This is a genomic window from Klebsiella sp. 1SOBk10mer, from assembly GCF_046602535.1.
GTDB classification, from domain to species: domain Bacteria; phylum Pseudomonadota; class Gammaproteobacteria; order Enterobacterales; family Enterobacteriaceae; genus Klebsiella; species Klebsiella quasipneumoniae.
In genome coordinates this window covers 393,987-449,460 of record NZ_JBKIUP010000003.1, presented here as the reverse complement: position 1 = coordinate 449,460, position 55,474 = coordinate 393,987, and the positions used below count along the sequence as shown (strand labels likewise).

Annotated in this window: 56 protein-coding genes, 1 pseudogene and 1 other annotated feature (2 of these 58 only partly in view); of the genes and pseudogenes, 26 read left to right on the top strand and 31 right to left on the bottom strand. The window is 60.0% G+C overall.

Features of this window, described 5'->3' with window-relative positions:
- From ACLH1I_RS12105 to ACLH1I_RS12075, 7 genes are all read right to left on the bottom strand, one after another.
- On the bottom strand, window positions 1–1,171 hold the 5' portion of the coding sequence (locus tag ACLH1I_RS12105; RefSeq protein ID WP_069603647.1) for a sulfurtransferase. 137 nt of this gene lie to the left of the window's left edge; 1,171 of the gene's 1,308 nt are visible here — the first part of the coding sequence; the start codon lies at window positions 1,169–1,171; its stop codon lies beyond the left edge, outside the window.
- 93 nt (window positions 1,172–1,264) lie between these two features.
- Window positions 1,265–1,897 (bottom strand): ATP-binding cassette domain-containing protein, encoded by a 633-nt coding sequence (locus ACLH1I_RS12100; protein WP_004203804.1) that lies wholly within the window; start codon window positions 1,895–1,897, stop codon window positions 1,265–1,267.
- Window positions 1,897–3,432, bottom strand: a complete 1,536-nt coding sequence (locus tag ACLH1I_RS12095) for an ABC transporter permease subunit (RefSeq protein ID WP_151628543.1) — start codon at window positions 3,430–3,432, stop codon at window positions 1,897–1,899. The genes ACLH1I_RS12100 and ACLH1I_RS12095 overlap by 1 nt, the downstream gene beginning before the upstream one ends.
- Window positions 3,405–4,583: an ABC transporter substrate-binding protein gene (locus tag ACLH1I_RS12090; protein WP_004203807.1), complete on the bottom strand. Its 1,179-nt coding sequence runs from the start codon at window positions 4,581–4,583 to the stop codon at window positions 3,405–3,407. The genes ACLH1I_RS12095 and ACLH1I_RS12090 overlap by 28 nt, the downstream gene beginning before the upstream one ends.
- A 2-nt stretch (window positions 4,584–4,585) precedes the next feature.
- Window positions 4,586–5,146, bottom strand: coding sequence for a carboxymuconolactone decarboxylase family protein (locus ACLH1I_RS12085; protein ID WP_043521274.1), 561 nt, complete (start codon window positions 5,144–5,146; stop codon window positions 4,586–4,588).
- Complete coding sequence (locus ACLH1I_RS12080) at window positions 5,143–5,853, bottom strand: TVP38/TMEM64 family protein (protein ID WP_049002948.1); 711 nt, start codon at window positions 5,851–5,853, stop codon at window positions 5,143–5,145. Before ACLH1I_RS12080 ends, ACLH1I_RS12085 begins: the two co-directional genes overlap by 4 nt.
- The gene (locus ACLH1I_RS12075; RefSeq protein WP_225983758.1) at window positions 5,840–6,478 is read right to left on the bottom strand and encodes a TVP38/TMEM64 family protein; all 639 of its coding nucleotides are present in this window, start codon (window positions 6,476–6,478) and stop codon (window positions 5,840–5,842) included. The genes ACLH1I_RS12080 and ACLH1I_RS12075 overlap by 14 nt, the downstream gene beginning before the upstream one ends.
- On the opposite strand from ACLH1I_RS12075, the gene ACLH1I_RS12070 reads away from it, so the two are divergent.
- Window positions 6,410–6,553 (top strand): hypothetical protein, encoded by a 144-nt coding sequence (locus ACLH1I_RS12070; RefSeq protein ID WP_017898588.1) that lies wholly within the window; start codon window positions 6,410–6,412, stop codon window positions 6,551–6,553. The two genes, ACLH1I_RS12075 and ACLH1I_RS12070, sit on opposite strands and share 69 nt — an antisense overlap.
- A gap of 156 nt (window positions 6,554–6,709) precedes the next feature.
- Here ACLH1I_RS12070 and xthA read toward each other — a convergent pair whose 3' ends face one another.
- On the bottom strand, window positions 6,710–7,516 hold the full coding sequence (gene xthA / locus ACLH1I_RS12065; protein ID WP_004203811.1) for an exodeoxyribonuclease III: 807 nt from the start codon (window positions 7,514–7,516) through the stop codon (window positions 6,710–6,712).
- A 438-nt stretch (window positions 7,517–7,954) separates the two neighbouring features.
- Here xthA and ACLH1I_RS12060 point away from each other — a divergent pair, with 438 nt between their 5' ends.
- The 6 genes from ACLH1I_RS12060 to spy all read left to right on the top strand — a co-directional run bounded on the left by ACLH1I_RS12060 (window position 7,955) and on the right by spy (window position 14,807).
- Window positions 7,955–9,175, top strand: coding sequence for an aspartate aminotransferase family protein (locus ACLH1I_RS12060; protein ID WP_126494430.1), 1,221 nt, complete (start codon window positions 7,955–7,957; stop codon window positions 9,173–9,175).
- The gene (astA, locus tag ACLH1I_RS12055; RefSeq protein ID WP_004203813.1) at window positions 9,172–10,206 is read left to right on the top strand and encodes an arginine N-succinyltransferase; all 1,035 of its coding nucleotides are present in this window, start codon (window positions 9,172–9,174) and stop codon (window positions 10,204–10,206) included. The genes ACLH1I_RS12060 and astA overlap by 4 nt, the downstream gene beginning before the upstream one ends.
- Complete coding sequence (gene astD, locus ACLH1I_RS12050; protein WP_017898661.1) at window positions 10,203–11,681, top strand: succinylglutamate-semialdehyde dehydrogenase; 1,479 nt, start codon at window positions 10,203–10,205, stop codon at window positions 11,679–11,681. Before astA ends, astD begins: the two co-directional genes overlap by 4 nt.
- On the top strand, window positions 11,678–13,003 hold the full coding sequence (astB, locus tag ACLH1I_RS12045) for an N-succinylarginine dihydrolase (protein WP_049116283.1): 1,326 nt from the start codon (window positions 11,678–11,680) through the stop codon (window positions 13,001–13,003). Before astD ends, astB begins: the two co-directional genes overlap by 4 nt.
- Before the next feature lie 9 nt (window positions 13,004–13,012).
- On the top strand, window positions 13,013–13,978 hold the full coding sequence (astE, locus tag ACLH1I_RS12040; RefSeq protein WP_109882992.1) for a succinylglutamate desuccinylase: 966 nt from the start codon (window positions 13,013–13,015) through the stop codon (window positions 13,976–13,978).
- A gap of 343 nt (window positions 13,979–14,321) precedes the next feature.
- Entirely contained in the window at window positions 14,322–14,807 is a 486-nt protein-coding gene (spy, locus tag ACLH1I_RS12035; RefSeq protein WP_072500732.1) for an ATP-independent periplasmic protein-refolding chaperone Spy, read from the top strand.
- Between the two features lie 87 nt (window positions 14,808–14,894).
- On the opposite strand, the gene cho is transcribed toward spy, so the two are convergent.
- Both cho and nadE read right to left on the bottom strand, forming a co-directional pair.
- Window positions 14,895–15,758, bottom strand: coding sequence for an excinuclease Cho (gene cho, locus ACLH1I_RS12030; protein WP_043521266.1), 864 nt, complete (start codon window positions 15,756–15,758; stop codon window positions 14,895–14,897).
- 99 nt (window positions 15,759–15,857) lie between these two features.
- On the bottom strand, window positions 15,858–16,685 hold the full coding sequence (gene nadE, locus ACLH1I_RS12025; RefSeq protein WP_004203821.1) for an ammonia-dependent NAD(+) synthetase: 828 nt from the start codon (window positions 16,683–16,685) through the stop codon (window positions 15,858–15,860).
- A 282-nt stretch (window positions 16,686–16,967) separates the two neighbouring features.
- Here nadE and osmE point away from each other — a divergent pair, with 282 nt between their 5' ends.
- The 8 genes from osmE to chbG all read left to right on the top strand — a co-directional run bounded on the left by osmE (window position 16,968) and on the right by chbG (window position 22,892).
- Complete coding sequence (gene osmE, locus ACLH1I_RS12020; RefSeq protein WP_049116281.1) at window positions 16,968–17,306, top strand: osmotically-inducible lipoprotein OsmE; 339 nt, start codon at window positions 16,968–16,970, stop codon at window positions 17,304–17,306.
- Window positions 17,307–17,584: 278 nt separating this feature from the next.
- A complete protein-coding gene (gene chbB / locus ACLH1I_RS12015; RefSeq protein ID WP_002901547.1) occupies window positions 17,585–17,905 on the top strand; it encodes a PTS N,N'-diacetylchitobiose transporter subunit IIB in 321 nt (106 codons plus the stop codon).
- A gap of 19 nt (window positions 17,906–17,924) precedes the next feature.
- Window positions 17,925–18,041 (top strand): hypothetical protein, encoded by a 117-nt coding sequence (locus ACLH1I_RS12010; protein ID WP_032425961.1) that lies wholly within the window; start codon window positions 17,925–17,927, stop codon window positions 18,039–18,041.
- Between the two features lie 11 nt (window positions 18,042–18,052).
- A complete protein-coding gene (gene chbC, locus ACLH1I_RS12005) occupies window positions 18,053–19,411 on the top strand; it encodes a PTS N,N'-diacetylchitobiose transporter subunit IIC (protein WP_004203823.1) in 1,359 nt (452 codons plus the stop codon).
- Between the two features lie 53 nt (window positions 19,412–19,464).
- The gene (chbA, locus tag ACLH1I_RS12000) at window positions 19,465–19,812 is read left to right on the top strand and encodes a PTS N,N'-diacetylchitobiose transporter subunit IIA (protein WP_004203824.1); all 348 of its coding nucleotides are present in this window, start codon (window positions 19,465–19,467) and stop codon (window positions 19,810–19,812) included.
- A 27-nt stretch (window positions 19,813–19,839) separates the two neighbouring features.
- Window positions 19,840–20,664 carry a transcriptional regulator ChbR gene (gene chbR / locus ACLH1I_RS11995; protein ID WP_004203825.1) on the top strand — a complete coding sequence of 275 codons (825 nt, stop codon included), beginning with the start codon at window positions 19,840–19,842 and terminating at the stop codon, window positions 20,662–20,664.
- Window positions 20,665–20,774: 110 nt separating this feature from the next.
- On the top strand, window positions 20,775–22,121 hold the full coding sequence (locus tag ACLH1I_RS11990) for a 6-phospho-beta-glucosidase (RefSeq protein WP_043521257.1): 1,347 nt from the start codon (window positions 20,775–20,777) through the stop codon (window positions 22,119–22,121).
- Window positions 22,122–22,133: 12 nt separating this feature from the next.
- Window positions 22,134–22,892: a chitin disaccharide deacetylase gene (gene chbG / locus ACLH1I_RS11985; protein WP_043521254.1), complete on the top strand. Its 759-nt coding sequence runs from the start codon at window positions 22,134–22,136 to the stop codon at window positions 22,890–22,892.
- 55 nt (window positions 22,893–22,947) lie between these two features.
- Here the strand turns inward: chbG and katE are convergent, their stop codons facing one another.
- Window positions 22,948–25,206, bottom strand: coding sequence for a catalase HPII (gene katE / locus ACLH1I_RS11980; RefSeq protein WP_053810532.1), 2,259 nt, complete (start codon window positions 25,204–25,206; stop codon window positions 22,948–22,950).
- Window positions 25,207–25,396: 190 nt separating this feature from the next.
- On the opposite strand from katE, the gene cedA reads away from it, so the two are divergent.
- Window positions 25,397–25,651: a cell division activator CedA gene (gene cedA, locus ACLH1I_RS11975; RefSeq protein ID WP_008807754.1), complete on the top strand. Its 255-nt coding sequence runs from the start codon at window positions 25,397–25,399 to the stop codon at window positions 25,649–25,651.
- A gap of 57 nt (window positions 25,652–25,708) precedes the next feature.
- On the opposite strand, the gene ACLH1I_RS11970 is transcribed toward cedA, so the two are convergent.
- The 4 genes from ACLH1I_RS11970 to hxpB form a co-directional block, all read right to left on the bottom strand.
- Complete coding sequence (locus tag ACLH1I_RS11970; protein WP_198079777.1) at window positions 25,709–27,100, bottom strand: L-cystine transporter; 1,392 nt, start codon at window positions 27,098–27,100, stop codon at window positions 25,709–25,711.
- A gap of 135 nt (window positions 27,101–27,235) precedes the next feature.
- Entirely contained in the window at window positions 27,236–27,826 is a 591-nt protein-coding gene (locus tag ACLH1I_RS11965; protein ID WP_032455865.1) for a metal-dependent hydrolase, read from the bottom strand.
- A 91-nt stretch (window positions 27,827–27,917) separates the two neighbouring features.
- Window positions 27,918–28,679, bottom strand: a complete 762-nt coding sequence (gene kduD / locus ACLH1I_RS11960) for a 2-dehydro-3-deoxy-D-gluconate 5-dehydrogenase KduD (RefSeq protein WP_032455866.1) — start codon at window positions 28,677–28,679, stop codon at window positions 27,918–27,920.
- Window positions 28,680–28,828: 149 nt separating this feature from the next.
- Entirely contained in the window at window positions 28,829–29,497 is a 669-nt protein-coding gene (gene hxpB, locus ACLH1I_RS11955; RefSeq protein ID WP_004203838.1) for a hexitol phosphatase HxpB, read from the bottom strand.
- Between the two features lie 188 nt (window positions 29,498–29,685).
- Here hxpB and ACLH1I_RS11950 point away from each other — a divergent pair, with 188 nt between their 5' ends.
- The gene (locus tag ACLH1I_RS11950) at window positions 29,686–30,222 is read left to right on the top strand and encodes a YniB family protein (RefSeq protein ID WP_004203839.1); all 537 of its coding nucleotides are present in this window, start codon (window positions 29,686–29,688) and stop codon (window positions 30,220–30,222) included.
- Between the two features lie 29 nt (window positions 30,223–30,251).
- Here the strand turns inward: ACLH1I_RS11950 and yciA are convergent, their stop codons facing one another.
- The 4 genes from yciA to ACLH1I_RS11930 all read right to left on the bottom strand — a co-directional run bounded on the left by yciA (window position 30,252) and on the right by ACLH1I_RS11930 (window position 32,534).
- Complete coding sequence (gene yciA, locus ACLH1I_RS11945) at window positions 30,252–30,650, bottom strand: acyl-CoA thioester hydrolase YciA (protein ID WP_002901629.1); 399 nt, start codon at window positions 30,648–30,650, stop codon at window positions 30,252–30,254.
- Window positions 30,651–30,757: 107 nt separating this feature from the next.
- Window positions 30,758–31,297 (bottom strand): septation protein A, encoded by a 540-nt coding sequence (locus ACLH1I_RS11940; RefSeq protein ID WP_004203842.1) that lies wholly within the window; start codon window positions 31,295–31,297, stop codon window positions 30,758–30,760.
- Window positions 31,298–31,351: 54 nt separating this feature from the next.
- The gene (locus tag ACLH1I_RS11935; RefSeq protein WP_004203845.1) at window positions 31,352–32,095 is read right to left on the bottom strand and encodes a YciC family protein; all 744 of its coding nucleotides are present in this window, start codon (window positions 32,093–32,095) and stop codon (window positions 31,352–31,354) included.
- 25 nt (window positions 32,096–32,120) lie between these two features.
- The gene (locus ACLH1I_RS11930) at window positions 32,121–32,534 is read right to left on the bottom strand and encodes a YkgJ family cysteine cluster protein (RefSeq protein WP_004203847.1); all 414 of its coding nucleotides are present in this window, start codon (window positions 32,532–32,534) and stop codon (window positions 32,121–32,123) included.
- Window positions 32,535–32,803: 269 nt separating this feature from the next.
- Here ACLH1I_RS11930 and ompW point away from each other — a divergent pair, with 269 nt between their 5' ends.
- Entirely contained in the window at window positions 32,804–33,442 is a 639-nt protein-coding gene (ompW, locus tag ACLH1I_RS11925; RefSeq protein ID WP_004203849.1) for an outer membrane protein OmpW, read from the top strand.
- Window positions 33,443–33,520: 78 nt separating this feature from the next.
- Here the strand turns inward: ompW and ybiX are convergent, their stop codons facing one another.
- Both ybiX and ACLH1I_RS11915 read right to left on the bottom strand, forming a co-directional pair.
- Entirely contained in the window at window positions 33,521–34,198 is a 678-nt protein-coding gene (ybiX, locus tag ACLH1I_RS11920; protein WP_048294545.1) for a PKHD-type hydroxylase YbiX, read from the bottom strand.
- 48 nt (window positions 34,199–34,246) lie between these two features.
- On the bottom strand, window positions 34,247–36,532 hold the full coding sequence (locus ACLH1I_RS11915; RefSeq protein ID WP_151628546.1) for a catecholate siderophore receptor Fiu: 2,286 nt from the start codon (window positions 36,530–36,532) through the stop codon (window positions 34,247–34,249).
- Between the two features lie 364 nt (window positions 36,533–36,896).
- On the opposite strand from ACLH1I_RS11915, the pseudogene ACLH1I_RS11910 reads away from it, so the two are divergent.
- Window positions 36,897–37,429: pseudogene (locus ACLH1I_RS11910) on the top strand (LysR family transcriptional regulator); the annotation flags it as partial.
- A 154-nt stretch (window positions 37,430–37,583) separates the two neighbouring features.
- Here the strand turns inward: ACLH1I_RS11910 and ACLH1I_RS11905 are convergent.
- The gene (locus tag ACLH1I_RS11905; protein WP_017898671.1) at window positions 37,584–38,531 is read right to left on the bottom strand and encodes a zinc-binding alcohol dehydrogenase family protein; all 948 of its coding nucleotides are present in this window, start codon (window positions 38,529–38,531) and stop codon (window positions 37,584–37,586) included.
- 74 nt (window positions 38,532–38,605) lie between these two features.
- Between ACLH1I_RS11905 and ACLH1I_RS11900 the strand changes: the two genes are divergently transcribed.
- Window positions 38,606–39,088: a MarR family winged helix-turn-helix transcriptional regulator gene (locus ACLH1I_RS11900; RefSeq protein ID WP_048323898.1), complete on the top strand. Its 483-nt coding sequence runs from the start codon at window positions 38,606–38,608 to the stop codon at window positions 39,086–39,088.
- 3 nt (window positions 39,089–39,091) lie between these two features.
- Here the strand turns inward: ACLH1I_RS11900 and trpA are convergent, their stop codons facing one another.
- Genes trpA through ACLH1I_RS11875 form a run of 5 tightly spaced genes read right to left on the bottom strand, consistent with a single transcriptional unit; the run spans window position 39,092 to window position 45,623 of the window.
- Entirely contained in the window at window positions 39,092–39,901 is an 810-nt protein-coding gene (trpA, locus tag ACLH1I_RS11895; protein ID WP_004203859.1) for a tryptophan synthase subunit alpha, read from the bottom strand.
- Window positions 39,901–41,094, bottom strand: a complete 1,194-nt coding sequence (trpB, locus tag ACLH1I_RS11890; RefSeq protein WP_004203860.1) for a tryptophan synthase subunit beta — start codon at window positions 41,092–41,094, stop codon at window positions 39,901–39,903. The genes trpA and trpB overlap by 1 nt, the downstream gene beginning before the upstream one ends.
- A gap of 9 nt (window positions 41,095–41,103) precedes the next feature.
- Window positions 41,104–42,462, bottom strand: coding sequence for a bifunctional indole-3-glycerol-phosphate synthase TrpC/phosphoribosylanthranilate isomerase TrpF (gene trpCF, locus ACLH1I_RS11885; RefSeq protein WP_004203862.1), 1,359 nt, complete (start codon window positions 42,460–42,462; stop codon window positions 41,104–41,106).
- A 3-nt stretch (window positions 42,463–42,465) separates the two neighbouring features.
- A complete protein-coding gene (gene trpD / locus ACLH1I_RS11880) occupies window positions 42,466–44,061 on the bottom strand; it encodes a bifunctional anthranilate synthase glutamate amidotransferase component TrpG/anthranilate phosphoribosyltransferase TrpD (protein WP_004148109.1) in 1,596 nt (531 codons plus the stop codon).
- On the bottom strand, window positions 44,061–45,623 hold the full coding sequence (locus ACLH1I_RS11875) for an anthranilate synthase component 1 (RefSeq protein ID WP_004203864.1): 1,563 nt from the start codon (window positions 45,621–45,623) through the stop codon (window positions 44,061–44,063). The genes trpD and ACLH1I_RS11875 overlap by 1 nt, the downstream gene beginning before the upstream one ends.
- A 33-nt stretch (window positions 45,624–45,656) precedes the next feature.
- Window positions 45,657–45,752: a sequence feature (Trp leader region), on the bottom strand.
- Window positions 45,753–45,911: 159 nt separating this feature from the next.
- Between ACLH1I_RS11875 and rnm the strand changes: the two genes are divergently transcribed.
- Window positions 45,912–46,775, top strand: a complete 864-nt coding sequence (gene rnm / locus ACLH1I_RS11870; protein WP_004203866.1) for an RNase RNM — start codon at window positions 45,912–45,914, stop codon at window positions 46,773–46,775.
- A gap of 16 nt (window positions 46,776–46,791) precedes the next feature.
- On the top strand, window positions 46,792–47,412 hold the full coding sequence (locus tag ACLH1I_RS11865) for an L-threonylcarbamoyladenylate synthase (protein ID WP_002901738.1): 621 nt from the start codon (window positions 46,792–46,794) through the stop codon (window positions 47,410–47,412).
- 21 nt (window positions 47,413–47,433) lie between these two features.
- On the opposite strand, the gene ACLH1I_RS11860 is transcribed toward ACLH1I_RS11865, so the two are convergent.
- Complete coding sequence (locus tag ACLH1I_RS11860) at window positions 47,434–48,342, bottom strand: DMT family transporter (RefSeq protein ID WP_004203867.1); 909 nt, start codon at window positions 48,340–48,342, stop codon at window positions 47,434–47,436.
- Window positions 48,343–48,453: 111 nt separating this feature from the next.
- Between ACLH1I_RS11860 and gcvA the strand changes: the two genes are divergently transcribed.
- Together gcvA and rluB are read left to right on the top strand one after the other, a co-directional pair.
- Entirely contained in the window at window positions 48,454–49,350 is an 897-nt protein-coding gene (gene gcvA / locus ACLH1I_RS11855; RefSeq protein WP_062913812.1) for a transcriptional regulator GcvA, read from the top strand.
- A gap of 287 nt (window positions 49,351–49,637) precedes the next feature.
- Complete coding sequence (rluB, locus tag ACLH1I_RS11850; protein ID WP_004203870.1) at window positions 49,638–50,540, top strand: 23S rRNA pseudouridine(2605) synthase RluB; 903 nt, start codon at window positions 49,638–49,640, stop codon at window positions 50,538–50,540.
- Between the two features lie 60 nt (window positions 50,541–50,600).
- Here rluB and cobO read toward each other — a convergent pair whose 3' ends face one another.
- Both cobO and ACLH1I_RS11840 read right to left on the bottom strand, forming a co-directional pair.
- Entirely contained in the window at window positions 50,601–51,191 is a 591-nt protein-coding gene (cobO, locus tag ACLH1I_RS11845) for a cob(I)yrinic acid a,c-diamide adenosyltransferase (protein ID WP_004203871.1), read from the bottom strand.
- On the bottom strand, window positions 51,188–51,949 hold the full coding sequence (locus tag ACLH1I_RS11840) for a YciK family oxidoreductase (RefSeq protein WP_004203872.1): 762 nt from the start codon (window positions 51,947–51,949) through the stop codon (window positions 51,188–51,190). Before ACLH1I_RS11840 ends, cobO begins: the two co-directional genes overlap by 4 nt.
- 254 nt (window positions 51,950–52,203) lie before the next feature.
- On the opposite strand from ACLH1I_RS11840, the gene sohB reads away from it, so the two are divergent.
- Window positions 52,204–53,250, top strand: a complete 1,047-nt coding sequence (gene sohB / locus ACLH1I_RS11835) for a protease SohB (protein WP_004203873.1) — start codon at window positions 52,204–52,206, stop codon at window positions 53,248–53,250.
- 62 nt (window positions 53,251–53,312) lie between these two features.
- Here sohB and ACLH1I_RS11830 read toward each other — a convergent pair whose 3' ends face one another.
- Window positions 53,313–53,564 (bottom strand): YciN family protein, encoded by a 252-nt coding sequence (locus ACLH1I_RS11830; RefSeq protein WP_002901761.1) that lies wholly within the window; start codon window positions 53,562–53,564, stop codon window positions 53,313–53,315.
- Window positions 53,565–53,970: 406 nt separating this feature from the next.
- On the opposite strand from ACLH1I_RS11830, the gene topA reads away from it, so the two are divergent.
- Window positions 53,971–55,474: the 5' portion of a type I DNA topoisomerase gene (gene topA / locus ACLH1I_RS11825; protein ID WP_043521232.1), read on the top strand. 1,094 nt of this gene lie beyond the right edge of the window; 1,504 of the gene's 2,598 nt are visible here — the first part of the coding sequence; it begins with the start codon at window positions 53,971–53,973; its stop codon lies off the right edge, out of view.

Below are 55,474 nucleotides of genomic sequence, written 5' to 3'. Positions count from 1 at the left end.
CCCGCCAGCCGGTCCCGCAATAGAACGCCACCTGCTGGTTCGGCAGGATGTTCCACTGGCGCCACAGGGCAGCGATATCGTCGGCGCTGCGCATGGTGCCGTCCGGGTTATGGAAGTCTTCCATGTGCGTGGAGTCGCTTCCGGCATGGCCCCAGCGGGCGCCGGCGATGTCGCCCTTCGGTTTGATATAGCTGTAGCCGCTGGTGGTGCCGATAAACTCCGGCCACGAGCGGACGCTGACCAGCGAGGCGTCCTGACGGTGGAGCAGGCCGCGGGCCTGCTCGGTATCCAGCATCAGCTGCGGCTGGCCGGGGATCGGCGCGCCAAAATCTGGCGCCGGCTGCGGCGTCGGCGGCATGCCGCGCTCCACCGGCAGACCGGCGTCGGACCAGGTCTGCCAGCCGCCGTCCAGCAGGCGCACGTCTTTGACGCCGGCGTACAGCATGATCTGCGCCACACGCGCCGCGGCGTAAACGTCGCGACCGTAGAGGATCACCGTGGTGTCATGGCGGATGCCGTGCTTCGCCAGCATCGCCTTCAGCTGCGCATCGGACACTTTATTCCACAGCGGTTCGCTCTCCACCTCATTGGTATCGATATAGCCCGCGCCCGGGATATGGCTCAGCAGATAGAGCTTCGGCGCCCCCCAGGCGGCCTCAACTACTTTCCAGTCGCCGGCCGGGGCGGCGGCCACGCTTTTCCCTTGCTGCAGGTCGTGCAGCCATTGCGGATAAACCAGCTGTTCAAAGTGCGGCAGCTTTTGCAGACGGTCTCCCTGGCTCAGGGCGTCGCTCAGGGTGTTGAGCCGGGTGAAGCCCGCTTGTTTCAGTCGCGCCGCGACGCTGGCGTTATCCTCAGGACTGCCGTACAGCGCAAGGGGGGTATCGGCCTGGAGCTGGTGCTGCTTAGCCCAGCCGCGGAGCTGCTCGTCGCTCATGGCGCCGAGCCAGTGGGCGGAAAGATTCAGCGCCTGCGGCTCATGCCCTTCCGGGCCGTTGGCGCGCTGCGGCCAGCCGTTGTAATAAGCGCTCAGGCGGGTGTCGATGGCCACGCCGTGCTGCTGTTGCAGGTGGGAAAGAGTGAGCGCTGGCATGGTTTCAGCGGCGAAGGTGGTGGAAGCAGCAAGCCCCATGAACAGGGCGAGTGCGGTCAATTGAGAAACACGTTTCATCGAAATGCCCGACGGTAAAAAGTGGAGGGCGTATTCTCCGCTTGCCAGGCGTTGATTTCTTTGCGGTAACGCAGGTTTGCACGCTATTGCTCTTCATTGCCAGCGCTCCATCGTCAGGCAGCGCCCCGTCGGCGGACAGTCCTCGCGATCGTGGGTCACCAGGATCGCCGGAATGGCCTGGCGGGCCAGTTCCTCAAATACCCAGCGGCGGAACGCGGCGCGCAGGGCGGCATCCAGGCGGCTGAAGGGTTCATCCAGCAGCAGCGCTTCGGGGCGCGCCAGCAGGGCGCGCAGCAGACTCACCCGCGCCCGCTGTCCGCCGGAGAGCGTGGCCGGGTCGCGCGCGGCGAAGCCATGCAGCCCGGCGCGACTGAGCGCCTGCTCCACCGCGGCTTTTCGCGCCTCGCCGCGCACGCTTTCCGGTAGCGCCAGCTGTAAATTTTGCCCGACGCTGAAATGGTCGAACAGCAACGGGTCCTGAAACAGGATGCCGATGCGCCGGCGCTCCGTGGGCAGCGTATCGCACCGCCGCCCGTTGAGCCACAGCTCGCCCTCGGCGCGGAAGTCGCCGGCCAGGGCGCCAATCATCCACGCAAACAGCGTCGATTTTCCGCTGCCGGAAGGGCCCATCAGCGTCAGCACTTCACCCGGGGCCACCGAAAAGTCGACCTCCCGCAGCAGCGGCTGACGGTTCACGCTCAGGGTCAGATGGTTTACGGTTAGCACTAGCGAAGTCCTCGTCGATAGCGGCCTGCCAGCCAGGCCAGCAGGGCCGTCAGGATAAAGCATACCGCCGGCAGCAGTAATTGCCACAGCGCCTGGGCGGCAAGCGTCTGCGCCTCGCCGCCGCTGCTGAGCGCCACCGCCTGGCTGGTGAGCGTCGGGATACGGCCTGCCCCCAGCCATAGCGTTGGCAGATACTGCGCGATGCTCACCGAGAAGCCCACCGCCAGGGCGGTCAGCAGCGGGCGGGTCAGCGAGGGCAGAGTCAACAGCCAGAAAATACGCGTGGGTCCCCAGCCGAGCGTGCGGGCGATCACCGTCATCCGCGGATCGTGCTGGCGCCAGGCCGGGCGCAAAATAAATAGCATCCACGGCACCACCCACAGCAGATGGCCCCACAGGACGGTCCACCATTCGCCGTCTAGCCAGGCGTACAGCGCCAGCCGGTACTGGCCATCGGCCAGCGGCAGGGCCGGCAGCACCAGCGGCAGCCAGACCCAGCCATCTCCCCGCTTCGGGCCGCAGGCCAGCCACAGCAGGCAGACGGCCGCGCCGAGGGCGCAAGCCATCAGCGCGAGGCCAAGGCTGTTGCCCAGGGCATCCATCTGCGGCGGCGCCGAGCGCGCCAGCCCCGCCAGCAATAGCGCGCACAGCAGGCCGCTCAGCGGCAGGGCACTCGCCAGCAGGCGGCCGGGCAGGGCGTGGGGATGGGGATGCCGAATGCCGCGCAGATCGGGCAGACGCCGACGCTGTTGCCGCCATCCGCCCCAGGCGACCAGCGCCAGCCCGCCGAGGATCGCCAGCAGCAGCAGGTTGGCCAGCGCCCCTTTCGCCTGCTGCATGTCATCGCCCTGGCTTAACCACTGCCACGCCAGCACGGCAAGGGTGGGCGGATTGCCGGGCCCCAGCACCAGGGCGACGTCTACCGTCGACAGGCTCCAGGCCGCGGCGGCCAGCAGCACCATGCCGAGGGCAGGCAGCAGCGCAGGCAGCACCAGCCAGCGCAGGCACTGCCAGCGGCCGTAACCGAGGCTCTTTAGCGCTGTCGCCTGGTCGGCGAGGCGCGCCTCGCCCAGCAGGCCGTAGATCACCCATAGCACAAAGGCGCTCTCTTTAAGGGCCATCGTCAGGCCAAGCCCGATGCCGTACCGGTCGACCGGCGGCGTCAAAAACGGCAGTCGCTGCCAGATCCAGCCGCCTTCGGCGAACAGCAGCAGCGCCGCCGTCGCCAGGGCAAGATGGGGCACCGCCAGCAGCAAAGGCAGGCGGGAAGCCAGCCGCCGCCAGCGGGCCGAAGGCCAGAAAGCGGCGACGATGGTCAGGGCGATCAGTAGCGCACCGCCGACGGACAGCAGCGTGGAAACAAGGGTGGCGGCCAGCGCCTGGCCCAGCTGCGGGTCGGCGAACAGCGCCCGCCAGTGGACCGGGGAGAGCGCCGGCCACATCAGCCCTGCAGCGGCGGGGAATAAGGGCAGATAGATGGCCGCCATCGTCCCCCAGGCCAGCAGGATCAGTGGGTACCGTAGCGGCGCAGCCATTCCTGCTCCAGCGCGTCAACCCACGCCGCATGTGGCTCGGCAAGCACCGGCGGCAGATCCTGCGGCAGGGTGGCCGCCAGCGCCTGACGCTGTTTGTCAGGCAGACGCTGCGGGTCCAGTACGCTTGGATCGCCCCAGACGGCGGCATCCGCCTTGCGCAATTGCGCCTCTGGGGAAAGCAGGAAATTGGCGACCACTTTGGCCGCGGCGACGGCGCGTGCGTTGGCCGGGATGGTAACGAAATGGACGTTGCCGAGGGTCCCTCCGGTAAAGCCGAAGCTGTAGCTGTCCGCCGGTAACTCCCCGCTGACGGCCTTCTGGCGGGCATGGAGCGGGTTAAACGTCAGCGACAGGCGGAGGATGCCCTGGTTGAACATGGCGTCCATCCGCGCCGGCGACGCCGGGAAATCCTTACCCGCCCGCCACAGCGTCGGGTGCAGCGCATCGAGATAGCGCCACAGCGGGGCGGTTACCGCCGAGAAGGTCGCCGTCTCCGGCGGCTGGCGCAGGGCGGCAGGCTGGTCGGTGAGGGCGATCAGCAGCTGCTCCAGCAGGGCGGTACCCGTAAAGTCCGGCGGCCGCGGGTAGGTCACGCTGCCGGGATGGGCTCTGGCGAAGGCCAGCAGCGCCTGCGGGCTGGTGGGTGGCTGCGGCGTTTGCCCGCGGCGGGCGATAAACGTCAACTGGGCGCTGCCCCACGGCGACTCCGCGCCCTCGGTGGCGACAGAAAAATCTTCCTGAACCGGTTTTTGCAGATCGACATAGCGCCAGTTGGGCAGCGATTCTGCCCAGCCGGTGAGCAGCAGGTTGGCCTGTTTTAGGGTGTGAAAGTTCTCGCCGTTGATCCACAGGAGATCCACCGACCCGCCGCGGCGACGGCCGGCCTGCGCCTCAGTCTGGATGCGTTTCACCGCGTCGGCGGCATCGGCGATAGGGACAATACGCAGGTCGATCGCGTAGTGGCGTTTGACCTCCTCGCTGACCCACGCCAGATAGCGGTTGACGGCCGGGTCTCCACCCCAGGCGTTAAACCAGACGGTCTGGCCGCGGGCTTCCGTCTGGGTCTGCCGCCAGCTGTCGTCGGCTTGAACCACCAGCGGCCAGAGAAGCAGCAGGCACAGACAGAGGCTGAAATCACGCAAACGGCGCATCGTTACTCCTTATGGTGCGGGGAAGAACCAGGTATCTTGCACAGCCCCTGGGCAGGGATCGCCATCGCGGCATTGAACCGCGCCGATAAATTTTGCAGGCCAATCAGGGCGGTCAACTCGGTGAGCGCCCGGGCGTCAAAATGCGCGGCCATCGCGCTACGCAGGGCATCATCCACCTCCGGCGGCGTCTGGGTGGCGGCTTCGGCATAGGCCAGCGCCAGACGCTCTTTTTCGCTGAACAGCTTACTGCTGCGCCAGTCGGCGACCGCCAGCAGCTTGTCCTGGCTCCCGCTCCGCGCCGCGAGGGTCATGCTGGTGATATCGATGCAGAATTCGCAGTGGCACAGCTGGGCGATGCGGGCGCTGACCAGCGAGCGCAACACCGGATCCAACGGCGAGCGGCGGCGTTCAATATAGCCCACGAACAGCGAAACCAGGTAAAACAGCCACGGGATCCGTCCCCACCAGCGAATGGGGCTCAGCACCTGGCCGTAATGCCGGCGGTGCAGCCAGGCCTGCGGACGAAGGATCAGGGGGACAGTATCCAGCGGGGGTAAGCTCATGGCGACGATCTCTTATGACGTTCACGGTAAATATTTTTGGCGATGGAGATGACCACCGCCAGGGCCAAAAGCAGCGAAAGGCCGGTGGCCAGCCAGAAAGCGCCTCCGGTCAGCAGGCTCCCGGCCCAGGAATAGACGATGGTCGCCGGCAGCTGGCCCACGCCGGTGGCCAGCATAAAGGGCCAGAAGCGCAGCGAGGTCAGTCCGGCGGCATAGCTGACCGGATCAAAAGGGACAAACGGCAGCAGGCGGCAGACCAGGATCGTCTGCGCGCCATAGCGGGCGAAATAGCCGTCGACGCTGCGCAGCACCGTGCGGCCGGTGAGCTTCTCCACCATCTCGCGCCCCAGCGCTCTGGCGATGCAAAAGCAGAGCCCGGCCCCGACCATGGCGCTGAACCACGACAGCGTGCCTCCCCAGAAGGCGCCGAACAGCGCGGCGTTTGCCAGGGTGATCAGGAAGGCCGGCAGCGGGGCGACGATCGCCTGGAGGATCATTAGCGCAAAAGAGACCAGCGCCGCCTGCGTCCCCCAGGCGGCGATAAAGTCTTTGACATACTGGGGATCCAGCGACGCTAACGCCGTCAGGCTGTGTTGCAGAAAGGCTCGCCCGTCGGGGAACCACAGCCAGGCGGTCAGCCCGGCGACAGCCACCACGGCAAGGGCCAGCCTGGCGCGGCGCAGGTGACGGCGATCAGGTCGGGTCATGGCGCACCTCCTCGCCGGGCGTTGCCACACGGCGGGCGCGGGCAAACCGTTTGCCCATCTGCACCAGGGCAAACAGCAGCCCGCCGGCGAGGCTCAACTTGAGCGCGAAAGCGAGGGTCGCTCCTTCGCGGGCCAGTTCGCTGGCCATCACCGAATAGATGACCAGGCCCGGCAGGGTGGTCACGGAGGAGATCAGAGTAAAAGGCCAGAAGGGGATCGCCGTCAGGCCGTAGGCGTAATTCTGAATGTTGTAGGGAAAGAGTGGCACCAGGCGGGTGAGGATCAGGAAATCGCTACCGCTGCGGGCGATACCGCGCTCAATGGCCTGGAAGACGGCGGTATGGCCCACATAGCGCTGCAGCAGATCGCGCCCCAGCCAGCGGGCGATCAAAAACGACAACGAAGAGGCGACGGTGGCGGCGGCAAACGAGAGCAGAGAGCCGGTCAGCGGGCCGAAAAGCACCCCGCCGGCGATCACCAGCAGGCTGCCGGGGATCAGGCACAGGGTGGCAGTGATAAATAGCGCAACATAGACCAGATAGCTCCAGGCGCCATGATGGCGGAGGGTCTCCTGCAGCAGATGCAGGTGAGTCAGCAGATCGTGAAGACCAACGCGGTGGCTGATAACGGCCAGCGTGGCCGCCAGCGCGAGAAGTACCAGCCCTTTACCAATGGCCGGATGATGGCTTCTTTTTCATGAAGGGGTCTCCTGTACAGCCTGGACGCGGTGGACGTCAAAAAGTGCGCGCGACAGTATCCTGTTCCGACGACGGTCACAATGGTTTACCGTCGCTTTGTTGATTTTGCTCAGGAAATTCTGCCCCCCGCGCGGCGGGAGGCGAGAGAAGGACGTGACTTACGGCCGGAAGGTGGCCCACACCGGCGCGTGGTCGGATGGTTTTTCCATCCCGCGGATCTCATAATCGATCCCGGTCTCCACGCAGCGCTGGGCCAGAGGCTGACTGGCCAGCAGCAGGTCGATGCGCAGCCCACGGTTATCGTCAAAGCCTTTGGAGCGGTAATCAAACCACGAGAAGTGCTCATGATTGTCAGGGTTAGCCTGACGCCAGGTATCTACCAGGCCCCAGCCCAGCAGGCGATCCATCCATTCCCGTTCTTCCGGCAGGAAGGAACATTTGCCGGTGCGCAGCCAGCGTTTGCGGTTCTCTTCACCGATACCGATGTCGAGATCGGTAGGGCTGATGTTCATATCGCCCATGATCAGTACCGGATTCTCTTTGTTGAGCTCGCTCTCCAGGTAGTTCTGCAGATTCTGATAGAACGCCGCTTTGGCCGGGAATTTGGTCTCATGATCGCGGCTTTCACCCTGCGGGAAATAACCGTTAATCACCGTGACGTTACCGAAGGGCGACGGGATCTCCGCCATGATGATGCGGCGCTGAGCCTCTTCGCCATCGTTCGGGAAACCGCGGCGGACGGCAATCGGCGTCTCTTTGGTCAGCAGCGCGACGCCATAATGGCCTTTCTGGCCGTGATAAAAGACGTTATAGCCGAGTCTGGCGACCTCTTCGAGAGGGAACATGTCGTCGTGAACTTTGGTTTCCTGCAGGCCAATCACGTCCGGCTGGTGTTTTTCGACGATGGCGGCCAGTTGGTGTGGGCGGGCGCGCAGGCCGTTGATATTAAAAGAGACGAATTTCATAGTCGCTGCCACTGTGCAAGGTGAATAGTGCAGGGATGGTAGCAGAAATTCGCCAGGCTGGCTGCCATCCGATGCGTCATTCTGCCAATCGCTGCGCATGATCGTGCCGTGGGTGCCCCTTTTGCGGGCACGCCGCGCCAAAAAAGGGCAAATATCTACGATAAATTTCGCAGAAGATCACAATTACAGAATTATATCTTACCGTTGCATAACTTATCTTCTTTAATCACTGTTCATCCCCCTTTATCGGATAGTTATTCACTAAATATGCATTTTATATGAATAGCGTTAGGTTGTAACTCGTTGATATTGCGTTATCTCATCCGGTTTATGCATTTTTATCGCTGGCTGGCACGAACCGTGCAATCTACATTTACAGCGTAATAACTCATATTTATTAACATTATTGCTACTTTTAATTTACCGGAAGAGGTCGATATGTCTCAGTCAATTACGCGTAACCACTTTGATGAATGGATGATGCCGGTCTACGCGCCAGCGGCGTTTATTCCGGTGCGGGGCGCCGGGTCGCGGCTGTGGGATCAGCAGGGCAAAGAGTATATCGATTTTGCCGGCGGTATCGCCGTGAACGCGCTGGGGCATGCGCATCCGCGTCTGGTGCAGGCCCTCACCGAGCAGGCGGGCAAGTTCTGGCATACCGGCAACGGCTATACGAATGAGCCGATCCTGCGGCTGGCCAAAATGCTTATTGATGCCACTTTCGCCGATCGGGTCTTCTTCTGTAACTCCGGGGCCGAGGCTAATGAGGCGGCGCTCAAGCTGGCGCGTAAATATGCCCACGATCGCTTTGGCAGCGAGAAAAGCGGCATCGTCGCCTTCCAGAACGCTTTCCACGGGCGGACGCTGTTCACCGTTTCGGCGGGCGGTCAGCCGGCCTACTCCCGGGATTTTGCTCCGCTGCCGCCGCAGATCCAGCATGCGGTGTTTAACGATCTCGAGTCGGCAAAGGCCTTAATCAATGACCAAACCTGCGCGGTGATCGTCGAGCCGGTGCAGGGTGAAGGGGGCGTGGTGCCGGCCAGCGTCGAGTTTTTACGCGGCCTGCGTCAGCTTTGCGACCAGCACAACGCCCTGCTGATTTTCGATGAAGTGCAGACTGGGGTCGGACGCACCGGCGAGCTGTACGCCTATATGCACTACGGCGTGACGCCCGATGTGCTGACTACCGCCAAAGCGCTGGGCGGCGGCTTCCCCATCGGCGCGCTGCTGGCCACAGAGGCCTGCGCCAGCGTGATGACCGTCGGCACCCACGGCACCACCTACGGCGGCAACCCGCTGGCGGGGGCGGTGGCCGGCGAGCTGCTGTCGATCGTCAACACCCCGGAAGTGCTCTCCGGCGTCAGACAGCGCCATCAGTGGTTTTGCGAACGTCTGCTGGCGATCAACGCCCGCTATGGCCTGTTCAAGGAGATCCGCGGCCTGGGGCTGTTGCTCGGCTGCGTGCTGAACGACGCCTGGGCCGGGAAGGCGAAAGCCCTCAGCAACCTGGCGGCGGAAGAGGGGGTGATGATCTTGATCGCCGGCGCCAACGTGGTGCGTTTCGCTCCGGCGCTGAACGTCAGTGAAGAAGAGGTGAACAGCGGTCTGGATCGCGTCGAGCGGGCCTGCGCGCGTTTCCTGGCGGGAGTCTCATCATGATGGTTATTCGACCAGTGGAGTCGGGCGATCTGCCCGGGCTGCTGAAGCTGGCAGCGGAGACCGGCGGCGGGCTGACCTCGCTGCCGGTGGATGAAGCGACCCTCGCGGCGCGGATCGCCCGCTCGCAGCAAACCTGGCGCGGCGAGCTGCCGAAAAGCGAGCAAGGTTATGTCTTTGTGCTGGAGGAGAGCGAGAGCGGCACGGTGGTGGGCATCTGCGCGATAGAGGTGGCGGTGGGCCTCAACGATCCCTGGTACAACTACCGGGTCGGCACTCAGGTCCATGCCTCGAAGGAGCTTAACGTCTACCAGGCGCTGCCGACGCTGTTTCTCAGCAACGACCACACCGGCAGCAGTGAGCTGTGCACCCTGTTCCTCGACCCGCAGTGGCGCAAAGAGGGCAATGGCTATCTGCTGTCGAAATCGCGCTTCTTATTTATGGCCGCTTTTCGCGAGCGCTTCAATGAGAAGGTGGTCGCCGAGATGCGCGGGGTGATTGACGAGCACGGCTATTCCCCGTTCTGGGAGAGCCTGGGCAAACGCTTTTTCGCCATGGAGTTTTCCCGCGCCGACTACCTGTGCGGCACCGGACAAAAGGCTTTCATTGCCGCCCTGATGCCCAAGCATCCGCTGTATATCGATTTCCTCACCCCCGAGGCGCAGGCGGTGATCGGCAAGGTCCATCCGCAGACCGCCCCGGCCCGGACGGTGCTGGAGAAAGAGGGATTCCGCTACCTGAACTACATCGATATTTTCGACGGTGGCCCGACCCTGGAGTGCGATATCGACCGGGTGCGGGCGATCCGCAAAAGCCGTCTGGTGACCACCGAGGCCGGCGAAACGCCACCCGGCGACTGGCCGTTGTGCCTCGTGGCGAACGAACAGTATCACCAGTTCCGCGCCCTGCTGGTGCGTGCCGACCCGGATGGCGACACCCTGACCCTCAGCGCCCGCGAGCTGGATATGCTGAAGTGTCATGCTGGCGACCAGGTGCGCATGGTGCGCTTGATCCCTGAGGAGAAAACCGCATGAGTCTGTGGATTAACGGCGAATGGCGGCCCGGCGATGGGCCGCGCTTCAGCAAACAGGATCCGGTCAACCTGAAGATTGTCTGGCAGGGCGAGGCGGCGGATGCCGGGCAGGTTGCCGAGGCGGTCGCGGCTGCCCGCCAGGCGTTCCCGGCCTGGGCGCGGCTGCCGTTTGCCGACCGCCAGGCCATCGTCGAAAAGTTTGCCAGCCTGCTGGAGGCCAGCAAGGCGGAGCTGACGGCGATTATCGGCGCCGAGACCGGAAAGCCGCGCTGGGAGGCGGCCGGGGAAGTGACGGCGATGATCAACAAGGTGGCGATCTCGGTGAAGGCGTATCACACCCGCACTGGTGAACAGCACAGCGATCTGCCCGATGGCGCCGCGACGCTGCGTCACCGGCCGCATGGCGTGCTGGCGGTCTTTGGTCCCTATAACTTTCCCGGCCATCTGCCGAACGGGCATATCGTGCCGGCGTTGCTGGCGGGCAATACTGTGGTATTTAAACCCAGCGAATTAACCCCGCACAGCGGCGAAGCGGTGGTGAAGCTGTGGGAGCAAGCTGGCCTGCCCGCCGGCGTGCTCAACCTGCTGCAGGGCGGTCGGGAAACCGGCGAGGCGCTCAGCGGCCAGGCGGACATCGATGGGCTGCTGTTTACCGGCAGCTCGACCACCGGTTTTCATCTGCATCGCCAGCTGGCCGGGCAGCCGCAAAAGATCCTCGCGCTGGAGATGGGCGGCAATAATCCGCTGATCGTTGACGACCCACGGGACGTCGATGCCGCGGTGCATCTGACCATCCAGTCCGCCTTTATTACCGCCGGCCAGCGCTGCACCTGCGCCCGACGTCTGCTGGTCCGGCGCGGAGAGGCGGGGGATGCCTTCCTCTCCAGGCTGGTGACGGTCAGCCAACGGCTGATCCCCGCGGCGTGGGACGCTGAGCCGCAGCCGTTTCTCGGCGGGCTTATCTCTGAACAGGCCGCGCAGAAAGTGCATCAGGCCTGGCTGCAGCGGGTCGCTGCTGGCGCGGTCACCCTGCTGGAGCCGCGGTTATTGCAGGCCGGGACGTCGCTGCTGACGCCGGGGATTGTCAACATGAGCGACATGGCCCAGGTCGAGGATGAAGAGGTGTTCGGCCCGCTGCTTGGGGTCTGGCGCTACGATACTTTCGAAGAGGCGATTGCCCTGGCCAACGCCACCCGCTTCGGCCTCTCCTGCGGGTTAATCTCCCCGGAACGAGAGAAGTTCGATCGGCTGCTGCTTGAGGCACGGGCCGGGATAGTCAACTGGAACAAACCCCTGACCGGGGCGGCGAGTACCGCGCCGTTCGGCGGCACCGGAGCCTCAGGCAATCATCGCCCCGGGGCCTGGTATGCCGCAGATTATTGCGCCTGGCCGATGGCCAGTCTCGAATCGCCGACCCTGACGCTGCCCGCCAGTCTCAATCCGGGGCTCGACTTCCGGGCCGGGGAGGCGTTATGACCGCCCGCGAAGTCAACTTTGATGGTCTGCCCGGACTGACCCATCACTACGCAGGGCTCTCCTTTGGCAATGAGGCCTCCACCCGGCACCGCTATCGGGTGTCGAACCCGCAGCTGGCGGCGAAGCAGGGGCTGAAAAAAATGAAAGCCCTTGCCGACGCCGGCTATCCGCAGGCGGTGATCCCCCCTCAGGAACGACCCAACGTGTCGCTCCTGCGTCAGCTGGGCTTTAGCGGCAGCGATGAGCAGGTGGTGGCCCGTGCGGCCCAGCAGGATCCGGATCTGTTGTCGGCGGTGAGTTCGGCCTCGGCGATGTGGGTGGCGAACGCCGCGACGGTTTGTCCCTCAGCCGATTCGCTGGATGGCCTGGTGCACCTGACGGTGGCGAATCTGCAGGATAAATTCCACCGCGCCAGTGAAGCCCCCACCACCGGGGCGCTGCTGCAGGCGATATTCCCGGACCGCACGCGATTTGCCATCCACCCGGCGCTGCCTGCCTCTGCCTGGTTTGGCGACGAAGGGGCGGCGAACCATAACCGTCTCGGCGGCGAATATGGCGCCCCCGGCGTCCAGCTATTTGTCTATGGCCGCCGTCGGGGAAGCGAGGAGGCGCCACGTCGCTATCCGGCGCGGCAAACCCTTGAGGCAAGCCAGGCGGTGGCGCGCCTCAATCAGGTCAATCCCCGCCAGCTGATCTTCGCCCGCCAGCATCCGGAGGCGATCGACAAGGGGGTTTTTCATAACGACGTCATCGCGGTGAGCAACCGTCAGGTCCTGTTCTGCCATGAGCAGGCCTTTGCCGACCAGGACGCGGTTTTGCAGCAGCTTGCGCAGCAGGTGCCGGGCTTTACCCCGTTGGTGGTTCCCGCCAGCCGGGTCACGGTGGAAGAGGCGGTTGCTACCTATCTGTTCAACAGTCAGCTGTTGAGCCGGGCGGACGGCAGCATGGCGCTGATCCTGCCCCAGGAAGCCCAGGCGCATCCGGGCGTGTGGAACTATCTTAATGAGCTGCTGGCCGCAGATAACCCCATCGCCGCGCTGCAGGTGTTTGATCTGCGCGAGAGTATGGCCAACGGCGGCGGTCCGGCGTGCCTGCGCCTGCGGGTGGTGTTGACGTCCGAGGAGTATCAGGCGGTCAATCCGCACGTCCTGATGAACGATACGCTGTTTGCCACCCTCAATGACTGGGTGGATCGCTACTATCGCGACCGCCTCACCCAGGCCGACCTCGCCGACCCACAGCTGCTGCGGGAAGGGCGCGATGCGCTGGATCGGTTGACCCAGATCCTGCAGCTCGGTTCGGTTTATCCATTTCAGCAATAAGGGGGCGCGGTGGAACACTTTCTGGCATTAACCCTGGCGGGGCGATTGCCCCATCACTTTCACGGCGAGACGGCCCATTTCCGCTGGCACTGGCTCGGCGAGGGGATCCTCGAGCTGACGCCGCATGCGCGCTGCGAGCGCGGGCTGGTGCTTTCCTGCGCCATCCATGGCAACGAAACGGCGCCGGTGGAGATTGTCGACCGGCTGGTGCAGCGGCTGGTCCGGGAGGCTCTCCCCCTGCGCTGGCGGCTGCTGGTGATCGTCGGTAACCCGCCGGCGCTGCGGGCGAATAAACGCTATCTGCACAGCGATATGAACCGGATGTTTGGCGAGCGCTGGCGGCAGTTCCCGGCCAGCGAGGAGACGCAGCGGGCGCAGCGGCTGGAGCAGGCGGTGGCCCGCTTCTATCGCGACCATGATGGTCCGCGCTGGCACCTCGATCTGCATACCGCGATCCGCGGGTCGCTGCATCCGCGCTTCGGCGTGCTCCCGGCCCGCGATACGCCCTGGGGGGAGGATTTTCTTCACTGGTTGGGCGGCGCCGGGCTGGAGGCGCTGGTGTTTCATCGCCAGCCGGGCGGGACCTTCACCCATTTCAGCTGCGAACGGTTCGCGGCGCTGGCCTGCACTCTTGAGCTGGGCAAAGCGCTGCCGTTGGGGGAAAACGATCTAACGCAGTTTGCCGCCGCCGAGGGGGCGATCTCCCGGTTGCTGGTGGGGGATCTGGCCATTGCCGACGCCCCGACGCCGCTGCGCTACCGGGTGGTGCAGCAGATCACCCGCCATAGCGACGATTTCCGCTTGCATATGGCGGAACAGACGCTGAACTTCACCCCCTTCGCCCCAGGCACGCTGCTGGCGGAGGAGGGGGAGACGCGGTATGTGGTGGGGGCAGAGCCGGAGTATGTTCTGTTTCCCAATCCGGCGGTGGCCAGGGGGCTGCGCGCTGGCCTGATGCTGGAAAAATTATCCTGAGGGCAAGCCGTCCGCCGGGCGGCCTGCTTTATTTCGCGCGTCGTTATTCATCTTCTTATTTTTTCGTGCGCCAGTGTAAATTTGCAGATTATTCCTGGTAAAATGCTTTGTTTTTAATCTCCTCTTCTTTATACTCTCCATAATTGCTCTGCAAAACAGTAAGTTATTTATTTTTTATTGCAATTCTTCCGTCAAATTCCTTATTTTCTCCATAATTGGTGAGAAACTGTTTTTTACACTTTCATTGTTTTACTCTTGCTCTGACTAATTGACGATTAACGTCGTAAAGTTAATCTCGTCAACACGGCAACGCGCCGTAAGAATAACGTAAAGTAAGGATTGAATGATGAAGAAACTCACTGCACTGTTTGTTGCCTCTACTCTGGCTCTGGGCGCGGCTAACCTGGCACACGCCGCCGATTCCACCACCGCGCCGAGCGACAGCAAGCCGATGATGATGCATCATAAAGGCGGCCCGGGTCAGCATGACATGATGTTTAAAGGCCTGAACCTGACCGATGCGCAGAAGCAGCAGATCCGCGAGATCATGAAGAGCCAGCGCGAAAACATGAAGCGTCCGTCCCTTGACGAACGCCGCGCGATGCACGAGCTGATCGCCAGCGATACCTTTGATAAGGCGAAAGCGGAAGCGCAGATCGATAAGATGGAAGCGCAGCATAAAGCGATGGCGCTGTCCCGCCTGGAAACGCAGAACAAGATCTACAACATTCTGACCCCGGAGCAGAAAAAACAGTTCAATGCCAATTTTGAGAAGCATCTGACAGAACGCAACGCGCCGGCAGGTAAAATGCCTGCACCCGCTGAATAATGTAGCGCACTGAATCAAGACCGCCGGTCTTGCCCAATAATGCCATCAGGCGTTGGGCAGGGCCGGCGGTTTTTTCTTTCTGGTCTTTCAGCCAAGCGGATGCAACGGGTAGTTGCCGCTGAGCAGAGGCTTACAGAGGATTTTGTAACCATCCTGGTCGAATCCGGCGGGCAGGCGGGTCAGCGCAGCGGCCTCATTGAGCGAGTCGACGGCTCCCAGCCACAGCCAGTTATGAATGACATGATACTGCGTCATATCCGGGCCGCGCTCCTCCAGCGCCACCGGTCCTGCCCACGGCCAGCACACCAGCTGCAGCTTGCTCATCTGCGCCAGCAGACGCTGACGGTGCGCCTCCACGCTCTCCTTTCCACAGCAGGCGCCGGCGCAGCGGCCCAGTGCGGATCGAAAGCAGGCGCGGCCGCGGCTGAGCGGCTCCAGACCGAGCAGGCCGTAACAGAGGCGCTGTTCGTCAGCAAGGCTCTGCAGCATCTGCAGCGCCGCCCGCCGGTTGGCGAACAGACCATAGAGATGCTGCTGGTGCGAGAAATCAACCTCGCGGGCATAGACAATCTGCGGCCGGTCGTCCGCAAGCAGCCAGGCGCAGAGTTGCTTGTTACGCCGTAGCCGCTTGTTAAACAGCGGCTGCTGCTCTTTAATCAACCGCGCCTCCAGCAGCAGCGCTCCCAGCTCGCCAGCGGTGCGCTGCCAGGTGATACGCCGGGACTGACGCAGCATCGCCGCCTCTTCAGGGGTGCGCAGGTGGGAGAGCACCCGGCTGCGGAGGTTGACGCTCTTGCCGATATAGAGCGGCATCGTGTCGCTATCGCCGTGAAACTGATAGACGCCCGGCAGCTTCGGCAGCGCCTCCAGCCACGGGCGAAGGTGTTCGGGATATTCATAGATCGCCGCCGCCTCAAACTCCAGACGCGGGGCAGATTGCTTTCTGGCCACAATAACTCCTGATACTGTCTATCTATCCAGTATAGCAGGCGGTTTTTGCGGCGAAAAGCGCAAAAAACAACCCCGGCGCGGGCCGGGGCGGGGGAGGGACTATTTTTTCCAGAAATCGTCAAAGACGGTGATCGGTGGCCGACGCTTGTGTTCGGTTTTCAGATACCAGCCTTCGATCGTTTTGGCGATGCTGGGGTCCAGCGTTTTGCCTTCCAGATAATCGTCGATATTCTCATAGGTCACCCCCAGCGCCACTTCATCCGGCAGGGAGGGGCGATCGTCTTCCAGATCGGCGGTCGGTAACTTCTTATACAGATGTTCCGGGCAGCCGAGATGGGCCAGCAGCTGTTTGCCCTGACGTTTGTTCAGGCGGAAGATCGGGTTGATGTCGGTGCCGCCGTCGCCATATTTGGTGAAGAAGCCGGTAATCGCCTCCGCTGCATGGTCGGTGCCGACTACCACCCCTTGGGTCATCCCGGCGATGCTGTACTGGGCTTTCATGCGCTCACGGGCTTTTTCGTTGCCGCGAACGAAGTCGCTCAGTTCGATCCCCGCTTCGCGCAGTGCCTGTTCGCTTGCCAGTACCGAGGCTTTGATATTCACCGTCAACACCCGGTCAGGCTGAATAAAGGCGATGGCATCCTGGCAGTCCTGCTCATCCGCCTGCACGCCGTAGGGTAAACGGACGGCGATAAACTGCAGGCTGCTGTCGCCCGTTTCGGCGCGCAGTTCATTGATCGCCATCTGGCACAGTTTCCCCGTCAGGGTCGAGTCCTGGCCGCCGCTGATACCCAGCACCAGCGATTTAATAAAAGGGTAAGTCTGCAGATAGGATTTCAGGAAATCGACGCTGCGACGGATCTCGTCTGCGGCATCAATCTGCGGCTTCGCGCCCAGCGCCTGAATAATCTCTTGTTGTAGCGTCATCGCGCCCTCCGAAAGTGAATCTGTTTGGCAACCTGTTGGCTTAAAGCTACCTCTTTGCCGCTGAAACGACAAGGACCGGGGTTTTGACTGCCGGAAAAGAAGGCAATCAATGACATAGGATTTCATTATAGATGCCACCGCGCAGGAGAAAGCGCCGGTCGGCGGCGGAGCGTCAATCCTGTTTACGTAATAACACACTCAGACATGATTTCGCTGTTCGGCTTGAAAAATAACACTATTTATTCCAGGCTTATCGTTACACAGTGGAAGAGAGGAACCAAAATGAAGAAAAGCTTAGCAGGAATACTGGGCGTCACCGTCGCGTTAACCTTACTCGCGGGCTGTACCGCTTACGATCGTACCAAAGACCAGTTTACCCAGCCGGTGGTGAAAGATGTGAAGAAAGGGATGTCGCGTCAGCAGGTGATGCAGATCGCTGGCAAACCTTCAACGGAAGTGACGATGGTCCATGCCCGCGGCACCTGCCAGACCTATATCCTCGGTCAACGAGATGGTAAAGTGGAGACCTACTTTGTGGCCCTCGACGAAACGGGGCACGTGATGAACTCCGGCTACCAGACCTGCGCCGAGTATGATACGGATCCGCGCAACGCTAAGTAAGCGCCTTACTGTTGACTGAGTTGTACGTAAGCCCGACCACTGGTCGGGCTTTTTTGTGAGTCCTGATGCTTATTTAATTGCGCGAATTATTTGGGTGAAAATGTGAGGGTAGTCAAAACCGGAGGTCAATGAGAGACAATTCTGTTCAACAGGGAATTATCACGACGGCTCAGCTTGCCGTATACTCAACCCATAAACAGAATTAACCGGATGTTACCAGTCTTACCGGCTCTCAGCGGTTACTGAAGGCCCTGGTCTCACACATTGAGGAAGCGTTCATGGAAAAGAAACACATTTATCTGTTCTGCTCGGCAGGCATGTCCACGTCACTGCTGGTCTCCAAAATGCGGGCGCAGGCGGAAAAATACGAAGTCCCGGTCATTATTGAAGCCTATCCTGAAACTCTCGCGGGTGAAAAGGGACCGGAAGCCGACGTTGTATTATTAGGGCCACAAATTGCGTATATGTTACCGGAAATTCAGCGCCTGCTGCCAAATAAACCGGTAGAAGTCATCGATTCTCTTCTGTATGGCAAGGTGGATGGTTTAGGGGTATTGAAAGCCGCCGTCGCGGCCATTAAGAAAGCTGCAGCACAATAATTTTAAATTTTAAAACTCGATGTATTTTGACGCCTGGCGGCATTCTGTTGCCGGCCGTCAAAAAATAAAGAGTTTATTTTCCCGTCAAAGAGTAATTTCATACATCATCGCCGTAATAGTTTATTGCGGCTTTTAAGGGTATTGACTATGAGTAAAGTGATCGACTCGCTTGAAAAGGTACTCCTTCCTTTTGCAGTGAAAATAGGAAAGCAGCCGCATATTAATGCGATTAAAAATGGATTTATTAAACTCATGCCGTTGACCCTCGCCGGGGCCATGTTTGTATTAATTAACAACGTTTTTCTGAGCTTCGGCGAAGGCTCTTTCTTTTACTCCATGGGCATTCGCCTGGATGCCTCTACCATTGAAACCTTAAACGGTTTTAAGGCTATCGGCGGCAACGTCTATAACGGCACCCTCGGCATTATGTCGTTGATGGCGCCATTCTTTATCGGCTCCGCGCTGGCGGAAGAGCGCAAAGTCGACCCGATGGCCGCTGGCCTGCTGGCGGTAGCGGCCTTCATGACCGTGACCCCGTACAGCGTGGGCGAAGCCTATGCCGTCGGCGCCAACTGGCTGGGCGGGCAGAACATCATCTCCGGTATGATTATCGGTCTGGTCGTCGCGGAACTGTTCACCTTCGTGATCCGTCGCAACTGGGTGATCAGACTGCCGGACAGCGTGCCGGGATCGGTATCGCGCTCTTTCTCTGCGCTGATCCCTGGCTTCTTGATCCTCTCCATCTTCGGCATTATCTCGTGGGCCCTGTCGAGCTACGGCAGCAACTTCCACCAGATCATCATGGACTCCATCTCCACGCCGCTGGCGGCGATGGGCAGCGTGGTCGGCTGGGCATACGTCATCTTTAACTCCCTGCTGTGGTTCTTCGGGGTGCACGGTTCGCTGGCGCTGACCGCGCTGGATAACGGCATCATGACGCCGTGGGCGCTGGAAAACATCGCCCTGTACAACCAGTACGGATCGGTTGATGCGGCGATCGAAGCGGGTAAACAGTTCCACTTCTGGGCCAAGCCGATGCTCGACTCCTACATCCTGCTGGGGGGTTCCGGGGCGACGCTGGGTCTGATTATCGCCATCTTTATCGCTTCCCGCCGCGCTGACCATCGTCAGGTCGCGAAGCTGGCGCTGCCGTCAGGCATCTTCCAGATTAACGAACCGATTCTTTTTGGCCTGCCGATCATCATGAACCCGGTGATGTTCATCCCGTTCGTGCTGGTCCAGCCGATTCTGGCGGCCATTACTCTCGCGGCCTACAGCCTGGGGATTATCCCACCGGTGACCAACCTGGCGCCGTGGACCATGCCAACTGGCCTGGGGGCGTTCTTTAACAGTAACGGCAGTGTCGCCGCTCTGCTGGTCGCCCTGTTCAACCTTGGCGTCTCCACCCTGGTCTACCTGCCGTTTGTGGTGCTGTCGAATAAAGCGCAGACCGTTATCGAGCAGGAAGAGAGCGAAGAAGACATCGCCAACGCACTGAAATTCTGATACCGCGCGGTACGGGCAACGTCCCGTACCGCCTGAGAAATGAGGGAAATATTATGTTTGATCTGGACAACATCGACGCGGTAGAGACCCCGGAAAACGACCTCGAAGAGGTGGTGATGGGGCTGATTATCAACTCCGGCCAAGCGCGTAGTCTGGCCTATGCCGCGCTGAAGCAGGCCAAGCAGGGGGATTTTGCCGCGGCGAAAACGATGATGGAGCAGTCGCGTCAGGCGCTGAGCGAGGCGCATCGGGTGCAGACCCAGCTTATCGAAAGCGACGAGGGCGAGGGGAAAATGAAGGTCAGCCTGGTGCTGGTGCATGCTCAGGATCACCTGATGACCTCCATGCTGGCCCGCGAGCTGGTAGCGGAATTGATTGAGCTGCACGAGAAGGTACAATAGGCCATCGCGACGATGAGGCAGCCCAGGATGATGACCACCGAGATCAGTACCGCCAGAGAACAGCAGTTGTTCAACGGGAAGAACTTTCATGTGGTCATCTATAACAAAACGGAAAGCGTGAGCGGGCTCCACCAGCATGATTACTACGAATTTACCGTCGTATTAACCGGGCGCTATTACCAGGAGATCAATGGCAAACGGGTGCTGCTGGAGCGCGGGGATTTTGTCTTTATCCCGATGGGTTCGCACCACCAGAGCTTCTATGAATTTGGTGCGACGCGCATCCTTAACGTCGGCATCAGCAGGCGCTTCTTTGAGAAACATTATCTGCCGCTGCTGCCGTTTGGCCTGGTGGCGTCGCAGGTCTACGCCGTGCAGAGCGCTTTTCTCGGCTACATTGAGTCGGTCATCGCCTCACTCAATTTTCGCGAAACGGAATTTGACGAATTTATCGAGCTGGTCTCCTTTTATGTCATTAACCGTTTACGTCACTATCGCGAAGAGCCGGTTGCAGACGTCGTCCCGCAATGGTTAAAAAATACCGTTGAGGCTATGCACGATAAATTGGAGTTTGGCGAGAGCGCCCTCGAGAATATGGTTCGGCTATCGGGAAAAACGCAGGAATATTTAACCCGGGCGACCCAGCGCTATTATGGTAAAACGCCGATGCAGATAATTAACGATATCCGTATCAATTTTGCCAAAAAGCAGCTGGAAATTACCAACTATTCGGTGACGGATATTGCCTATGAATCAGGGTACAGCAGCCCGAGCCTGTTTATTAAAACCTTTAAAAAGCTGACCTCGTTTACACCGAGTAGTTATCGCAAACATTTGACCAGTATTAATTAAGCCCAGGCGGTATTAGCCGCCAGGCTTACACCATAACTAATTTAAGTTAACTGTCCGCATATATGCGGAGAGCGGCCTGCGTCTACACGCAGCGTCTAAGGGAGAAAAAGATGAGCCAGAAATTAAAAGTCGTCACCATTGGCGGCGGTAGCAGCTATACCCCGGAATTACTGGAAGGTTTCCTGAAACGTTATCATGAACTGCCGGTGACAGAGCTGTGGCTGGTGGATGTGGAAGAGGGCCAGGAGAAGCTCGATATTATCCATGCGCTGTGCGAGCGGATGGTGGAAAAAGCCGGCGTGCCGATGAAGGTTTATAAAACGCTGGACCGCCGCGAGGCGCTGCAGGGCGCTGATTTCGTCACTACCCAGCTGCGCGTGGGCCAGCTGAAGGCGCGGGAAAAAGATGAGCGCATCCCGCTGAGCCACGGTTATCTTGGCCAGGAGACCAACGGGGCGGGCGGGCTGTTTAAGGGGCTGCGCACCATCCCGGTGATTTTCGACATCGTGAAAGATGTGCAGGAGATCTGCCCGGACGCGTGGATCATCAACTTCACCAACCCGGCGGGCATGGTCACCGAGGCGGTCTATCGTCACACCAGTTTCAAACGCTTTATCGGGGTGTGCAACATTCCCATCGGCATGAAGATGTTCATCACCGACGTGCTGCAGCTCAGCCCGAGCGATGAGCTGCACATCGACCTGTTCGGTCTGAACCACCTGGTGTTCGTCCGCGACGTGCTGGTTAACGGCGTCTCGCGCTTCGATGAACTGCTGGACGGCGTCGCCTCCGGCCGCCTGACCGCGAACTCGGTAAAAAATATCTTCGACCTGCCGTTCAGCGAAGGGCTGATCCGCTCCCTGCGCCTGATCCCATGCTCCTATCTGCTCTATTACTTTAAGCCAAAAGAGATGCTGGCGATTGAGATGGGCGAGTACTATAAGGGCGGCGCGCGCGCCCAGGTGGTGCAGAAAGTGGAGAAGCAGCTGTTTGAGCTGTATAAAAATCCGGATCTCAAGGTCAAGCCGAAGGAGCTGGAGCAGCGCGGGGGCGCCTATTACTCCGATGCCGCTTGCGAAGTGATCAACGCTATCTATAACGATAAGCAGACTGAGCACTATGTGAATATCCCACATCATGGCCATATCGATAATATCCCGGCGGACTGGGCGGTCGAGATGAGCTGCACCTTAGGTCGCGATGGCGCGAAGCCGACGCCGCGCATCACCCATTTCGACGAGAAGGTGCTGGGGCTTATCTACACCATCAAAGGGTTTGAAGTGGCGGCCAGCCAGGCGGCGATCAGCGGTGAGCTGAACGACGTGCTGCTGGCGCTGAACTTAAGCCCGCTGATCCATTCCGATCGTGACGCCGAGCAGCTGGCGCGGGAGATGATTTTGGCCCATGAAAAATGGCTGCCGAACTTTGCGGTGACGATCGAAAAACTGAAAGCGTAACGGGAGCGGGTAATGGAACGCGTATTGATCGTCAATGCTGACGACTTCGGCCTCAGTAAAGGGCAGAACTACGGCATTATCGAGGCCTGCCGCAACGGCGTGGTGACATCGACTACGGCGCTGGTCAACGGCGCGGCTATTGACCACGCCGCCCAGCTGAGCCGCAGTACGCCGGAGCTGGCGGTCGGGATGCACTTTGTGCTGACGCTGGGCGAACCGCTGTCGGCCATGCCGGGGTTAACCCGCGACGGCCGGCTGGGCAAATGGATCTGGCAGCAGGCGGAAGAAGATAACCTGCCGCTGGAGGAGATTGCCCATGAGCTGGCGTGTCAGTACCGTCGTTTTATCGAACTCTTCGGTCATGAGCCGACGCATCTCGACAGTCATCACCATGTGCATATGATCGCTCCGATCTACCCCATCGTCGCGGCTTTTGCCCGCGACAAGGGCATCGCGTTGCGCATTGATCGCCAGGTGGCGGCGCAGAGCGGTCTCGATCCGCAGGCGGCGCGCAGCAGCGCAGGCTTCAGCAGCGAGTTTTACGGGGAAGCCGTCTCTGAGGCGCTGTTCCTGCAGACGCTGGACGCCTCAATCGCCCGCGAGGAGCGCTCTCTGGAGGTGATGTGTCATCCGGCCTTTGTCGACCAGACCATCATGGGCAGCGCCTACTGCTACCCGCGGCTGGGCGAGCTTGATGTGCTGACGTCCGCCTCGCTGAAAGCGGCCGTGGCCGACCGGGGTTATCGCCTGGGAACCTACCGCGACGTGTAAACCCGACGGGGAAAGGAAAGTGAGTCAAGCCCGGCACACCGTGCCGGGCTTTTTGCTACGCCGGTATAGCGGCGATTTTCGGGCTTCTCGACCACACCCGGTGGGCCGTCATCAGGGCGAGCAGTTTATCTGCCGCCGGGGTGTCGAGAGCATCGGTGACGATGACGCCCTCTTCGCCCTGGGCCGGGACCTGCAGAACCGACGTTAACTGCCGCGCATCGCCTGCCAGCAGGATCGGCTTCAGATGCTTATAGGCCTCCAGCAGGTAGTAGCGCGCGTCGCCGCTCTGGCTCAGGGCGCTGAGATCGCCGCCGGGCACCACCACGGCATCCACCGTCAGCGACGGGGAGCCGGCGAAGGTGCCGGCGATCGGCAGGGGAGAGCCATCGTCGGCGACGACTTCCCCCATCCGCGAATAGAGCAGTTTACTGTGCACGCCCCGGGCCTGTAGCGCCTGCAGGAGATGGACCAGATCCTGCGCCGAGGTACGCTCATTGAGCAGCACCGCCACCACACGACCTTTCACATCCCCTTCGGCATCCGCGTAGAGGCTGAGGGTGGGATCTTTCTCCACGCCGTTGACCGGGGAGGGCAGAGTGAGGCTGCGCTGCTCATCGCTCAGTTCGATACCTAAATTCGCCCCGACCGCTTCCGCCAGCCGGGTATCAATATGGGCCAGGTGATCGACCACCCGCTCGCGGATCCAGGTGCGGACCACTTTGCTAAGCTCGAAGCTGAAGCCATCGATAATATGCTGCTGCTCAATCGGCGTCTGGCTCAGCCAGAACAGACGCGGCTGGGCGTAATATTCGCCGAATGACGGGCTGCGCTGGCGGATCTTCTCGCCGTCGACGCGCTCGGCGAGGGACTCAAAACCGCCGCGTTTGGCGGCTGGCGGCGTCTCGCGCGGCCAGTTGTCGTTGATCGAGTTGGGTTCGTAGTTGGCCGGGTTGGTGTCAATCTCCATCCGGTGCATACCGTCGCGCTGGAAGTTGTGGTACGGGCAGGTCGGCCGGTTGATCGGGATTTCATGGAAATTCGGTCCGCCGAGGCGGCTTATCTGGGTATCGGTGTAGGAGAAGAGGCGCCCCTGCAGCAGCGGATCGTTGCTGAAATCGATGCCCGGGACGATATGCCCGGGATGGAAGGCCGCCTGTTCGTTTTCGGCAAAGAAGTTGTCCGGGTTGCGGTTGAGGACCATTTTGCCGACCCGTTGCACCGGCACCAGCGCCTCGGGGATCAGTTTGGTGGGATCTAACAGGTCGAAGTCAAAATCAAATTCATTCTCTTCGGGGATCAGCTGCAGGCCGAGCTCAAATTCCGGGTAGTCCCCGGCTTCAATGGCCTCCCACAGATCGCGGCGATGAAAATCGGGGTCACGGCCGGTCAGCTTCTGCGCTTCATCCCATACCAGCGACGCCTTGCCGGCGACCGGTTTCCAGTGGAAGCGAACAAAGGTGGCTTTGCCCTCGGCATTGATCAGGCGGAAGGTGTGGATGCCAAAGCCTTCCATGGTGCGATAGCTGCGCGGGATGCCGCGATCGGACATCGCCCACATCACGTTGTGCAGCGTTTCCGGCTGCAGGGAAACATAGTCCCAGAACGTATCGTGAGCGCTTTGTCCCTGGGGAATGGCCCAGTGGGGTTCAGGCTTCACGGCGTGGACAAAGTCGGGAAACTTCAGCGCGTCCTGGATAAAGAAGACCGGGGTGTTGTTGCCGACGAGGTCAAAAATCCCCTCGTCGGTGTAAAACTTGGTGGCGAAGCCGCGAATATCGCGAACGGTGTCCGCCGACCCCGCGCCGCCCTGCACGGTGGAGAAGCGCACAAAGACCGGGGTGATTTTATCGGCTGCCGAGAGAAAATCGGCTTTGGTCAAGGCTGTCAGGCTTTTGTAGGGCTGGAAGTAGCCGTGGGCTGCTGAGCCGCGGGCATGAACGATACGCTCCGGAATTCGCTCGTGGTCGAAGTGGGTGATCTTCTCCCGCAGAATGAAATCTTCCAGCAGCGTTGGGCCGCGGGTACCGGCGCGCAGCGAGTTCTGATCGTCGGCAATGCGCACGCCCTGGTTAGTGGTCAGCGGATAGTCTTCTCCGCCTTTGCGCTGTGGCTCCAGGGCATCGAGTTTTTTGCTGTGGGTATCAGGCGTTTTCAGGCTGCCAGGGGCGGTCGGTTCAGCGCCAGGGGCGGTGGGTTTCGGCGTGGGGCGCCACTCCCTGTCATCCGGCGCCAGCGAGTCGAGACCCGGCTGTGCTTCCTCGCTGCCGTGGACCGGTGCCTGCTGGTGGTGAGGGTTTGGGTGCTTATCAGACATTGCTCGTCTCCTGCTTTCATTGCTAAAAGTGGTCGTTGATAAACCAAAACCCTTCTAACTATAGAACATTACGCTGCCTGCGCCCGGCAAGGGGGCAGGGAGTTATCCTAAAATGCGCATCGGCGGCAGGGGGGCGACGAACGGGGCCACGATCGGCTATGATAGAGGTTTCTGTTTCCCGCTTTGCTTAGTGAATCCATTTGTTATGAAACCATTGCGCCAACAAAATCGCCCTGTCATTAGCTACGTGCCGCGCGTGGAGCCTGCGCCCCCGGAACATGCCGTGAAAATGGACCATTTTCGCGATGTCTGGATTTTGCGCGGGAAGTATGTCGCCTTTCTGCTGATGGGAGAGCATTTTCGCCGTTCACCGGCGTTCAGCGTGCCGGAGTCGGCGCAGCGCTGGGCTAACCAGGTGCGTCAGGAAGGAGAGATTGAAGCCTGAGTCTGCTGCAGAAATAAAAAAACCGCTGATTATCAGCGGTTTTTTTGTGCTTACCGTTTAGCGATGCGCCAGTTCGGCTTCTTCTTCGCTATCGAAAATCGACTTGTCGGTCTGGCGCAGCCACTGGCTGGTCAGCGTCCCGGCGGTCATGGAGCCGTTAACGTTCAGCGCGGTACGTCCCATATCGATCAGCGGCTCGACGGAGATCAGCAGCGCCACGAGGGTCACCGGCAGGCCCATCGCCGGCAGGACGATCAGCGCGGCGAAGGTGGCCCCGCCGCCCACTCCGGCGACGCCCGCCGAGCTGACGGTGACGATGCCCACGAGGGTGGCAATCCACATCGGATCCAGCGGGTTGATGCCTACGGTCGGTGCGACCATCACCGCCAGCATGGCCGGGTAGATACCGGCGCAGCCGTTCTGACCAATGGTGGCGCCAAAGGAGGCGGAGAAGCTGGCAATCGACTCCGGTACGCCGAGACGACGGGTCTGCGCTTCCACGTTCAGCGGAATGGAGGCGGCGCTGGAGCGGCTGGTGAAGGCGAAGGTGATCACCGGCCAGACTTTACGGAAATACTTCAGCGGGCTGACGCCGTTAATCGCCAGCAGCAGGCCGTGGACGATAAACATGATGCCCAGCGCGATGTACGAGGCCACCACGAAGCCGCCAAGCTTGATGATATCCTGCAGATTCGACCCGGCAACCACTTTGGTCATCAGCGCCAGAACGCCGTAAGGGGTCAGCTGCATCACCAGACGAACCAGCTTCATCACCCAGCCCTGCAGGGTATCAATGGCGGTCAGGACGCGCTGGCCTTTTTCCACATCCTCTTTCAGCAGCTTCAGGGCTGCGACGCCGAGGAACGCCGAGAAAATGACGATGCTGATGATCGAGGTCGGGTTAGCCCCGGTCAGGTCAGCAAACGGGTTCTTCGGCACAAAGGAGAGGATCAGCTGCGGGACGCTGAGATCGGCCACTTTACCCACATAGTTGCTCTGAATGGCGTTCAGACGAGCGGTCTCCGCGCTGCCCTGGACCAGTCCCTCGGCGGTGAGGCCGAACATGTTAGTCACCAGCACGCCAACCAGAGCGGCGATCAGGGTGGTGAACAACAGAGTCCCGATGCTCAGGAAGCTGATTTTCCCCAGCTGCGAGGCATTGTGCAGGCGGGCGACCGCGCTAAGGATTGACGCGAAGACCAGCGGCATAACGATCATTTGCAGCAGCTGGACATAACCGTTGCCGACGATATTAAACCACTGGATGGAATCCTTCAGCACCTGGCTGTCAGACCCGTAGATCAGCTGTAGCGCCAGACCGAAGATCACGCCAATCGCCAGGCCGACCAGGACCTTCCTGGCCAGGCTCCACTGTTTATGGCGCGTTTGCCCCAGCGCAAACGACAATACGGCGAACACGACTACGTTCGCTATTAATGGAAAGTTCATCCCCGTTCTCCTGATATTTTTATAACCTGGGCTGGTGGATAACCAGCTCTTATGACCGCAAGGTTAGCAGAAGGCGTTATCAAGGACTTATATTCAAATGGAATGGGTTATAACCAAAAGGTGTTTTCTGCCGGTTTATCGCCCACTCTGGTGACTTATGAAGCGATTGAAGGTGATCTGCAGGGAATTAATCACCCCGGAAGACCAGCGTATCGCGGTGTTGTCCGCCAGCGTCTGCGGCATCCAGACGGCATAGACGAACAGCGCCATGCATAAGGCGCGCTCCAGCTGGTTGCCTTTGCGCGGCGCAAGGATCGGTAGCCGAAAGCGCCAGCGGCAGGGCCACAGCAGCGGCACCCCGGCTGGGGTGAGCATATCGGCAAGGATGTGGCTGAGATAGCCCAGCACCAGGCCCTGGAGGGCGTCCGCCGGGACAATCCAGCTGTCAGGCACCTTGAGGTAGAATAGCGTCAGCGCGCCAAACACCGCCAGCAGGCTGTGGGTGAAGCCGCGGTGGCCAAAGGCCCGCGCCACGGGCTTTGAGATCCAGCTCAGCCGCTGGCCAAGAAACGACTTTGGGTGATCGATGTCCGGCAGCAGGCAGGTCAAGACCGCGGAGGGCACAATATGCCACCAGTCGCCCTGCGCCAGCACCGGCGTTAACTCTGCGTTTTTGGCAAATACTGCGCAGGCGATTGAAAAGAAGAGATGGCCTTCCGCCGTCATGATAACACACCCTAAACTGTCGATTCATACAGTATAGGGTTTTTATACAGTGCACGGAAGAGGTGACGGTGTAACTCTTTGTCACAAATTCTCAGCGCGCCAGCCATCCGCCGTCGACGGCCAGGGTATAGCCGTGAATATAGTCGGCGGCGGACGAGGCGAGAAACACCACCGGCCCCTGCAGGTCATCTGGCACACCCCAGCGACCGGCGGGGATACGCTCAAGGATTGCCTGGTTGCGCTCCTCATCTTCGCGCAGCGCCTGGGTGTTATTGGTGGCCATATACCCGGGCGCAATGGCGTTGACGTTGATACCCTGACCAGCCCATTCGTTAGCCAGCAGGCGGGTCAGCCCCAGCACGCCGCTTTTCGAGGCGGTATAGGAGGGGACGCGGATCCCGCCCTGAAACGAGAGCATCGAGGCGATGTTAACGATTTTCCCGCCTTCACCCTGGCGAATGAACTGCCTGGCGACCGCCTGGCAGAGGAAAAAAACTGCTTTCAGATTCAGATCGATCACCGCATCCCAGTCACTTTCCGTGAAGGTCAGGGCATCATGGCGGCGGATAATCCCGGCGTTGTTGACCAGAATATCGACCCGGCCCATCGCCGCCACCGCCTGGTCGACCAAAACGGTCATATCATCCTGTTGGCTGAGATCCGCCTGAATGGCATGAAAGCGGCGGCCCAGCGCCTGAACCTGCGCGGCCGTGTCGTGGGGAATTTTGCGGTTGATGCCGACGATATCGCATCCGGCCTGCGCCAGGCCCAGCGTCATTCCCTGTCCCAGGCCGGTATCGCAACCGGTCACGATGGCGACCTTACCCGTCAGGTCGAAGGCGTTCAGTACCATATTCACCTCTGTGTGCTGATCTTCAGGCGTACGATAACGCCACCTGTACCCAGCATAGAGGTAGGAAAACAAAATTACAATTAAAATGAAACGATGTTTTGATTTTCTTTGCTGGCGGGTGGCGGCGATCGCGTCACCCGCCAGCGGTCTTACCCGAGCAGCGCCTCGACGGTCAGGGCCTGCAGTGACGGCAGCTTGACGTCCGCCAGCACGAAGCGCGGGTCGCGGCTGTTCTCTGCTTCCGGCACGACGATAGCGCGCATGCGCGCAGCTTTGCTGGCGATCATGCCGTTGACCGAGTCCTCCAGCGCGACACAGCGCTGTGGGTCGACCCCGAGGGCGGCGGCGCAGTTGAGATACACCTGCGGGTGCGGTTTGCTCCAGGGCAGATGCTCCGCCGAGGCGAGGGCATCAAACTGGTCGCGCAGCTCGAACATATTGAGCACTTTCTCCAGCATCACCAGCGGCGAGGCTGAGGCCAGCCCTACCTTCAACCCCTGGGCTTTGCACAGGGCCACCGCCTCGCGCACCCCCGGCAGCAGCGGACGTGAGGCTTCCACCAGTTCGATGGCGCGACGGATAATGCGCGCGGTAGCTTCTGCGCGGTCAACGCCGCGCCACGGCTGGTGCGCGTACCACAGATCCACCACCAGGTCGATTCGCAGACCCAGCAGGTCGGGCAGTTCATCGCGGCGGCGGGTATCCACCCCCAGGCTCTCCATGACCTCGACCTCCGCCTGATCCCAAAGCGGCTCAGAGTCAATCAGCAACCCGTCCATATCAAAAATCGCAGCCTCAATGCGGCGCTTCGCTGACATATGTCCTTCTCCTGTTGCGTAATCAGATAAACGAATCGGCATTCATGGTATATCATACCGCGCGTTATTGGGCGAAATTCGCCGTGGAAGATAGACTTATACCCGACACATTCGGGTAAGCGAGGGGCGCCTGCGCCACGCAACGGGCGGCAGGCGAACCACTAACGCGTCTTTAACAAGGGGAACTCATGACGTACCAACAAGCTGGACGCATTGCGGTCATCAAACGTATTTTGGGATGGGTCATCTTTATTCCCGCCGTGCTGTCGACGCTGATTTCTGTCCTCAAATTTATGTATGAGCACAGTGAAAAGAAACCCGGCATTGACGCGGTAATGATGGATTTTGCGCACGTCATGATTGAGATGATGCGCTTTAACACGCCGTTCCTGAACTTTTTCTGGTACAACTCACCGCTGCCGGATTTTCACCATAGCCTGAACATCGGCTTCTGGATTATCTTCATTCTGGTGTTCGTCGGCATGGCGCTGCAGGCCTCCGGCGCGCGGATGGCGCGGCAGGCGAAATTTCTCCGCGAGGGGATTGAGGATCAGCTGATCCTCGAGCAGGCGAAAGGCGCGGAAGGGTTAACTCGCGAGCAGCTCGCCGAACGCATTGTGGTGCCGCGACATACGATCCTGGTGCAGTATTTCCCGCTGTACGTGCTGCCGGTGATGGTGATTGTTATCGGCTACTTCTTCTTCTCGCTGCTGGGCTTTCTCTAAGCCAGGTGCCCGGTTAGCCGGGCGCCATCTTATTCCGCCGGCAGAGGGCGTGGTTTACCCTGATTATCGACGGCAACGTAGATAAACAGCGCTTCCGTCGCCTTGTAGCGCTGGCCAATTGGTTCTGACGAGACTTTTTTCACCCACACTTCGATGTTAATGGTGACCGAGGTATTGCCGCGCTTCACGCAGCGGGCATAGCAGCACACCACGTCGCCGACGGCCACCGGGCGTAAAAAGGTCATCCCATCCACGCGCACGGTCACCACGCGACCCTGGGCGATCTCTTTGGCCATAATGGCGCCGCCGATATCCATCTGCGACATCAGCCAGCCGCCAAAAATATCCCCGTTGGCATTAGTATCCGCCGGCATTGCCAGGGTGCGTAAAACCATTTCGCCCTTCGGGGCGAGATCTGTTGTTGTCATGCTCTACTCTGTTGTGGTCAAAGACGATCAGCGGGATGCTACTATGAAAACGGCGGAGAGAGAATAGGGGATAGCGCCCGCGGAGGCGGGCGCAGGCTGCCGGGGAATTAGTGGTGGTCGTCCTGCGGCATATGACGGTAGATGTAGATCCCGCTCAGCAAGGTAAAGACCAGCGTGAGGGCAGTTAAACCGAAGACCTTAAAGTTAACCCAGATATTCTGCGGCAACCAGAAGGCGATATAGATATTAGCCAGCCCGCAGAGGATAAAAAACGCCGCCCAGGCCAGGTTAAGGCGCGACCAGACCTGCTGCGGCAGGGTCAGCTCTTTACCCAGCATGCGCTGGATAAGCGGCTTTTTCATCACCCACTGGCTGAAGAGCAGCGCGCCGGCGAACAGCGCATAGATCACCGTCACCTTCCATTTAATGAACTCATCATTGTGGAAGAAGAGGGTTAATCCACCGAAGACGGCCACCAGCACGAAGGTGATCAGCGCCATTTTTTCGATTTTACGGTAGCGCACCCAGCTGTAGATCAGCACGATGGCGGTCGCCACAATCAGCGCCGTGGTGGCGGCGTAGATATCGTAAAGCTTGTAGAAGGCGAAGAAGACCACCAGCGGTAAAAAATCCAGAAACTGCTTCATACATCGATCCCGTCTGTCAGGACGGACCGGGAAATTCCCCGGTCCAGGTTAAAATTAGCTACGGATAAGCATATACACGCGGAATAAATAGATCAGCAACAGGGCGGAAATCAGGTTGCTGAGGGTATTAATCACCACCGCGCCGACGTTTGGCGTCAGGGCGGCAAAGCTGGAAGCAAACAGTAACAGCAGAGTTTTCGCCACCAGCCAACCGATAATGGCCGGCGCCACCAGCCGCAGATTGGCCCACGCCAGGCGCATGCTGCTGCGCATGGCGCCGAGGATGCCCATTTTGTCCTGCACCAGCATGATCGGCGCAAAGGCCAGCACAATGGCCAACAGGACGCCGGGCACCAGCACTAACATCATCCCCATCTGCACCAGGAAAGTGGTGAAGAGGATCAGCAGCAGCAGCTTTGGCAGCACCGGCGCCGAGGCGCCGATGGCGCGCAGGGCGCTGACACGATGACCGGCAGAGACCAGCTGGATGAGCAGCAGGACGCCGCCGGCAAGGATCGCATTGCCCACCAGACCCGAGAAGGTTGATGCCGCCGAGGCGCGCAGCAGAACCTGCTGCTGCTCCGGCGTCATATTCTGCACCAGTTCGAACAGGCCTGCGCTACCGGCGAGGTTGTCGCCTTCGCTGAGTATCGACAGCTGCTCGTCGCTGGGTGAAAAGGCATGGCCAAGTACTACCGTAATGAACGCGCACAACAGCGCAATCAGCAAAATGGTAATGAACTGATTACGAAAAAAATTCCCGGTGTCACGGTAGACGGACTTCGCCGTGATAGACATGCATTCTCCTTGAGTGTCGCAGGTGTTAACTAGCCGGCGATTGTACCGCAAATCCTTCCGTCGTAGCACTCTCTGCGCCGGTCAGGGCAGGTATATCTTTGTAAAGAGGCCGCAATGGCGGCAGCCCATAGCGCGCTCGCGCCCGGTTGCAGGCGTCGTTTTCCTCGCCGTTTTCCCCGGACATGGCGAATTCGCGACATGGCGAAGGACGGTTTTCATAGATAGTGCAGTGGACGGCGTCGCCGATCTCGCCCGATAGCGCCGCACAGCGGCTCTGACGTTGATTAGTGCCGCTCATACAGCGCAGGAAGGGGGTCAGCGGCTCGGTCAGCGCGGCGGGCACCAGGCCGCCCGCGTCGTCGGCTTCCGCCCAGTAGAAAGAGACTCGAAAATACGCACAACAGGCACCGCACGTCATGCACGGGTTGATTTCACTCATAATTACACCTGAAAAAAACGCATCAACACAGATTGTCGGCAGTTAACTTATCCAGCCGCCTCAGCGGCGGCAAGAGGGGCAGAAATAATTTTTTTTGCGAAAAGTGAAAATTGATGTGCGAAGGATTTAGCGTATTGCGATCGGTATCAAAAATTAATCTGGATCAATAAATGTTAAATCTAAGGTTTTAGTGTGATCTAAAACAGATCAAACGTAACTCGTTATAGGTATATTTGGCCGCGCTGAAAAACCATAATGAGGAAGTGGATATGAAGAAGTTAGCAGCGGCGGCATTGATTCTAAGCACTCTTACTACCGGCAGCGTCTGGGCGCATGAAGCGGGTGAATTTTTCATTCGTGCCGGGACCGCCACCGTCCGACCGACGGAAGGCTCTGACAATGTGCTGGGCAGTCTGGGCAGTTTCAACGTCAGTAACAATACTCAGCTGGGTTTAACCTTTACCTATATGGCGACCGATAACATCGGTGTGGAACTGCTGGCGGCTACGCCGTTCCGCCATAAGGTTGGTACCGGGCCAACCGGCACCATCGCTACCGTCCATCAGTTGCCACCCACCCTGATGGCGCAGTGGTACTTTGGCGATGCGCAAAGCAAGGTGCGTCCGTACGTGGGGGCGGGGATTAACTACACCACCTTCTTTAATGAAGACTTTAACGATACCGGCAAGGCGGCCGGGCTTTCCGATCTGAGCCTGAAGGACTCCTGGGGCGCGGCAGGACAGGTCGGCCTCGATTACCTGATTAACCGTGACTGGCTGCTGAATATGTCGGTGTGGTACATGGATATCGATACCGATGTGAAATTCAAAGCCGGCGGCGTGGACCAGAAAGTCAGCACCCGCCTGGATCCGTGGGTGTTTATGTTCTCCGCAGGCTATCGGTTCTAACGCCTGCTGCAAACTGGCCAGCGGACGGCCAGTCTGTTGCCTCCTCACCCCTCCCTGCGATAAACCTTCGCCTGCGGATCACACTTCAGTCCACTGGCGCAGCAGGTTGTGATACATATTGAGCAGGGAGAGGACCTCTTCCCCGTCGCCAAAGCGGGTTTTGAGAGACTGGATCGTGCGGTCCAGGTCGTAGAGCATCGCGCGCTGCTTATCGTCGCGGACCATCGACTGGATCCACAGGAAAGAGGCCTGGCGAACCCCGCCGGTGACCGGGGTGACGCAGTGCAGGCTACTGGCGGGATAGAGCACCAGATGTCCGGCCGGGAGCTTCACCCGGTGCTGGCCATAGGTATCTTCAATCACCAGTTCGCCCCCTTCATAGCTTTCGGGCTCGCAGAGGAACAGCGTCGCCGAGAGGTCGGTCCGCATCCAGCCCGCCTCGCCGTTCTGGCGCACCGCGCCATCGACATGAAAACCGTAGGTCTCTCCCGGCCCGTAGCGATTAAACAACGGCGCGGAAATTGTCCGCGGCAGCGCGGCTGAAAAAAACTGCGGATGGCCGCGCAGCGCGTCGAGTACGGCTGCCTGCAGACGGGCATACAGCGGCGTGCGGGTATCGATCTGCTGGTTTTGTTTGACGGTCGCCCCCTGGCTGCCGACGGTAACCCGCCCGTCAACCCATTCGGCCTGCGCCAGCAGGCGGCCATATTCAGCCACCTGGTCCGCCGTCAGCACGTCAGGAATGTGATACATCATTGCGGTGTTCTCTCAAAAAGGTGGGGCGCGATGGCCCCACGTACAGACTCAGAAATGGACATTCGCCGTCAACATAAAGGTACGGGGTTCGCCCGGATGATAGCGATAGCCGCTCTTGTTGATGGAAGCCACGTAATCGGTATCAAACAGGTTGTACATATTGAGCTGCAGATCGAGATTGCTGTTGACCCGATAGCCCAGTTTGGCGTCGGCGACCCAATAGCCCTCGGTGTGATCCGGGGTACCCACCGCGCCATCGCTGCCCCGGCGCAGGCTTCCGACATAGCGCACACCGCCGCCGACGGACAGATCGCTGGTGGCCTGATACTGCGTCCACAGCGTAAAGGCATGTTTCGGGGTGTAGGCCAGCGCGGAAGAGCCATCCTGCGCCACATTCTGACCCTCAGTCACCGTGGCATGCTGCTGGGTGTAGCCGGCGATGATTGTCCAGTCCGGGGTCAGGTTCCCGGTTGCGGAGAGCTCATAGCCTTCCACGCGCTTTTTGCCGTACTGCGACCAGGTTCCGTCATCGTTGGCGGCCACTTCGTTTTCAATATCGGTGCGGAATAACGCCGCGCTGAGCAGCAGGCGCTTGTCGAGGATCTGCCACTTGGTGCCCAGTTCGCTGGATTTCGCTTTCTGCGGTTTAAAGTCGGTCCGGTTGGCGCTGTTGCCGCTACCGCTGGCAGCCAGCGCGAAGCTGCTGCCCCCCGGCGGTTGCTGCGAGATGGCATAGTTGACGTAGATATTGCCCTGCTCGGTTAAGCGATACAGCGCCCCGGCCTTCCAGTTAACCAGGTTACCGGATTTAGCGGTATCGACAGTGGTGACCGGGCTGCCGGTCGACTGTCCTGGCGGGCAGGCGACAGCCCCGCGTCCGCTGCCGCCGCAGGCGGTGGCGCTGTCATATTTGGTATGGTAACTGTCGAGACGCAGCCCACCGTTGACCTCAACCCGATCGGTCAGCGCCAGCGTATCAAAGGCATAGATACCGAAGGTATCGGTCTGGCCGTTGGCGTTCGCTCCGTTTCTGTCCAGCCCGCCAATCGACAGGCTGCTCACCGGATGATAGAGATTCACCGCCGGAGCGGTCAGGGCGTTGACGCCATAGTTAGTCTGGTTTTCCCGGGTAAACTCCACGCCGGCGCTGACGTCATGGCCTATCGAACCGGTATTGAAGGTCGAAGTGATATTGGTCTGGTTGGTCAGAATGCGGTTGCTGACATCTTTGGTATTAACCAGACGTGACCAGCTCCAGGTATTGACGTCATTGATGTCGGGGGCGGTGATATTGCTCGCGCCGCCCATTACCGCGGTCAGGAGATATTCCTGCTTCACACGCGACCAGCGGGTGGTATTGCGCACGGTGGTATTGTCCGTCAGATCGTGTTCAAAGCGCAGGGTGCCGCTGTCGGTGGTGGATTTATCGTAATCGGAGTCGGTGCCATAGAAATTGCTGGTATCGACCTTACCGGCGGAATTGAGGGCGGCATACTTCGGCGAAGGCGCCGAATAGCCCGGCAGGCCGACGGTGGGGATCCCGCCATCCGGGGTGTTATTCTGCCGGACGTGGAGATAGTTCAGATACAGACGGGTGGGCGTATCGAGGCCGAAGGCCAGGGACGGGGCAATGCCGTAGCGCTCGTTCTCAATCTTATCCCGGCCGGCGTCGTGGGTTTTTTCGCCCATCAGGTTGAGGCGAAACGCGGCGTTGTCGCCGAAGGCCTGGTTAAGGTCAAGGGTACCCCGACGCGACCAGGCGCTGCCGATCCTGGCGGATCCGTCGATCCCGGAGTCAAGGCGCGGCTGCTTGCTGATCATATTGATCGAGCCGGAAGGGGCGCTGCGGCCATAGTCCGTGCCGGCGGGCCCTTTGATGACTTCCACCTGCTGGGTATTGAAGGTATCCCGCGTCACGCTGCCGATATCGCGAATGCCGTCGACATAAATACTGTTGGAGGTGTCCACGCCGCGCATAAAGATGGCGTCCCCGGTGGTTGAGCTGCCATTCTCCCCGGCGTAAAACGCCCCGACGCCGGGGACGTTTTTGAGGGCGTCAGTCAGGTTGGTGACGCCCTGATCTTTAATGACCTGTTCGGGGATCACGGTGATGGTGCGAGTGGTATCCACCAGTGGTTTATTGAACTTGGGATCGGCGGAGGCTCCGGGAGAATAAAGCGAAGGCGGGGCGGCTTCCACCACCAGCGTCTCTTCATTATTTTTGACTGATTTTTCGGCTGCCATGCCGGTTGCCGGCGCGGCTCCCAGACACAGACCTGTAAACAATGCCAATGAGTTGAAACTGCCAAACGGCAGAGAAGCGTTTTTTTCCATGATAAATGCAGGCTTATTTTTTGTTATTAGCACATATCACGCCGCGCAAAAGCGACGTTATTCGTCGTCTGGCTTGCGCTGACCCGGCGTGATTCTATAAATGATAAAAAGAATAGTTATCATTCGCCTTAATATTTACACAGAAAAGTTGACGTTTAAACTGATTTCTTCACCACCGTTTACAAATTTCATAAATTTTGAACAAAAAAGGCGGGTGACCTCGGTAAAGGCGGCAGGGCAACGCGGAATATAGCGCGGTGACCTTGGATAACAGACGCCGGGCGGGCGCCGAAGGGCGCCCTGAGGCTGGCGTCCCGGCGGGCTTACCAGGGCACCGTGCGGCCGTGGCCATCCAGATACTCCAGTCCCGGGCGCCGCCCGCCGTTTCGGCCTTAGCACTTCGGCGATGATCCGAACGTTAACTCGCTTGCGGCACGTGACCGGCGATCCCCTGCTGGTGCGGGCCGGACGCAAAATGGTGTTCACCCCGCATGCGCAGCGGATCCGCAGCAAAACGCACAGTGTGCTGAGCGATATGCGCGCGGTGCTCAATCCCGTTTACCGCCGCGGCGGCGATAGATGCAGAGCGCTATGTCGCCTGGGGACATGTTATCGTTTCCCGGCATGGGATCGTATATGGGCTGGTGGATGATCAGCTGGCAGAGCGGGGCGGGGGCTGTACCGGCGCATCGCCGCCGTCGTGCCGGGCTTCAGCGCCGCGCTGGGGCTGGTGCCGGCCTCCTGCGTGCGTCATCCTTCGCCGCAGGGGATAGTAAGTTTTCCGCTGCCGGTCAGCACCGGGGTGATTACGGTGTCGCAGGTGTGGCGTCCGCGCCAGGAGCAGGCCCCGGCCACCGCTGGCTGCGGCAGCGGGTGCGAGAGGTGTGTCGCGAGTAAAAAAAAGCCCGCACAAGTGCGGGCAAAAATACTGGAAGCAATGTGAGCAATGTCGTACTGAATACCTGAGTTATTTACTCAACTATTCAGTGATGAGAAAGATAATATTTCTCATTTAAGATATCAACCCCATCTTTTGTGCGGAAGCGATTTTTTATCCGAGGGTGAAAACCGTACGCTTCTGGCTGTCGTCCTGCGGCCAGGCCGCCGCGATCTCCTGCAGTGGCCGCGGGGTGGTGGCGATGGTCAATTTCCCCGGCACCGCCGCCTGCAGCATTTCGCCGGTCGCCGCCAGCAGCTGCGGCATCGTCAGGCTACCGATCCCGCTGCCCATCAGCAGGAGCGGGGCGGAACGCAGAACCGCGCCATTTAACGCGATATCGGCCCCAGCCAGGGACCCCACTTGCACATAGCGCACCGGCCTGCCGGCCGGGGTATATTTGGCCAGGGCCGGCAATAATAATTCCGCGCTGTGTCCCCACAGATAATCGATGACCACATCGATCTGCGCGGCGCTGACCGCTGAAAACTGTGCAGTTAACGTCTTATCATCCGCCGTTAACTGAATACATTCATCGGCGCCGATCGCCGCCAGCGACTGCGCATTGCGTCCGGTCGCAATGATTTTTTTTGCGCCCAGGTAGCGGGCAATCTGCACCGCCAGCCGACCGGCGCTGCCGGTGGCGCCGTTAATCAGCACCGTTTCGCCGGCCTGAAGCTGGGCGCGAGTCACCAGAGACGCCCACGCGGACATGCCGGGGTTGGCCATCGCCGCCGCCGGGATATCATCGAGCTCATCCGGCAGCGGCAGGCAATTCTGCAGGGCGACCGGCGCCCGCTGCGCCATACTGCCGAAGGGGGCAGTGGGGAAGGCGAAGTAGACGCGCTGGCCCTGGGATGTAGTGCCGACACCATCGATACCGGGTACAAAAGGCAGATTGCCGTCGAAGCTGTAATGGCGTCCTGATGCCCGGGCCTTGACCACATGGCTCATCGCGGCGGCGCGGACGTCAATAAGCGTCTGGCCGGGCGCGGGCTGCGGCTCGATGAAATCGGCCCAAACCGGGCCTTCTGCGAGATCAAAAACCACGCCTGCTTTCATAAATTATCTCCTGTCGGGAATTATGTGTAAAATACACATATTGTTTTGCAGCACTATACGCGGAAAATTAATACATGCAAGATGCACATAATGGCTACGACATTACCGACTTTCACGGCGCGCTGCTGGATATCATCAGCGTGATGAACCAGCCGGTGCGCGACGAGCAGATCCTCCAGGCAGCTGGCGTCAAGCTGGAACAGATGCTGTTTCCGCTGCTGGTGGCGGTAGGGCGCTATGGCCCGGTGGGGGTGGTTGAGCTGGCGGATCATTTAGGGCGCGATTACACCACCGTCAGTCGTCAGGTGAAGAAACTGGAAGCCCAGGGGCTTGCCGGTAAGCAACCGAACCGTCATGACCGACGGATCAGCGAAGTGACGCTTAGCGCCAGGGGACAACAGATGATCGACAGGATCGCCGTCGCGCGGCGGCGGTTAATGAATCAGGTGCTGGTGCAGTGGCCGGAAGATGAAGTGCAGGCGCTGTTTCGCTTAACGCGCAAATACGCCGACAGTTTGCAGAAATCATCGCCGCCTGGCGCGATGCCAGGCGGCTGACGGTCAGGCGGTTTTGGTCGCCGCCTTCAGGCTCTGGACGAAGGCTTTCAGCTCGTCGAGCATGGTTTGCGGCTCATCAAGATGACGTTCGATGATTTTGACGATGGCGGAACCGGAGATCGCCCCGGCGGCCCCGGCGTCAATGGCGGCGCTCACCTGCTCCGGCGCGGAGATGCCAAAGCCCTGCAGCGGCGGCGCAGCGTGATATTCCGCCAGCTTCTCCACCAGATGGTGCAGCGGCAGCGCAGCGCGATTTTCCGCACCCGTCACCCCGGCGCGCGACAGCAGATAGGTGTAGCCGCGGCCATAAGAGGCGATCTGGCGCAGTAAATCGTCATCCGCGTTGGGCGGGCAAATGAAAATTGGCGCGATGTTATGGCGCATCGCCGCCTGGCGGAACGGGGCGGACTCTTCCACCGGCACGTCGGCTACCAGCACCGAGTCGACGCCGACGCGGGCGCACTGGGCATAGAACTCATCGATACCCGGGCTGAAGACGAGGTTGGCGTACATCAGCAGGCCGATTGGGATCGTTGGATGCTTCTGGCGGATCGCCGCCAGCATCTCAAAGCACTGCGCCGGGGTTACCCCCGCGGCGAAGGCGCGCAGGGCCGCGCCCTGGATGGTCGGGCCGTCCGCCAGCGGGTCGGAGAAGGGGATCCCCAGCTCAAGGGCATCGGCGCCGCCTTCGATCAGCGCATCGATAATTTTCAGCGACTGCTCCGGTCCCGGATCGCCAAGGGTGACAAAGGGGACGAAAGCGCCTTCCTGGCGGTTTTTTAGTTGGGCAAACAGCGTCTCATAGCGTTCCATCAGATTTCCCCTCGCGCTTTCAGGATGTCGTGTACGGTGAAAATGTCTTTATCGCCGCGGCCGGAGAGGTTAACCACCAGCAGCTGCTCTTTTTCCGGGTTTTCGCGCATCATCTTCAGCGCATGGGCCAGAGCGTGAGAGGACTCCAGCGCCGGGATGATCCCTTCGTGGCGGGAGAGCGCTTTAAACGCCTCCAGCGCTTCGTCATCGGTGATCGACACATAGTCGGCGCGCCCGGTGCTGTTCAGAAACGCGTGCTGCGGCCCAACGGACGGGAAGTCCAGCCCGGCGGAAATGGAGTAAGATTCCTCGATCTGGCCGTCGGCGGTTTGCATCATCGGCGACTTCATCCCGAAGTAGATCCCCACACGACCATGCTTCAGCGGCGCGCCGTGCTCCCCGCTTTCGATACCGTGCCCGGCAGGCTCCACGCCGATCAGGCCGACGCGGGTTTCCTCGATAAAATCAGCGAACATGCCGATGGCGTTTGACCCGCCGCCGACGCAGGCGATCACCGCGTCCGGCAGACGGCCCTCTTTTTCGAGGATCTGCGCTTTGGTCTCTTCGCCGATCATGCGCTGGAATTCACGTACGATGGTCGGGAACGGGTGCGGACCGGCGGCGGTGCCCAGCATATAGTGCGCCTTCTCGTAGCTACCGGACCAGTCGCGCAGCGCCTCGTTACAGGCATCTTTCAGCGTGGCGGAGCCGCTGTGCACCGGGATCACCTCGGCGCCCATCAGGCGCATACGGAAGACGTTCGGCGACTGGCGCTCGACGTCCTTGGCGCCCATGTAGATACGGCATTTCAGACCGAGCAGGGCGCTGGCCAGCGCTGAGGCGACGCCGTGCTGACCGGCGCCGGTCTCGGCGATAATTTCGGTTTTGCCCATCCGTTTGGCCAGCAGAGCCTGGCCCAGCACCTGGTTGGTTTTGTGCGCGCCGCCGTGCAGCAGATCTTCGCGTTTCAGGTACAGGGTAGTGCGGGTCCCTTCGGTCAGGTTCCGGCATTTGGTCAGGGCCGTCGGACGACCGGCGTAGTTTTTCAGCAGGTCGGTGAATTCCGCCTGAAAGGCCGGGTCCTTCTGCGCGCTGACAAAGGCCTCTTCCAGCTGGCGCAGGGCGGGCATCAGGATCTGCGGCACATACATGCCGCCGAATTCGCCGAAGTAGGGGTTCAGTAAAGTGCTCATTATTGCTCCTTAATATGCGCGCAGCGTCTGGAATACGGAGGCCAGCTTGCTGGCGTCTTTAATCCCGGGTTGCGACTCTACGCCTGAATTGAAATCGAGTCCGGCACAGCCGCTTTTGGCCGCTTCCACACAGTTATCGGCGCCGAGGCCGCCAGCCAGCATAACGTTACGCAGGTCCTGGCCCTGCAGCAGGCTCCAGTCAAAACGCTGGCCACTGCCGCCCTGGCCATTGTCGAGCAGATACTTATCGACATGGCGGAGTGTACGGGACGGCAAGGTTTCGCCAACGCTCAGCGCTTTCCAGATGCGGACGCTATCCGCGAGGGCGTCGCGCAGCGCGTCGATATAGGCCTGGTCTTCATCACCGTGCAGCTGTACGGCGGCCAGCTCCAGGGCCTGGGCGCGGGCGACCACCTCATCCAGCGGCGCATTGCGGAAGACGCCGACGTACTGCAGCGGCGCGGCGGCGATCACCGCTTTAGCCTGGGCGTCATTTACCGCCCGCGGCGAGGTCGGGACGAAGATCAGCCCACCGTAGATGGCGCCAGACTCCCAGGCCACCTGCGCATCCTGCGGGCGCGTCAGGCCGCACACTTTGTTCTCGCCGAGCAGCACGCGCTTGACCGCCGCTTCCAGATCCGCCTGCTCCATCAGGGCGGAGCCGATCAGGAAGCCATTGGCGAAGTGGCTCAGCTCACGCACTTCGGCATAGGTATGGATGCCGGATTCGCTGATCACCGTGACATCCGGGCCGAGACGCGCCGCCAGCTGACGGGTGCGGTTGAGGTCAATCGACATATCGCGCAGGTCGCGGTTGTTGATGCCCACCACCTTCGCCTTCAGGGCGATGGCGCGCTCCAGCTCCTCATCATTGCTGACTTCGGTGAGCACGCCCATATTCAGGCTGTGAGCCACCGCCGAGAGCTGACGATACTGTTCATCGTCGAGCACCGACAGCATCAGCAGGCAGGCGTCGGCCTGATAGTAGCGCGCCAGGTAGATCTGGTAAGGGTCGATGGTGAAGTCCTTACACAGGATCGGCTGCGGCGCGACCTTGCTGACGATCGGCAGAAAATCGAAGCTGCCCTGGAAATATTTCTCATCACACAGCACCGAGATCGCCGAGGCGTAGTGTTTGTAGATGCTGGCGATCGCCGCCGGATCGAAATCTTCGCGAATCAACCCCTTCGACGGCGAAGCCTTTTTGCACTCGAGAATAAACGCGGTGCGGGTGCCGGCCAGCGCGTCATAGAAATTGCGCTGCGTCGGGACGACCTCATTCTGAAAACTGGCTAACGGTTGTTGTTGTTTGCGGGCTTCCACCCAAATCGCTTTGTCGGCAACGATTTTTGCTAAAACGGTCTGCATTCTTTACCCTCTTGCCGCTAAGGCGGTCACTCTGTCATAGGCCGCGCCGCTGTGCAGCACATCCAGTACCTGCTGAGCGTTAGCTTTCAGATCTTCATGCCCGTGTAAACGCATCAACATGGCGACGTTGGCGGCGACGGCGGCTTCGTGAGCGGCTTCACCTTTACCTTGTAGCAAGCGCGTCAGAATGTCACGGTTTTCTTCCGGCGTGCCGCCCGCCAGCTGCGCCTGATGGTAAGGCGTCAGGCCGAAATCGTCGGCGGTCAGCTGATAGCTTTTAATTTCCCCGTTATGCAGCTCGGCGACCACCGTGGGCGCATGCAGCGAGACTTCATCCATCCCGCCGCTGTGCACCACGGCAGCGCGCTGATAACCGAGTACGCGCAAGGTTTCCGCAATCGGCAACACCAGTTCCGGGCTGTAGACGCCAATCAGCGCCAGCGGCGGATGCGCCGGGTTGATCAGCGGGCCCAGCACGTTAAACAGGGTACGGGTCTTCAGCTGCTGACGGACCGGCATCGCGTGGCGGAAACCGGTGTGGTACTTCGGCGCGAACAGGAAGCAGACGCCCAGCTCATCGAGCGCCGCGCGGGATTTATCGGCGTTCATATCGAGATTAATGCCGAAGGCCGCCAGCAGATCAGAAGAGCCTGATTTACTGGAAACGCTGCGGTTGCCATGCTTCGCCACTTTCAATCCACAGGCGGCGGCGACAAACGCGCTGGCGGTGGAGATATTAATGCTGTTGCTACCGTCACCACCGGTGCCGACGATGTCGGCAAACAGGTAGTCCGGGCGCGGGAACGGCGCGGCGTTTTCCAGCAGCGCGGTGGCGGCGCCGGCAATTTCCTGCGGCTGCTCGCCGCGCACTTTCATACTGACCAGCGCGGCGGCCAGCTGTTCAGGCTTCACTTCGCCGCGCACGACGGCGGAGAACAGCTGGTGGCTCTCCTGCTGGCTCAGGGTTTCCGCCTGGTACAGCTTCTCAAGGATAGGCTGGAGGGTGTTGGTATGCTCCAGCTTCTGCAGCGCCCAGGCCAGGGTCTGCTCCAGCAGTCGCGCGCCCTGGGTGGTGAGGATCGATTCCGGGTGGAACTGGAAGCCGCACACCCGATCCGCATCGTGACGCACCGCCATCACCATGCCGTTGAAATTGGCGTTAATCGTCAGCCCGGCGGGAATATTGCTGCCGACCAGCGAGTGGTAGCGCGCCACCGGCAGCGGGTTAGCCAGACCGGCAAACATCGCCTGGCCGTCGTGCTCAATGCTGGAGGCTTTACCGTGAAGGATCTCGCCCGCCTGGCCGACATAGCCGCCGTAGGCTTCGACAATGGCCTGGTGGCCGAGGCAGATGCCGATGATCGGCAGCTTGCCCCGCATGCGGGTCAGCAATTCCGGCATGCAGCCGGCTTCGCTTGGCGTACCCGGGCCGGGGGAGAGCATCAGCACCGGATTGTCCATGGTGCCCAGACGCTCAATCAGCGCCTGCGCCGGAACGGAGTTACGGTAAATCACCACGTTATGGCCGTTGGCGCGCAGCTGGTCTGCCAGGTTATAGGTGAAAGAATCGATATTATCGAGCAGCAGAATGTCAGCCATCAGAAAATCTCCTTCGCGTGATGGGCCTGGGCAATGGCGCGCAGCACCGCGCGGGCTTTATTTCGGGTCTCATCCGCTTCCGACTGGGGAACCGAGTCGAGCACAATGCCGGCTCCGGCCTGGACGGTAGCGATACCCTCCTGCACGTAGGCGGAACGGATGACGATGCAGGTGTCGAGGTCGCCGTGGGCAGTGAAATAGCCCACCGCGCCGCCGTAGCTGCCGCGTCGTTTACCTTCGGCGGCGGCAATCAGCTGCATGGCGCGAACCTTCGGCGCGCCGCTGAGAGTGCCCATGTTCATGCAGGCGCGGTAAGCGTGCAGCACATCGAGATCCTGACGCAGTTCACCCACCACCCGGGAGACCAGATGCATCACGAAGGAGTAACGGTCAACCTTGGTTAAATCGGCGACATAGCGGCTGCCCGGGGTACAGATGCGGGCCAGATCGTTGCGCGCCAGGTCCACCAGCATCAGGTGCTCGGAAAGCTCTTTGTGATCGGTACGCATTTCCAGTTCGATACGGCTGTCGAGATCGCGATCCAGCGAACCGTCGGCGCGGCGGCCGCGCGGCCGGGTGCCGGCGATGGGGTAGATCTCAATCTGACGGCTGACGGCATCGTACTTCAGCGAGCTTTCCGGCGAGGCGCCGAACAGGGTGAAATCGTTGTCCTGCATAAAGAACATATACGGGCTGGGGTTGCTCTTCTTCAGCACATCATACGCGGCCAGCGGCGACGGGCAGGGCAGCGAGAAGCGGCGGGAAGGGACCACCTGGAAGATTTCCCCGGCGCGGATCGCGCGCTGCATTTTGCGCACCACCGCGCCGTACTCTTCATCGCTCTGGTCAACGTCGCAGCGCATTTCGGCCACGGTAGTGACCGGCAGCGGCGCCGGCGGCTCGTTCAGCTGCTGGCGCAGCTGGCTCAGGCGCTGCTCCAGGCGCTGTTTTTCACTCTCCAGCGGCGTGAACAGGCTCGCCTGGATGCGGGTATGCTTGGTCTGATGGTCGATGACCAGCAGGGTCTCCGCCAGATAGAAGCAGTAGTCCGGGCAGGCGGTGTCGCTCTGCAGGGGCGGCAGATCTTCAAAGCCGGCCACCAGGTCATAGGCGAACAGGCCGCCGAAGAACATCGCTTCACGCTCGTTGGCCGGGACGGTCACCAGCTCCTGCAGGAGACGGAAGGCGTCAAACACCGACAGCGAGCAGAGGCGGGCGTCTTCATCGAGCAGGGAACTGACTGCCGGGAAGGTCAGGATCCGGCCGTTGGGCTGGCGCTGATTGGCGATCCCGGAGGGCAGCGCGCCGTCCAGCAGCTCCAGCAGCGCGGCGCCGTTGGCGGAGAGGGCCTGAATGGTGACAGTGTCACCAAGAGCGGTGATGCGCAGCGCGCTGTCCACCAGCAGCAGGCTTTTTAAGTCATCTTTGCTGTCGATGTCAGCCGATTCCAGCAGCAGCGTGGCCGGACGGGCGCCGCACAGTTGGTGGAATAACGCCGTCGGGTTCTCCCGGTAGATGGCGTCGCTGGTGAGAAGCTCGAGTGCCGGTTTGGATGTTTGCATTATTGTTCTCGCCTGTTCGTATTATTTTTGTCCAATAAAAAGCCCGCTCATTGGCGGGCCGGGTATCTGTATGCTGAATGCAAAACGCGATCACGCCGCCCGTTATCAGGAGGTGCGCCACCAGCTGTGCAGAGTGATAAAGTGCATTTTCATCGTGATACCCCTTCATGTGAACTTGCGTACTAGTTAACTAGTTCAATGGAATAAAGTCAACCCTTGTTTGCAGATTTTCTCTGTCTGTCGGTATGATAATGCGCTTATTTACGTTGATGTCCAGCAGGAGTCCTTTTGAGCGACAGCCAATACGCAGTGATTTACGATCTGCACAGCCATACCACCGCCTCTGACGGGCGGCTGACTCCGCAGGAACTGGTCCATCGCGCCCATGAAATGCGCGTAGGCACGCTGGCGATCACCGACCATGACAGCGTGGCGGCGATCCCCGCGGCCCGGGAGGAGATCGCCCGCGCCGGATTACCCTTGACCCTGGTGAACGGCGTCGAGATTTCCACCCTCTGGGAGAATCACGAGATTCATATTGTGGGTCTCAATATTGATATTGCGCACCCTGCGATGACCGCCCTGCTGGAGGAGCAGAAAGCGCGGCGCCAGCAGCGCGGCCAGATGATTGCCGAGCGTCTGGAGAAGGCGCGTATCCCCGGCGCCTGGGAAGGGGCGCTGCGGCTGGCGGACGGTGGCGCCGTCACCCGCGGCCATTTTGCCCGTTTTCTGGTGGAGGCCGGCCACGCGAAGAACATGGCGGAGGTCTTCAAAAAATACCTTGCCCGCGGGAAAACCGGTTACGTGCCGCCGCAGTGGTGTACAATAAAACAAGCAATTGATGTCATTCATCATTCTGGCGGTAAGGCGGTGATAGCCCATCCCGGGCGTTACGATCTTTCCGCCAAGTGGCTTAAGCGGCTGTTGGCCCACTTCAGCGAGCAGGGCGGTGATGCCATGGAAGTGGCCCAGTGCCAGCAGGCGCCCCATGAACGCGCCCAGCTGGCCGCCCTGGCCGTGCAGTTTGGTCTTCTGGCGTCGCAGGGTTCCGATTTCCATCAGCCCTGCGCGTGGATCGAACTTGGCCGTAAGCTCTGGCTCCCTGCCGGCGTGGAAGGCGTCTGGCACAGCTGGGAAGCGGCCACCGAATAAAAATTGAGAGGGAAGTATGAGCCAGTTTTTTTATATCCATCCGGATAACCCGCAGGCGCGGTTGATTAACCAGGCGGTGGAGATTGTGCGTAAGGGCGGGGTGATCGTATATCCTACCGACTCCGGCTACGCGCTGGGCTGCAAAATTGAAGACAAGGGGGCGATGGAGCGGATCTGCCGCATCCGTCAGCTGCCGGACGGCCACAACTTCACTCTGATGTGCCGCGACCTGTCCGAACTGTCAACCTACGCCTTTGTGGACAACGTGGCGTTTCGCCTGATGAAAAACAATACGCCGGGTAACTACACCTTTATCCTCAAAGGAACGAAAGAGGTACCGCGCCGGCTGCTGCAGGAGAAGCGTAAAACCATTGGTATGCGCGTCCCGTCCAACCCTATCGCTCAGGCGTTGCTTGAGACCTTAGGCGAACCGATGCTCTCTACCTCGCTGATGCTGCCCGGCAGCGACTTTACCGAATCCGACCCGGAAGAGATCAAAGATCGTCTGGAGAAAGTCGTGGACCTCATTATCCACGGCGGTTTCCTGGGGCAGCAGCCGACCACGGTTATCGACCTGACGGAAGATACCCCGGTGGTGCTGCGCGAAGGCGTGGGCGACGTGAGGCCGTTTCTCTGACACTACCTGCCGGGCGGTGCCTCATGCGCCGCCTGGTACCCTCTCTTTTCTCCCCGACGGCACGACCATCATCCACAGCGCCACGCAGACCAGCAGCGCGCCGAGAATTAACCCACTCTCCACAATCTCTCCAAGAAAAAGATAGCCCCACAGCACCGCAAAAGGCGGGATCAAAAAGGTCACAGACAGTGAACGCAGCGGTCCAATATCAGCGATCAGGCGGAAATAGAGGATATACCCTGCCGCCGTGCAGACGACACCCAGCATAAGCATTGCCATCCACGGCAGGCCCTGACCCCAGTCCACAGCCAGCCCATGCCCGCAGGACCAGAGAAAGAAGGGGCATAAAAACAGCGTGGCGCCGATTTGGCTGCCCAACGCGACGCGCTCCGCTTCGAGGCCGCCGCGCTGTTGGATCCAGCGGCGGGTCAGAAAGCCGGCCAGGCCATAGCAGGCGGTGGCGGTCAGACAGGCGCCGACGCCCGGCAGCAGCTGGGCGGCGCCGAGGCCGGTAGTCGGGCGCGCGATCACCGCCACGCCAATAGCGCCCAGCGCCGCGCCAGCGCCTTTGCGCAGGGTCAGCGGTTCCGCAAAGCAGAGTGCGCCAATCAGCACCCCCATCATCGGCGCCGTGGCGTTGAGCGTGGCGGAGTACCCTGCCGGTAGCCATTGCGCGGCAAGGCAGTACATCAGAAAAGGGAGGCCGGAATTGATGACCCCCAGCTTCAGAGTGGCGATGAATTTACCCTCATACCCGCCCCATTTTCCGCGCGCGCCGGCCAGCAACCCTAAAGCGACGGCGGCGAACAGCACGCGCAGAAAGGCGCTGTTTACCGCGCCGAAAGCCGGGGTGGTGATGCGCATAAACAGAAAGCTGGCACCCCAGAGGGCGGCAAGCAGCAGCAGGCGACCACAGTCGATAACACGCATGATTGACTCCTTGTGAACGGTAAGGAAGCTAACTGTAGAGCTCTCGTGCAATGGCCGACAAACGCGTTATGCTTACATGATTAAGTTTTTCTTAACTGAGGTTCCATAGCCATGAAACTCCCGCCGCTGAATGCGTTGCGCTGTTTTGAGGCGGCGGCGCGGCTGCTCAGCCTGAAGCTGGCCGCCAGTGAACTTTGCGTCACACCCAGCGCTGTCAGCCAGCAGATTGCCCGCCTGGAGGAGGCGCTGAATGTCCCGCTATTTATCCGTACCCCCCGACGGTTACAGTTAACGGAGGTGGGGGAGATCTACCTCCGGGCCGTGCAGCCCGCGTTTCATCAGATAGCTGCCGCCACCCGGCGTCTGCAGGTGCCCCCGGGGCCGGAAAAAGTGACTGTCAGTTGTACCAGCGGCTTTGCTATTCAATGGCTGCTGCCGCGGCTGGCTGATTTTGAACGGCGTTATCCACAGATAGAGATCCTGATCGGCACCACCAACCGGCGAGTGGATTTGCTGAGCGAAGAGATCGATTTTGCCGTGCGGCATGGCGTCGGGGGCTGGCCGGAACTGCAGGCTTACCGTCTGCTGGATGACGATCTGATGCCGGTCTGTAGTCCGCAGCTGATTGCTCCGCACCGGACCCTCGCCGATACCAGCGATCTGCTAGAGTATCCACTGCTGCACGATGAACATCGTGAGGACTGGGCGCTATGGTGCGAGGCCGTGGGGCTGGAAACGCACCGCGCGCGCCGTGGCCCGGTGTTCACTGATTGCAACGGCGTAACGGAGGCGGCGTTAGCCGGTATGGGGATGGCTTTACTGCGACGTTCATTCATAGCGCCTGCGCTGACGCAGGGGCGGCTGGTGAATCCTCTGGCGCAGCCCATCGCCTGTCCGCTGGCCTATCATCTGGTTTACCACGAGACCGCGCTGCTGGCCCCTGCCAACCGCTGTTTTCGTGACTGGCTGCTCGCCCAGCGCTCTGCCGTCGCGCAAGAGCAGGCGTAGCGCAGGTAGGCGCTCTCTGTCCGACTAAGACCAACACAGGTGAGGGTAGACAGGAGAATGAGGAAAATCTGTTCCATACTAAAGGCGCGGTGTGGCGAACAGAAGCTTTCCCGGCGAAGTTAGTGTAGTATGTTCGGCCACGAATACGGGCTCGCGGCGAATGTTTTGCGCATGCCGGCGAGACTTTACGTAAAAAGTATATACGTAACAATGAGTTGCTGATACAGGCCTCATTGTTTCATAAAGCATACCAGACGCCTGGGAAGGCGACACCTTAAGGAAGCTCAATGAGCGAGAAACTGCAAAAAGTGCTGGCCCGCGCCGGCCACGGCTCCCGCCGTGAAATTGAAGCGAAAATCGAAGCTGGCCGCGTCAGCGTCGACGGCAAAATCGCCACCCTCGGCGATCGTGTGGAAATTGTCCCTGGTTTAAAAATTCGTATCGATGGCCATCTGATCTCGGTGAAAGAGTCCGCTGAGCAGATCTGCCGCGTGCTGGCGTACTACAAGCCGGAAGGCGAACTGTGCACCCGTAACGATCCGGAAGGGCGCCCGACGGTGTTCGATCGTCTGCCTAAACTGCGCGGCGCGCGCTGGATTGCCGTTGGTCGTCTGGACGTCAACACCTGTGGCCTGTTGCTGTTCACCACCGACGGTGAACTGGCAAACCGCCTGATGCACCCGAGCCGTGAAGTCGAGCGTGAGTACGCCGTTCGCGTTTTCGGCCAGGTAGATGAAGATAAGCTGCGTCAGCTGTCTCGCGGCGTGCAGTTAGAAGATGGTCCGGCGGCGTTTAAAACCATTAAATTCACCGGCGGTGAAGGGATTAACCAGTGGTACAACGTCACCCTGACCGAAGGGCGTAACCGCGAAGTGCGTCGTCTGTGGGAAGCGGTCGGCGTGCAGGTCAGCCGCCTGATCCGCGTGCGCTATGGCGATATTCTGCTGCCGAAAGGCCTGCCGCGCGGCGGCTATACCGAGCTGGACCTGGCGCAGACCAACTACCTGCGCGAACTGGTGGAGCTCACTCCGGAAACCAGCTCCAAGGTCGCCGTTGAAAAAGATCGTCGCCGGTTGAAAGCCAATCAGATCCGCCGGGCGGTGAAGCGTCACAGCCAGACCAGCGCTAACCCGCGCCAGGGTAATAACAGCAACCGCCGTTCCAGTACCCGCAATAAGACCAACGGTTAATGTTGCGCGTTCCGGTGGTTTTGCGCCGGAACGCGGACTTCCTTTCGCCGTATCCGGTCCTCAGTAGTCAATCCCCATCTGCGCTTTAATGCCGGCATCAAAGGCATGTTTCACCGGGCGCAGCTCGCTGACGGTATCCGCCATTTCAATAATATCGCGATGACAGCCGCGGCCGGTGATGATCACCGACTGGTGGGCAGGACGCTCACGCAGAGCGCTCAGCACCGCCTCCAGCGGCAGGTAATCGTAGGCCACCATATAGGTCAGCTCGTCCAGCAGCACCAGATCGAGCTGGTCGTCGGCAAGCATACGGCGGGCATGTTCCCAAACCGCCAGACAGGCGGCGGTGTCGCTGTCGCGGTCCTGAGTGTTCCAGGTAAAGCCTGTCGCCATCACCTGAAATTCGACGCCGTGGGGCTCCAGTAGATTACGCTCGCCGTTAGGCCAGGTCCCCTTGATAAACTGGATCACGCCGACTTTTTTGCCGTGGCCGACGGCGCGGGTCGCGGTGCCAAAGGCGGCGGTAGTTTTTCCTTTGCCGTTGCCGGTAAAGACCATCACAATGCCGCGCTCGTCCTGGGCCGCCGCCACCCGGGCATCCACTTTATCTTTCAGCCGCTGCTGGCGTTCGCGGTAGCGTTCATCACTCATTGGGCAATTCCTGGTTTACGCCCCGGTTGGGCGTCGAAGGTCATTCCCGTCTTGCGACGACTGTCGTCGCCCATCAGCCACAGATAGACGGGCATAATGTCAGCGGGGGTTTTCAGTTTCAGCGGATCTTCCGTCGGGAACGCGCTGGCGCGCATGCCGGTGCGGGTGCCGCCGGGGTTGATACAGTTCACCCGCAGGTGGCGGCTTTGGTACTCGTCGGCCAGCACCTGCATCATCCCTTCGGTGGCGAATTTGGAGACGGCATAGGCGCCCCAGTTGGCGCGACCCTGACGACCGACGCTGGATGAGGTAAAGACCAGCGAACCAGATTCGGAACGGAGTAATAAAGGAAGAAGCGCCTGGGTCAGCATAAAGGTGCCATTGACGTTCACCTGCATCACCTGCTGCCAGACCTCCGGTTTCTGTTCATCCATCGGGCAGATGTCGCCGAGCAAGCCAGCATTGTGCAGCACGCCGTCAAGGCGGGGATAGTGGATGCTGATCTGCTGCGCCAGCTGCTGGCAAGCCTGCGGCGTGCAGGTGAGCAGGTCGAGAGTAAACCAGCGGGGAGGAATACCGCCCTCACGCTCAATCTCCTCGGCGACGGCGCGCAGTTTGTCGTCGTTGCGACCCAGCAGGATAACGCTGGCGCTGTAGCGGGCGTAGGTCAGGGCCGCTTCACGACCAATTCCATCGCTGGCCCCGGTGACCAGAATGATGCGATCTTTCAGCAAGTGGCGTTGCGGTTGATAATGCACGGCGACTCCTTTGGCGATCGGCTCTCGATCGCGCTTCATCTTTGGTATCTCACTTTTGCGCTGTTATGCCTGAAAGCGCCCGTCATTGCAATCGGCGAAGCGGAAAGTATTCACAAAATTAATATCTTGCAACGATTTCAGCCTCGCCTAAAAAAACGGAATCCGCTGCGCAGAGGACACAAAGCACAAAGACTTCTCGCCAGGGGCTGATGTACACTGTGAAGCAACGTCAGTGCTTTACACAAGGTGAAAACGTGGAATTACTTGCTCAATATGGCTTATTTTTAGCCAAGATCGCGACCGTTGTCGTCGCTATCGCGGTGATTGCCGCTATCATCGTCAACCTGGCCCAGCGCAAGAAACAGCGCGGCGAGCTGCGGGTAACGAATCTTAGCGAGCATTATAAAGAGATGAAGGAATCGCTGGCGGTGGCCCTGCTGGATGGCCCGCAGCAGAAGCAGTGGCATAAGTCGCAGAAGAAAAAGCAAAAACAAGAGGCGAAGGCGGCGAAAGCGCGGGCGAAGCTGGGTAATACCGAGCCGGAAGGCAAGCCGCGCGCCTGGGTGCTGGATTTCAAAGGCAGTATGGATGCTCATGAAGTCACCAGCCTGCGGGAAGAGATCACCGCGGTGCTGGCGGCGGCGAAAGCGCGCGATCAGGTGGTGATTCGTCTGGAAAGCCCCGGCGGGGTGGTGCACGGCTACGGGCTTGCAGCCTCGCAGCTACAGCGCTTGCGCGACAAACAGATCCCGCTGACGGTGGCGGTCGACAAAGTGGCGGCCAGCGGCGGCTATATGATGGCCTGCGTGGCGAACAAAATTGTCTCGGCGCCGTTTGCGATCCTCGGCTCTATTGGCGTGGTGGCGCAGATCCCAAACCTGCACCGTTTCCTGAAGAACAAAGATATTGATATCGAACTGCATACCGCCGGACAGTACAAACGAACGCTCACGATGCTGGGTGAAAACACTGAAGAAGGACGGCGCAAGTTTCGCGAAGACCTTAATGAGACGCACCATTTGTTCAAGGATTTCGTCCAGCGGATGCGCCCGGGCCTTGATATTGAGCAGGTGGCCACTGGCGAGCACTGGTACGGGGTACAGGCGCTGGAAAAAGGGCTGGTGGATGCGGTTGAAACCAGTGATGAGCTGCTGCTGGGACTCATGGAGAGCCACGAGGTGATCGGAGTGCGTTATCAACAGCGTAAGAAAATGCTCGACCGCTTCACCGGTAGCGCGGCGGAGAGCGCCGATCGACTGCTGCTGCGCTGGTGGCAGCGCGGACAGAAGCCGCTGATATAGATGATAAAACGCGAGGCTCTGCCTCGCGTTCTCATTTAGGGCGGTCTTAATCTCCGCCGGTCTTAATCGACCAGGTGATATTTGTCCGACAGCTCATGGGCGAGGTACTTAAACATATTAAATACCGCTGTACTCTTCGGCGTCGGCAGACCCTGCTCATCAAGATAAAACTCACCGCTAAACACCAGGACATTGTTGCGCTGAACGACGTCGGTAGCTTCGATACCGGCTAACGTATCCTCATGTTCGCGAATAAGTTTGTTGGCTTTTTCGAGCAGCGTCTGGCGATCGATTGGTTGGGTTGTACCTTGCATAACGGACTCCTCTTTTTCTCCACGCGTAGTTTACGCCGCGCGGCGGCGCGGGGCAAATTTTCCATGGACAAAACAGGGGTAATCGTAACCAGTGGAGAAACAGCCGTTTACTGGCGTGATTCGCTTTTGCATGCTAATAAAGTTGCGTAACGGATTTTATCAGGTACAGTGTGACGCTTTCGGCGATCTGGCAACAGATTTGCTTGACATTCGGCCAAAAATTCTTCGTGCTATGTCACCTGACGAAAAAAGGTCAGTAAACTCAAGCGCCTGGTTTTACGGAGATGAAACAGGTGTTCTGGGTTGATATTCACCGACGGTGCCGCAACATATGAGGCAGTCGCCAGTGGAGGGTGTATGAATGTGCGATGTATTCCTGGATGAATCAAATTAGGTAAAGGTGAATATGGGTAAAGCTCTCGTTATCGTTGAGTCCCCGGCAAAAGCCAAAACGATCAATAAGTATCTGGGTAATGACTACGTGGTGAAATCCAGCGTCGGTCATATCCGCGATTTGCCGACCAGTGGATCAGCTTCCAAAAAGAGCACCGACTCTACCGCCACCAAAGGGGCTAAAAAGCCTAAAAAGGACGAACGTGGTGCTCTGGTTAACCGCATGGGCGTGGACCCATGGCATGACTGGAATGCGCACTATGAAGTACTTCCGGGTAAAGAAAAGGTAGTTTCAGAACTCAAACAGTTGGCGGAAAAAGCTGACCACATCTATCTCGCAACCGACCTTGACCGCGAAGGGGAAGCCATTGCCTGGCACCTGCGGGAAGTTATCGGCGGCGATGAACAGCGTTACAGCCGCGTGGTGTTCAATGAGATCACCAAAAACGCCATTCGTCAGGCTTTCGAAAAGCCGGGCGAACTGAATATCGATCGGGTTAACGCCCAGCAGGCGCGTCGCTTTATGGACCGCGTGGTGGGTTATATGGTTTCGCCGCTGCTGTGGAAAAAAATCGCCCGTGGTCTTTCTGCCGGGCGCGTACAGTCCGTCGCGGTCCGCCTGGTGGTGGAGCGTGAGCGTGAAATCAAAGCATTCGTCCCGGAAGAGTACTGGGAAGTTGATGCCAGCACCACCACGCCGGGCGGCGACGCGCTGCCGCTGCAGGTGACCCATAAGGACGATAAGCCGTTCCGTCCGGTCAGCCGCGATGAGACCATGGCGGCGGTATCGCTACTGGAAAAAGCCAGCTACAGCGTACTGGAGCGGGAAGACAAGCCGACCAGCAGCAAGCCGGGCGCGCCGTTCATCACCTCCACCCTGCAGCAGGCGGCCAGCACCCGTCTCGGCTTCGGCGTGAAAAAGACCATGATGATGGCTCAGCGCCTCTATGAGGCGGGGCACATCACCTATATGCGTACCGACTCCACCAACCTGAGTCAGGATGCGCTGAACATGGTTCGCGGCTACATCAGCGACAAGTTTGGTAAAAAATATCTGCCGGAAAGCGCGAATCAGTACGCCAGCAAAGAAAACTCACAAGAAGCACACGAAGCGATTCGTCCGTCTGATGTGAACGTGCTGGCGGAAACGCTGAAAGATATGGAAGCGGATGCGCAGAAGCTGTATCAGCTGATCTGGCGCCAGTTTGTCGCCTGTCAGATGACGCCGGCGCAGTACGACTCCACGACGCTGACCGTGGCGGCGGGCGATTACAAACTGAAAGCGCGCGGTCGTACCTTACGCTTTGACGGCTGGACCAAAGTGATGCCGGCCCTGCGCAAGGGCGATGAGGACCGGACTCTGCCGCTGGTCAAACAGGGCGACCAGCTGAGCCTGGTCGAGCTGACGCCTGCCCAGCACTTTACCAAACCGCCGGCTCGCTTCAGCGAAGCCTCGCTGGTTAAAGAGCTGGAAAAACGCGGTATCGGTCGTCCGTCCACCTATGCCTCGATTATCT

Bases quoted from the DNA above. Each gene is read 5' to 3' on its own strand.
- chbG (WP_043521254.1), top strand. From the start codon at position 22,134: ATGGAACGCGTATTGATCGTCAATGCTGACGACTTCGGCCTCAGTAAA.
- ybiX (WP_048294545.1), bottom strand. From the start codon at position 34,198: ATGATGTATCACATTCCTGACGTGCTGACGGCGGACCAGGTGGCTGAA.
- ACLH1I_RS11830 (WP_002901761.1), bottom strand. From the start codon at position 53,564: ATGCAAGGTACAACCCAACCAATCGATCGCCAGACGCTGCTCGAAAAA.
- ACLH1I_RS11860 (WP_004203867.1), bottom strand. From the start codon at position 48,342: ATGCGTGTTATCGACTGTGGTCGCCTGCTGCTGCTTGCCGCCCTCTGG.
- ACLH1I_RS11950 (WP_004203839.1), top strand. From the start codon at position 29,686: ATGACGTACCAACAAGCTGGACGCATTGCGGTCATCAAACGTATTTTG.
- astA (WP_004203813.1), top strand. From the start codon at position 9,172: ATGATGGTTATTCGACCAGTGGAGTCGGGCGATCTGCCCGGGCTGCTG.
- ACLH1I_RS12080 (WP_049002948.1), bottom strand. From the start codon at position 5,853: ATGACCCGACCTGATCGCCGTCACCTGCGCCGCGCCAGGCTGGCCCTT.
- trpA (WP_004203859.1), bottom strand. From the start codon at position 39,901: ATGGAACGCTATGAGACGCTGTTTGCCCAACTAAAAAACCGCCAGGAA.
- astB (WP_049116283.1), top strand. From the start codon at position 11,678: ATGACCGCCCGCGAAGTCAACTTTGATGGTCTGCCCGGACTGACCCAT.
- cobO (WP_004203871.1), bottom strand. From the start codon at position 51,191: ATGAGTGATGAACGCTACCGCGAACGCCAGCAGCGGCTGAAAGATAAA.
- ACLH1I_RS12010 (WP_032425961.1), top strand. From the start codon at position 17,925: ATGTATTTTGACGCCTGGCGGCATTCTGTTGCCGGCCGTCAAAAAATA.
- ACLH1I_RS12070 (WP_017898588.1), top strand. From the start codon at position 6,410: ATGGCGGAGGGTCTCCTGCAGCAGATGCAGGTGAGTCAGCAGATCGTG.
- chbC (WP_004203823.1), top strand. From the start codon at position 18,053: ATGAGTAAAGTGATCGACTCGCTTGAAAAGGTACTCCTTCCTTTTGCA.
- gcvA (WP_062913812.1), top strand. From the start codon at position 48,454: ATGAAACTCCCGCCGCTGAATGCGTTGCGCTGTTTTGAGGCGGCGGCG.
- hxpB (WP_004203838.1), bottom strand. From the start codon at position 29,497: ATGTCAGCGAAGCGCCGCATTGAGGCTGCGATTTTTGATATGGACGGG.
- ACLH1I_RS11940 (WP_004203842.1), bottom strand. From the start codon at position 31,297: ATGAAGCAGTTTCTGGATTTTTTACCGCTGGTGGTCTTCTTCGCCTTC.
- ACLH1I_RS11965 (WP_032455865.1), bottom strand. From the start codon at position 27,826: ATGACGGCGGAAGGCCATCTCTTCTTTTCAATCGCCTGCGCAGTATTT.
- ACLH1I_RS12085 (WP_043521274.1), bottom strand. From the start codon at position 5,146: ATGAGCTTACCCCCGCTGGATACTGTCCCCCTGATCCTTCGTCCGCAG.
- ACLH1I_RS11970 (WP_198079777.1), bottom strand. From the start codon at position 27,100: ATGAACTTTCCATTAATAGCGAACGTAGTCGTGTTCGCCGTATTGTCG.
- nadE (WP_004203821.1), bottom strand. From the start codon at position 16,685: ATGACGCTACAACAAGAGATTATTCAGGCGCTGGGCGCGAAGCCGCAG.
- ACLH1I_RS11915 (WP_151628546.1), bottom strand. From the start codon at position 36,532: ATGGAAAAAAACGCTTCTCTGCCGTTTGGCAGTTTCAACTCATTGGCA.
- ACLH1I_RS11990 (WP_043521257.1), top strand. From the start codon at position 20,775: ATGAGCCAGAAATTAAAAGTCGTCACCATTGGCGGCGGTAGCAGCTAT.
- rluB (WP_004203870.1), top strand. From the start codon at position 49,638: ATGAGCGAGAAACTGCAAAAAGTGCTGGCCCGCGCCGGCCACGGCTCC.
- ACLH1I_RS11900 (WP_048323898.1), top strand. From the start codon at position 38,606: ATGCAAGATGCACATAATGGCTACGACATTACCGACTTTCACGGCGCG.
- ACLH1I_RS11930 (WP_004203847.1), bottom strand. From the start codon at position 32,534: ATGAGTGAAATCAACCCGTGCATGACGTGCGGTGCCTGTTGTGCGTAT.
- ACLH1I_RS11935 (WP_004203845.1), bottom strand. From the start codon at position 32,095: ATGTCTATCACGGCGAAGTCCGTCTACCGTGACACCGGGAATTTTTTT.
- ACLH1I_RS12095 (WP_151628543.1), bottom strand. From the start codon at position 3,432: ATGGCTGCGCCGCTACGGTACCCACTGATCCTGCTGGCCTGGGGGACG.
- astD (WP_017898661.1), top strand. From the start codon at position 10,203: ATGAGTCTGTGGATTAACGGCGAATGGCGGCCCGGCGATGGGCCGCGC.
- yciA (WP_002901629.1), bottom strand. From the start codon at position 30,650: ATGACAACAACAGATCTCGCCCCGAAGGGCGAAATGGTTTTACGCACC.
- ACLH1I_RS11875 (WP_004203864.1), bottom strand. From the start codon at position 45,623: ATGCAAACATCCAAACCGGCACTCGAGCTTCTCACCAGCGACGCCATC.
- spy (WP_072500732.1), top strand. From the start codon at position 14,322: ATGATGAAGAAACTCACTGCACTGTTTGTTGCCTCTACTCTGGCTCTG.
- trpB (WP_004203860.1), bottom strand. From the start codon at position 41,094: ATGAGCACTTTACTGAACCCCTACTTCGGCGAATTCGGCGGCATGTAT.
- ompW (WP_004203849.1), top strand. From the start codon at position 32,804: ATGAAGAAGTTAGCAGCGGCGGCATTGATTCTAAGCACTCTTACTACC.
- katE (WP_053810532.1), bottom strand. From the start codon at position 25,206: ATGTCTGATAAGCACCCAAACCCTCACCACCAGCAGGCACCGGTCCAC.
- ACLH1I_RS12090 (WP_004203807.1), bottom strand. From the start codon at position 4,583: ATGCGCCGTTTGCGTGATTTCAGCCTCTGTCTGTGCCTGCTGCTTCTC.
- ACLH1I_RS12060 (WP_126494430.1), top strand. From the start codon at position 7,955: ATGTCTCAGTCAATTACGCGTAACCACTTTGATGAATGGATGATGCCG.
- xthA (WP_004203811.1), bottom strand. From the start codon at position 7,516: ATGAAATTCGTCTCTTTTAATATCAACGGCCTGCGCGCCCGCCCACAC.
- osmE (WP_049116281.1), top strand. From the start codon at position 16,968: ATGAAGAAAAGCTTAGCAGGAATACTGGGCGTCACCGTCGCGTTAACC.
- ACLH1I_RS11865 (WP_002901738.1), top strand. From the start codon at position 46,792: ATGAGCCAGTTTTTTTATATCCATCCGGATAACCCGCAGGCGCGGTTG.
- trpD (WP_004148109.1), bottom strand. From the start codon at position 44,061: ATGGCTGACATTCTGCTGCTCGATAATATCGATTCTTTCACCTATAAC.
- trpCF (WP_004203862.1), bottom strand. From the start codon at position 42,462: ATGCAGACCGTTTTAGCAAAAATCGTTGCCGACAAAGCGATTTGGGTG.
- ACLH1I_RS11905 (WP_017898671.1), bottom strand. From the start codon at position 38,531: ATGAAAGCAGGCGTGGTTTTTGATCTCGCAGAAGGCCCGGTTTGGGCC.
- chbR (WP_004203825.1), top strand. From the start codon at position 19,840: ATGATGACCACCGAGATCAGTACCGCCAGAGAACAGCAGTTGTTCAAC.
- chbA (WP_004203824.1), top strand. From the start codon at position 19,465: ATGTTTGATCTGGACAACATCGACGCGGTAGAGACCCCGGAAAACGAC.
- kduD (WP_032455866.1), bottom strand. From the start codon at position 28,679: ATGGTACTGAACGCCTTCGACCTGACGGGTAAGGTCGCCATCGTGACC.
- chbB (WP_002901547.1), top strand. From the start codon at position 17,585: ATGGAAAAGAAACACATTTATCTGTTCTGCTCGGCAGGCATGTCCACG.